The sequence below is a fragment of the Alphaproteobacteria bacterium genome (assembly GCA_018667735.1).
Taxonomy (GTDB): domain Bacteria; phylum Pseudomonadota; class Alphaproteobacteria; order Rickettsiales; family JABIRX01; genus JABIRX01.
In genome coordinates this window covers 1-57,671 of record JABIRX010000042.1, presented here as the reverse complement: position 1 = coordinate 57,671, position 57,671 = coordinate 1, and the positions used below count along the sequence as shown (strand labels likewise).

59 protein-coding genes and 1 tRNA gene are annotated in these 57,671 nt (G+C 33.2%); 34 read left to right on the top strand and 26 right to left on the bottom strand.

What is annotated here, in order from left to right:
- Positions 1–95: 95 nt before the first annotated feature.
- Positions 96–1,619 carry a protein translocase subunit SecD gene (secD, locus tag HOH73_04635; protein MBT5828141.1) on the bottom strand — a complete coding sequence of 508 codons (1,524 nt, stop codon included), beginning with the start codon at positions 1,617–1,619 and terminating at the stop codon, positions 96–98.
- A complete protein-coding gene (gene yajC / locus HOH73_04630) occupies positions 1,612–1,977 on the bottom strand; it encodes a preprotein translocase subunit YajC (GenBank protein MBT5828140.1) in 366 nt (121 codons plus the stop codon). The genes secD and yajC overlap by 8 nt, the downstream gene beginning before the upstream one ends.
- Positions 1,978–2,050: 73 nt before the next feature.
- On the opposite strand from yajC, the gene HOH73_04625 reads away from it, so the two are divergent.
- Complete coding sequence (locus HOH73_04625) at positions 2,051–2,707, top strand: ribulose-phosphate 3-epimerase (protein MBT5828139.1); 657 nt, start codon at positions 2,051–2,053, stop codon at positions 2,705–2,707.
- Here HOH73_04625 and HOH73_04620 read toward each other — a convergent pair.
- Complete coding sequence (locus tag HOH73_04620; protein ID MBT5828138.1) at positions 2,704–3,726, bottom strand: uroporphyrinogen decarboxylase; 1,023 nt, start codon at positions 3,724–3,726, stop codon at positions 2,704–2,706. The two genes, HOH73_04625 and HOH73_04620, sit on opposite strands and share 4 nt — an antisense overlap.
- Positions 3,727–3,965: 239 nt before the next feature.
- Between HOH73_04620 and HOH73_04615 the strand changes: the two genes are divergently transcribed.
- The 3 genes from HOH73_04615 to aroE are packed head-to-tail and all read left to right on the top strand — an operon-like array spanning position 3,966 to position 5,891.
- Positions 3,966–4,808 (top strand): kinase/pyrophosphorylase, encoded by an 843-nt coding sequence (locus HOH73_04615; protein MBT5828137.1) that lies wholly within the window; start codon positions 3,966–3,968, stop codon positions 4,806–4,808.
- Complete coding sequence (locus HOH73_04610) at positions 4,774–5,055, top strand: hypothetical protein (protein ID MBT5828136.1); 282 nt, start codon at positions 4,774–4,776, stop codon at positions 5,053–5,055. Before HOH73_04615 ends, HOH73_04610 begins: the two co-directional genes overlap by 35 nt.
- Positions 5,046–5,891, top strand: coding sequence for a shikimate dehydrogenase (gene aroE / locus HOH73_04605; protein ID MBT5828135.1), 846 nt, complete (start codon positions 5,046–5,048; stop codon positions 5,889–5,891). The genes HOH73_04610 and aroE overlap by 10 nt, the downstream gene beginning before the upstream one ends.
- On the opposite strand, the gene thiL is transcribed toward aroE, so the two are convergent.
- The 3 genes from thiL to ribH form a co-directional block, all read right to left on the bottom strand.
- Complete coding sequence (gene thiL / locus HOH73_04600) at positions 5,888–6,841, bottom strand: thiamine-phosphate kinase (protein MBT5828134.1); 954 nt, start codon at positions 6,839–6,841, stop codon at positions 5,888–5,890. The genes aroE and thiL overlap by 4 nt on opposite strands.
- Positions 6,834–7,316: a hypothetical protein gene (locus HOH73_04595; GenBank protein ID MBT5828133.1), complete on the bottom strand. Its 483-nt coding sequence runs from the start codon at positions 7,314–7,316 to the stop codon at positions 6,834–6,836. Before HOH73_04595 ends, thiL begins: the two co-directional genes overlap by 8 nt.
- Positions 7,317–7,378: 62 nt before the next feature.
- Entirely contained in the window at positions 7,379–7,813 is a 435-nt protein-coding gene (gene ribH / locus HOH73_04590) for a 6,7-dimethyl-8-ribityllumazine synthase (GenBank protein MBT5828132.1), read from the bottom strand.
- Positions 7,814–7,928: 115 nt separating this feature from the next.
- Here ribH and HOH73_04585 point away from each other — a divergent pair, with 115 nt between their 5' ends.
- The 3 genes from HOH73_04585 to HOH73_04575 all read left to right on the top strand — a co-directional run bounded on the left by HOH73_04585 (position 7,929) and on the right by HOH73_04575 (position 12,352).
- Positions 7,929–10,145: a S8 family serine peptidase gene (locus HOH73_04585; protein MBT5828131.1), complete on the top strand. Its 2,217-nt coding sequence runs from the start codon at positions 7,929–7,931 to the stop codon at positions 10,143–10,145.
- 61 nt (positions 10,146–10,206) lie between these two features.
- Positions 10,207–11,574 carry a 30S ribosomal protein S6--L-glutamate ligase gene (rimK, locus tag HOH73_04580; protein MBT5828130.1) on the top strand — a complete coding sequence of 456 codons (1,368 nt, stop codon included), beginning with the start codon at positions 10,207–10,209 and terminating at the stop codon, positions 11,572–11,574.
- A gap of 52 nt (positions 11,575–11,626) precedes the next feature.
- On the top strand, positions 11,627–12,352 hold the full coding sequence (locus HOH73_04575; GenBank protein ID MBT5828129.1) for a response regulator: 726 nt from the start codon (positions 11,627–11,629) through the stop codon (positions 12,350–12,352).
- On the opposite strand, the gene HOH73_04570 is transcribed toward HOH73_04575, so the two are convergent.
- Complete coding sequence (locus tag HOH73_04570) at positions 12,339–13,301, bottom strand: ATPase (GenBank protein ID MBT5828128.1); 963 nt, start codon at positions 13,299–13,301, stop codon at positions 12,339–12,341. The genes HOH73_04575 and HOH73_04570 overlap by 14 nt on opposite strands.
- 125 nt (positions 13,302–13,426) lie before the next feature.
- Between HOH73_04570 and HOH73_04565 the strand changes: the two genes are divergently transcribed.
- A complete protein-coding gene (locus HOH73_04565; protein MBT5828127.1) occupies positions 13,427–13,720 on the top strand; it encodes an acylphosphatase in 294 nt (97 codons plus the stop codon).
- 14 nt (positions 13,721–13,734) lie between these two features.
- Here the strand turns inward: HOH73_04565 and HOH73_04560 are convergent, their stop codons facing one another.
- The 5 genes from HOH73_04560 to HOH73_04540 form a co-directional block, all read right to left on the bottom strand.
- The gene (locus HOH73_04560; GenBank protein ID MBT5828126.1) at positions 13,735–14,637 is read right to left on the bottom strand and encodes a methionyl-tRNA formyltransferase; all 903 of its coding nucleotides are present in this window, start codon (positions 14,635–14,637) and stop codon (positions 13,735–13,737) included.
- Between the two features lie 3 nt (positions 14,638–14,640).
- Positions 14,641–15,384: a tRNA pseudouridine(38-40) synthase TruA gene (gene truA, locus HOH73_04555; protein MBT5828125.1), complete on the bottom strand. Its 744-nt coding sequence runs from the start codon at positions 15,382–15,384 to the stop codon at positions 14,641–14,643.
- A 132-nt stretch (positions 15,385–15,516) separates the two neighbouring features.
- On the bottom strand, positions 15,517–16,017 hold the full coding sequence (lspA, locus tag HOH73_04550; protein MBT5828124.1) for a signal peptidase II: 501 nt from the start codon (positions 16,015–16,017) through the stop codon (positions 15,517–15,519).
- On the bottom strand, positions 16,007–16,933 hold the full coding sequence (locus tag HOH73_04545) for a bifunctional riboflavin kinase/FAD synthetase (GenBank protein MBT5828123.1): 927 nt from the start codon (positions 16,931–16,933) through the stop codon (positions 16,007–16,009). The genes lspA and HOH73_04545 overlap by 11 nt, the downstream gene beginning before the upstream one ends.
- A 46-nt stretch (positions 16,934–16,979) precedes the next feature.
- Positions 16,980–18,146, bottom strand: coding sequence for a deoxyguanosinetriphosphate triphosphohydrolase (locus HOH73_04540; GenBank protein MBT5828122.1), 1,167 nt, complete (start codon positions 18,144–18,146; stop codon positions 16,980–16,982).
- Positions 18,147–18,208: 62 nt separating this feature from the next.
- Here HOH73_04540 and erpA point away from each other — a divergent pair, with 62 nt between their 5' ends.
- From erpA to HOH73_04500, 8 genes are all read left to right on the top strand, one after another.
- Positions 18,209–18,550, top strand: a complete 342-nt coding sequence (erpA, locus tag HOH73_04535) for an iron-sulfur cluster insertion protein ErpA (protein ID MBT5828121.1) — start codon at positions 18,209–18,211, stop codon at positions 18,548–18,550.
- A gap of 1 nt (position 18,551) precedes the next feature.
- A complete protein-coding gene (gshB, locus tag HOH73_04530; protein MBT5828120.1) occupies positions 18,552–19,499 on the top strand; it encodes a glutathione synthase in 948 nt (315 codons plus the stop codon).
- Between the two features lie 148 nt (positions 19,500–19,647).
- On the top strand, positions 19,648–20,316 hold the full coding sequence (gene phoU / locus HOH73_04525) for a phosphate signaling complex protein PhoU (protein ID MBT5828119.1): 669 nt from the start codon (positions 19,648–19,650) through the stop codon (positions 20,314–20,316).
- 3 nt (positions 20,317–20,319) lie between these two features.
- Positions 20,320–21,843 carry a 2,3-bisphosphoglycerate-independent phosphoglycerate mutase gene (locus tag HOH73_04520; protein ID MBT5828118.1) on the top strand — a complete coding sequence of 508 codons (1,524 nt, stop codon included), beginning with the start codon at positions 20,320–20,322 and terminating at the stop codon, positions 21,841–21,843.
- Positions 21,836–22,570 carry a signal peptidase I gene (gene lepB / locus HOH73_04515; protein ID MBT5828117.1) on the top strand — a complete coding sequence of 245 codons (735 nt, stop codon included), beginning with the start codon at positions 21,836–21,838 and terminating at the stop codon, positions 22,568–22,570. Before HOH73_04520 ends, lepB begins: the two co-directional genes overlap by 8 nt.
- 4 nt (positions 22,571–22,574) lie before the next feature.
- Positions 22,575–23,234, top strand: a complete 660-nt coding sequence (gene rnc, locus HOH73_04510; protein MBT5828116.1) for a ribonuclease III — start codon at positions 22,575–22,577, stop codon at positions 23,232–23,234.
- Positions 23,227–24,123, top strand: a complete 897-nt coding sequence (gene era / locus HOH73_04505; protein ID MBT5828115.1) for a GTPase Era — start codon at positions 23,227–23,229, stop codon at positions 24,121–24,123. The genes rnc and era overlap by 8 nt, the downstream gene beginning before the upstream one ends.
- A 39-nt stretch (positions 24,124–24,162) precedes the next feature.
- Positions 24,163–24,762, top strand: a complete 600-nt coding sequence (locus tag HOH73_04500) for a COQ9 family protein (GenBank protein ID MBT5828114.1) — start codon at positions 24,163–24,165, stop codon at positions 24,760–24,762.
- On the opposite strand, the gene HOH73_04495 is transcribed toward HOH73_04500, so the two are convergent.
- Positions 24,759–26,120 (bottom strand): 3-deoxy-7-phosphoheptulonate synthase class II, encoded by a 1,362-nt coding sequence (locus HOH73_04495; protein ID MBT5828113.1) that lies wholly within the window; start codon positions 26,118–26,120, stop codon positions 24,759–24,761. The two genes, HOH73_04500 and HOH73_04495, sit on opposite strands and share 4 nt — an antisense overlap.
- A gap of 74 nt (positions 26,121–26,194) precedes the next feature.
- Here HOH73_04495 and HOH73_04490 point away from each other — a divergent pair, with 74 nt between their 5' ends.
- The 4 genes from HOH73_04490 to HOH73_04475 all read left to right on the top strand — a co-directional run bounded on the left by HOH73_04490 (position 26,195) and on the right by HOH73_04475 (position 29,584).
- Complete coding sequence (locus tag HOH73_04490) at positions 26,195–27,046, top strand: prephenate dehydratase (GenBank protein ID MBT5828112.1); 852 nt, start codon at positions 26,195–26,197, stop codon at positions 27,044–27,046.
- Positions 27,047–27,127: 81 nt separating this feature from the next.
- Positions 27,128–27,919 carry a prepilin-type N-terminal cleavage/methylation domain-containing protein gene (locus HOH73_04485; GenBank protein ID MBT5828111.1) on the top strand — a complete coding sequence of 264 codons (792 nt, stop codon included), beginning with the start codon at positions 27,128–27,130 and terminating at the stop codon, positions 27,917–27,919.
- 57 nt (positions 27,920–27,976) lie between these two features.
- Positions 27,977–28,600, top strand: coding sequence for an exopolysaccharide biosynthesis protein (locus HOH73_04480; protein ID MBT5828110.1), 624 nt, complete (start codon positions 27,977–27,979; stop codon positions 28,598–28,600).
- Between the two features lie 21 nt (positions 28,601–28,621).
- Positions 28,622–29,584, top strand: coding sequence for an RluA family pseudouridine synthase (locus HOH73_04475; GenBank protein ID MBT5828109.1), 963 nt, complete (start codon positions 28,622–28,624; stop codon positions 29,582–29,584).
- Positions 29,585–29,588: 4 nt separating this feature from the next.
- Here the strand turns inward: HOH73_04475 and HOH73_04470 are convergent, their stop codons facing one another.
- From HOH73_04470 to rpmF, 5 genes are read right to left on the bottom strand one after another with little or no spacing between them, the layout of a single operon-like run.
- The gene (locus tag HOH73_04470; GenBank protein ID MBT5828108.1) at positions 29,589–29,954 is read right to left on the bottom strand and encodes a MerR family transcriptional regulator; all 366 of its coding nucleotides are present in this window, start codon (positions 29,952–29,954) and stop codon (positions 29,589–29,591) included.
- 6 nt (positions 29,955–29,960) lie between these two features.
- Positions 29,961–30,251, bottom strand: a complete 291-nt coding sequence (locus tag HOH73_04465) for an integration host factor subunit alpha (protein ID MBT5828107.1) — start codon at positions 30,249–30,251, stop codon at positions 29,961–29,963.
- Positions 30,252–30,256: 5 nt separating this feature from the next.
- Positions 30,257–31,219, bottom strand: coding sequence for a ketoacyl-ACP synthase III (locus HOH73_04460; protein ID MBT5828106.1), 963 nt, complete (start codon positions 31,217–31,219; stop codon positions 30,257–30,259).
- An 8-nt stretch (positions 31,220–31,227) separates the two neighbouring features.
- Positions 31,228–32,271, bottom strand: coding sequence for a phosphate acyltransferase PlsX (plsX, locus tag HOH73_04455; protein ID MBT5828105.1), 1,044 nt, complete (start codon positions 32,269–32,271; stop codon positions 31,228–31,230).
- A 14-nt stretch (positions 32,272–32,285) separates the two neighbouring features.
- Positions 32,286–32,540, bottom strand: a complete 255-nt coding sequence (rpmF, locus tag HOH73_04450) for a 50S ribosomal protein L32 (GenBank protein ID MBT5828104.1) — start codon at positions 32,538–32,540, stop codon at positions 32,286–32,288.
- Positions 32,541–32,682: 142 nt separating this feature from the next.
- Between rpmF and HOH73_04445 the strand changes: the two genes are divergently transcribed.
- Together HOH73_04445 and HOH73_04440 are read left to right on the top strand one after the other, a co-directional pair.
- On the top strand, positions 32,683–33,114 hold the full coding sequence (locus HOH73_04445) for a hypothetical protein (protein MBT5828103.1): 432 nt from the start codon (positions 32,683–32,685) through the stop codon (positions 33,112–33,114).
- Complete coding sequence (locus HOH73_04440; GenBank protein MBT5828102.1) at positions 33,101–33,886, top strand: NAD(P)-binding domain-containing protein; 786 nt, start codon at positions 33,101–33,103, stop codon at positions 33,884–33,886. Before HOH73_04445 ends, HOH73_04440 begins: the two co-directional genes overlap by 14 nt.
- A 2-nt stretch (positions 33,887–33,888) precedes the next feature.
- On the opposite strand, the gene HOH73_04435 is transcribed toward HOH73_04440, so the two are convergent.
- The 3 genes from HOH73_04435 to HOH73_04425 form a co-directional block, all read right to left on the bottom strand.
- Complete coding sequence (locus tag HOH73_04435) at positions 33,889–34,401, bottom strand: hypothetical protein (GenBank protein ID MBT5828101.1); 513 nt, start codon at positions 34,399–34,401, stop codon at positions 33,889–33,891.
- Positions 34,402–34,491: 90 nt separating this feature from the next.
- Positions 34,492–34,830, bottom strand: coding sequence for a YraN family protein (locus HOH73_04430; GenBank protein ID MBT5828100.1), 339 nt, complete (start codon positions 34,828–34,830; stop codon positions 34,492–34,494).
- Positions 34,831–35,515: 685 nt separating this feature from the next.
- The gene (locus HOH73_04425) at positions 35,516–36,421 is read right to left on the bottom strand and encodes a DNA polymerase III subunit epsilon (GenBank protein ID MBT5828099.1); all 906 of its coding nucleotides are present in this window, start codon (positions 36,419–36,421) and stop codon (positions 35,516–35,518) included.
- Between the two features lie 132 nt (positions 36,422–36,553).
- Between HOH73_04425 and HOH73_04420 the strand changes: the two genes are divergently transcribed.
- Together HOH73_04420 and HOH73_04415 are read left to right on the top strand one after the other, a co-directional pair.
- The gene (locus HOH73_04420; GenBank protein ID MBT5828098.1) at positions 36,554–37,372 is read left to right on the top strand and encodes an aldo/keto reductase; all 819 of its coding nucleotides are present in this window, start codon (positions 36,554–36,556) and stop codon (positions 37,370–37,372) included.
- A 273-nt stretch (positions 37,373–37,645) separates the two neighbouring features.
- Positions 37,646–37,825: a hypothetical protein gene (locus tag HOH73_04415; protein MBT5828097.1), complete on the top strand. Its 180-nt coding sequence runs from the start codon at positions 37,646–37,648 to the stop codon at positions 37,823–37,825.
- Positions 37,826–38,184: 359 nt separating this feature from the next.
- Here HOH73_04415 and HOH73_04410 read toward each other — a convergent pair.
- Together HOH73_04410 and uvrA are read right to left on the bottom strand one after the other, a co-directional pair.
- Positions 38,185–38,261: transfer RNA gene (locus HOH73_04410), tRNA-Arg, on the bottom strand.
- A gap of 64 nt (positions 38,262–38,325) precedes the next feature.
- The gene (gene uvrA, locus HOH73_04405; GenBank protein MBT5828096.1) at positions 38,326–41,214 is read right to left on the bottom strand and encodes an excinuclease ABC subunit UvrA; all 2,889 of its coding nucleotides are present in this window, start codon (positions 41,212–41,214) and stop codon (positions 38,326–38,328) included.
- Between the two features lie 99 nt (positions 41,215–41,313).
- Between uvrA and ssb the strand changes: the two genes are divergently transcribed.
- The 7 genes from ssb to HOH73_04370 are packed head-to-tail and all read left to right on the top strand — an operon-like array spanning position 41,314 to position 47,533.
- Positions 41,314–41,856 carry a single-stranded DNA-binding protein gene (ssb, locus tag HOH73_04400; protein MBT5828095.1) on the top strand — a complete coding sequence of 181 codons (543 nt, stop codon included), beginning with the start codon at positions 41,314–41,316 and terminating at the stop codon, positions 41,854–41,856.
- An 8-nt stretch (positions 41,857–41,864) separates the two neighbouring features.
- The gene (locus tag HOH73_04395) at positions 41,865–43,049 is read left to right on the top strand and encodes an aspartate aminotransferase family protein (GenBank protein MBT5828094.1); all 1,185 of its coding nucleotides are present in this window, start codon (positions 41,865–41,867) and stop codon (positions 43,047–43,049) included.
- Entirely contained in the window at positions 43,042–43,941 is a 900-nt protein-coding gene (argF, locus tag HOH73_04390; protein ID MBT5828093.1) for an ornithine carbamoyltransferase, read from the top strand. Before HOH73_04395 ends, argF begins: the two co-directional genes overlap by 8 nt.
- 3 nt (positions 43,942–43,944) lie before the next feature.
- Entirely contained in the window at positions 43,945–44,739 is a 795-nt protein-coding gene (gene panB / locus HOH73_04385) for a 3-methyl-2-oxobutanoate hydroxymethyltransferase (protein ID MBT5828092.1), read from the top strand.
- Positions 44,720–45,580 carry a carboxylating nicotinate-nucleotide diphosphorylase gene (gene nadC, locus HOH73_04380; protein MBT5828091.1) on the top strand — a complete coding sequence of 287 codons (861 nt, stop codon included), beginning with the start codon at positions 44,720–44,722 and terminating at the stop codon, positions 45,578–45,580. Before panB ends, nadC begins: the two co-directional genes overlap by 20 nt.
- A gap of 56 nt (positions 45,581–45,636) precedes the next feature.
- Complete coding sequence (gene nhaA, locus HOH73_04375; protein ID MBT5828090.1) at positions 45,637–46,848, top strand: Na+/H+ antiporter NhaA; 1,212 nt, start codon at positions 45,637–45,639, stop codon at positions 46,846–46,848.
- Positions 46,826–47,533, top strand: a complete 708-nt coding sequence (locus tag HOH73_04370) for a class I SAM-dependent methyltransferase (protein ID MBT5828089.1) — start codon at positions 46,826–46,828, stop codon at positions 47,531–47,533. Before nhaA ends, HOH73_04370 begins: the two co-directional genes overlap by 23 nt.
- A 183-nt stretch (positions 47,534–47,716) precedes the next feature.
- Here HOH73_04370 and pgsA read toward each other — a convergent pair whose 3' ends face one another.
- Both pgsA and uvrC read right to left on the bottom strand, forming a co-directional pair.
- Complete coding sequence (gene pgsA / locus HOH73_04365) at positions 47,717–48,268, bottom strand: CDP-diacylglycerol--glycerol-3-phosphate 3-phosphatidyltransferase (GenBank protein MBT5828088.1); 552 nt, start codon at positions 48,266–48,268, stop codon at positions 47,717–47,719.
- A gap of 19 nt (positions 48,269–48,287) precedes the next feature.
- Positions 48,288–50,117 carry an excinuclease ABC subunit UvrC gene (uvrC, locus tag HOH73_04360; GenBank protein ID MBT5828087.1) on the bottom strand — a complete coding sequence of 610 codons (1,830 nt, stop codon included), beginning with the start codon at positions 50,115–50,117 and terminating at the stop codon, positions 48,288–48,290.
- A 120-nt stretch (positions 50,118–50,237) separates the two neighbouring features.
- On the opposite strand from uvrC, the gene carA reads away from it, so the two are divergent.
- Positions 50,238–51,419 carry a glutamine-hydrolyzing carbamoyl-phosphate synthase small subunit gene (gene carA, locus HOH73_04355; GenBank protein ID MBT5828086.1) on the top strand — a complete coding sequence of 394 codons (1,182 nt, stop codon included), beginning with the start codon at positions 50,238–50,240 and terminating at the stop codon, positions 51,417–51,419.
- Entirely contained in the window at positions 51,412–54,681 is a 3,270-nt protein-coding gene (gene carB, locus HOH73_04350) for a carbamoyl-phosphate synthase large subunit (protein MBT5828085.1), read from the top strand. Before carA ends, carB begins: the two co-directional genes overlap by 8 nt.
- 3 nt (positions 54,682–54,684) lie before the next feature.
- Here the strand turns inward: carB and HOH73_04345 are convergent, their stop codons facing one another.
- Entirely contained in the window at positions 54,685–56,346 is a 1,662-nt protein-coding gene (locus HOH73_04345; protein MBT5828084.1) for a ShlB/FhaC/HecB family hemolysin secretion/activation protein, read from the bottom strand.
- Between the two features lie 240 nt (positions 56,347–56,586).
- Here HOH73_04345 and HOH73_04340 point away from each other — a divergent pair.
- A partial coding sequence (locus tag HOH73_04340) for a filamentous hemagglutinin N-terminal domain-containing protein (GenBank protein MBT5828083.1) occupies positions 56,587–57,671 on the top strand: 1,085 nt, incomplete at its 3' end.

Here is a 57,671-nt window from a genome sequence, read left to right as displayed (position 1 = left end):
AGATTAATAGTCCGCTTTAATAACATTATATTATCACCCAACTAAATTAAATTTTAGCCAATGAGTTTTTATGAATTACTAATATTTTAGAAAATTTAGATAGTGATCTTTTTAGGTTTTTTTATAGAAATCCAACTATATATCAAAATTTTAGTTAAGAATATAGCAGAAAACATAGAAGATAAAATTCCAAAAGTTAGCGTTATTGCAAAACCCTTTATGGGACCAGTTCCAAAGTTAAATAAAATTAGAGCAGCTATTAATGTAGTTACATTTGAATCTAGAATAGTTTTCAAAGCCTGATTAAATCCTTGATCTATTACCGCATATATTGATTTTCCTGTTCTAGACTCTTCTCTAATCCGCTCAAATATTAATACATTTGTATCTACAGACATACCTATTGTTAAAACTATACCAGCTATGCCAGGCAGTGTTAATGTTGCACCAAACAATGTTAACAACGCAAAAACAAATATTATATTCATAATTAAAGCTATTATAGCCATTAAACCATATTGCTTATATAAAATTAACATTAAAATTAATACCAGTATAAATCCAGCAGCTACTGCATTTTTTCCTGATATTATTGAATCCGAACCTAAAGTAGGACCTACTGTTCGCTCTTCTATAATACTTATTGGAGCAGGTAGAGAGCCCGCTCTTAATAATAAAGCTAAGTCATTTGCTGTTTCTGTAGTATAACTTCCAGAAATAACTCCAGATCCGCCCATTATGGGCTCTCTTATCACTGGTGCACTTATTACTTTATTATCTAAAATTATTGCTAGTTGTTTTCCTATATTTTTACTAGTTATCTCTCCAAATTTTCTTGTTCCCTCATTATTAAATTTAAAATTTACTTGAGGAATTCCCTGATATATTGTTATTTGTGCATCATTTAACTGATCTCCCAATATTTCTGCTTTATTATCCACTAAATAATATAAATCTGTTTTCTCACTAGACTCAACCATCATATAATTTTTAGGAAGAAAAAATAGATCTTGTACTATTGGTTGTTCTGGATGCAATAAATGAAAACTCATTTTTGCGGTTTTTCCCAACAATCTTTTTAATCTCTCGGGGTTTGCCATACCCGGTACTTGTAATATTATTCTAGTTAAACCTTGTGGTTGAATTAAGGGCTCTTTTGTTCCTGTCTCATCTACTCTACTTCTTATTATTTCTACTGATTGATTTAATAATTTTATTTTTTGTTCTTTTATAAATACTTCTGAAAAGGATATGATAACTTCTTTCTTCTCTTGCTTTATTGCTATATCTTGCCCTAAATCCTTAAATATATCATATAATTTAGCTTCCGTATCTCTAAGGTTAAATAAAATTTTTCCATCATCTAAAATAAGGTTAGAATATCCTGTTTTACTTGAACGAAGCTTATTTCTTACCTCCTCCTTCAAAATTTTTATTTTTTCTTTAAAATATGCTTTTTGGTCTATTTCTAGCAATAAATAAGCACCTCCTCTTAAATCTAATCCTAGATTTATGGATTTAGTGGCTTTATCTTCTAAAAAACCGCTAAAAACCACAAAAATACTATAAAAGCATACTATAATAGATAAGGTTAGCTTCCATTTAGGAATATTAAGCATCCTTCTTCTTTTTAACTACTTTTTTGCTTTTTTCTTCACTAGAAAATTTTATCTTATTATCAGGTTTGTTGGATACTGTAGACTTTGCTATTTTAACAATTACATTTTTTGCTATTTCTACATCCAAAATTTCTTCTTTTACTTTATTTATAATACCGTAAATACCACCAGAAGTTAAGACTACATCTCCTTTTTTTAAACCATCTACCATTACTTGATGGTCTTTTATTTTCTTTTGTTGAGGTCTAATGATAAAAAAGTAAAATATTGCGAATATTAAAATTAGGGGGATAAAGCCAGAGATAGGGTTGTTTACTGCAGCTTCATTTGCGTGTGCGCTATTAATTAAATTGATCATTTTGTACCTATAAATTTACAATACTAATTTTATTTGTTAAATTAGCTACTTAATTTGCATAATTTTTTTTAACATGTCAACTAACACTAAAATAGCGCCTTCAATTTTATCTGCAGATTTTGCGAAATTAGGGCAAGAAGTAAAAAACATCACTAATGCGGGAGCTGATTATATCCATATTGATGTTATGGATGGTCATTTTGTGCCTAATATAACAATTGGTCCAGAAGTTGTAAAATCTATCAGGAAATATAGCTCGTTACCGTTTGATGTTCATTTAATGATAGATAATCCAGATCTTTACATAAAAGATTTTGCAGATGCAGGGGCTGATATCATTACTATTCATGCAGAAGCATCTACTCACCTAGATAGATCTCTGGATTTAATAAGAAAATATGGTAAAAAAGCAGGAGTTAGTATAGTTCCATCATCTCATGAAGATATTTTAACTTATGTTTTAGATAAACTAGATTTAATTTTAGTAATGACTGTAAATCCTGGTTTTGGTGGACAAAAATTCCTTAATTCCCAACTTAATAAGATTTCTTCTCTAAGGAAAATTATAGACCAAAAAAATCTAAATATAGAATTAGAAGTTGATGGCGGAATAAATAGTGATACTGCTAAATTAGCTATAAATAGTGGAGCCGACATCTTGGTATCTGGCTCTTATATTTTTAATCAAGGAGAAGAAAATTATGCTAGGAATATAGGTAAGTTGCGTTAAGTAAAGCTTCTTACCTTTTCTAGCATAAATTCTACATTTTTAATTGGAGTTTCTGGCATTATTCCATGCCCCAAATTAAATATATGCGGTATATTTTTTGTTGCTGTTAATATTCTACTTATCTCTTCACCTAATTTTTCTAAGTTATTAAGCTGTAATATAGCAGGATCCAGATTTCCCTGAGTTATTTTTCCATAGTTTTTATATAGGTTTTCAGCTATGTTTATGTTTTCTGTATAATCTAAAGCATATATATCAAAGTTTAACTTACAAAACTCATGATAATTTTCTTTTATTCCTCTAGGAAAGCATATTTTCTTTGCTGGTTCTGCTTGTATCGAATCTAATATATTTTTATATGGTTTTATTACTAAGTTTTTAATTTGCTCATTAGTTAATATTCCTGCCCAACTATCAAAAATTTTGATTACATCACATCCTGCCTTTATTTGATTTTTTAGATGAGTTGATATAGCAAGGCACAGTATATGTCTAATTTTTTGCTCTTCTTCCTGATTATCATAAGTAAATATCTTAGCTTTATGAAAAGTTTTACTACCGCTTCCTTCTATTAAATAAGCAAGTAAAGTCCAATAAGCTCCTGTGAAACCTATTAGGGACTTTTCTCTACTAAGATTTTTTCTAGTTATTTTTATGGCTTCATATACTGGATTTAATTTTTCGGTTATTTTTTCCCTTACATTGTCATCGGTTAAGTTTAACAACTTGGACAAATCTGCTTTTATTACAGGGCCTTTACCAGGTACGAATTCTACTTCTTGATCTAGTGCATCTAAAATTACTAAAATGTCTGAAAATATAATAGCAGCATCAAAATTAAATCTACTGATAGGTTGCAAGGTTACTTCAGCAGCAAATTCTGGATTATAGCAAAGATCTAAGAAATTACCAACCTCTTTTCTCTTTTCCCTATATTCAGGCAAATATCTACCTGCTTGGCGCATTAACCAAATAAAACTTTTATTACTATTATTATATAGTTTATCTATATTATACATATTATATTAATAAGATTTTGCCATTTAAAGAGTTATCAACATAATTATCAACAACTTATAAAACAGGTTACCGCTCTGTAGTACACGGAAATTAATAAGATTTAAATAATTAAATTAAAATTTAACAATATTTTTATAATCTTCAAATTTTGTTAAAAACTAATAAGAATAAATAAAGAATAGAAAAAATAGCAAAGATATTAACAAATTACTAACAACAAATTAACAAGTTATTAACAATGGAAAATAAGAAAAGAATAAATATACATTTAGTATCAGATTCAACAGGAGAAACATTAGGAGCTATGTCAAGAGCTGTAATATCTCAGTTTAAAGGAGTGGAGTCAAATGAATTTATGTGGTCTCTAGTTAGAACAAAAAGAAAAATGCTAGAGGTGATAGAAAAAATAAAAATAGAAGGAGGTATAGTTTTATACACCATATTGAGCCAAGATTTATTAGAAATATTGTTAAGTGAATGTAAAAAAAATCAAATAGCAACAATACCGGCATTAGATGAAATAATAGAAAAATTTTCTAAATATATAGGACAAAACATAATAAATAAGCCAGGAAGACAGCATATTTTAGATCAAGATTACTTTAAAAGAATAGAAGCAATAAATTATACAATAAGTCATGATGACGGGCAGAAAATAGATGGTCTAGAAGAGGCCGAAATAGTAATAATAGGACCTTCTAGAACCTCAAAATCGCCAACATGCATTTATTTGTCACACAGAGGTTTAAAAGCAGCAAATATACCCTTTATTTCAGGAATAGAATTGCCAGAAAAATTATTTAGGTTAAAAAATACTTTAATTATAGGCTTAACCATAAACTCAGAAGCCTTAATTCAAATAAGAAAAAATAGAGTTAAAATATTAGGGCAAGACATTAAGTCTGGTAATGAATATATTGATTATGAGTCGGTAGATAGAGAAGTAAAAGAAGCAAGAAAACATTATTTTAAAAATAACTGGCCTATTATAGATGTTAGTAAAAAATCTATAGAAGAAACAGCAGCAGCAATAATAGAAAAATATTATGAATTCAAAAAAGAACGAAATAAAGCCTCATAAGACAAAGGAGTTTCAAAAAACAATAATAAATACTCCAGAAATTTATGAAAACATGCAAAAAGAGTTGTTAAAAACAAAGGATTTTGCCAAAAGATTAGAAATAGTTGTAGATACGATAGAAAATTTATTTAGATTGCAAAATAACCAAGCTTTACTTACCTATAGTGAGTTCAAAAAATTAAGAAAAGCAAAAAAAAGGAAAAAGAAAAGTTTAAAAAACCAAAAAAACTATAAAAAATGGAAATAAAAAAAGCAGCAGTAATAGGCTATCCTATAAAGCATAGTCTTTCACCAATTATTCATAATAGCTGGATAGAAAATGAAAATATTAAGGCCAATTATCAAAAGATAGAAATAAAACCACAAAATCTAGAAAATTTCCTTTTAAATTTTAAAGAACAAAAATTAGCAGGGGTTAATATAACTGTACCACACAAAGAAGAGGCCTATAAAATTTTAAAAAATAAAATTATTATGTCAGATCTAGCAAATAAAATAGAGGCTATAAACACTCTATATATTAAAAATGGACAAATATATGGAGACAGCACAGACTATTATGGTTTTAAAAGAGCTTTGCTGGAAGAGGAGCCAGAATTAAAGATAGAAGCAAAAAAAATACTAATAATAGGAGCGGGTGGCGCAGCAAAAGCGGTAATATTTGGTCTGTTAACGGATAAAGCAAAACAAATAACAGTAATTAATAGAACAGAAGAAAAAGCGATAATATTGAAAGAAAAAAGCAACAATCAAATAGTTATAGGCGGTCTAGAAAAGATAGAGGAAAAAATAACAGCAGCAGATATAATAATTAATACAACGAGCTGCGGTCTAAATAACCTAAATAACTTAAAAATAGACCATCAAAAAATAAAAGGTAAAAAAATCTTTTATGACATAGTTTATAAGCCGTTACTTACCAAGTTTTTATGTGATGCAAAAGAAAATAATCACAAGATTATTACAGGAATAAATATGCTAATTTACCAAGCGCTTCCTGCCTTTAATTATTTCTTTGATATAAAACCTAAGATAACAGAAACGCAAAAAAAGATATTTACAGAAAAAGCCTTAAATAATTAACTTAATGCAAAATGTTTAAAACCAGTATTTGTTATATTTATGAGAGAATTATTTTCATCAAATAAATTAATATCTTTATCTTTTATTATCTTTCCAATGTGAGTGATTTTTATTTGATTTTTTTTGCTAAATAGTAAAATATCCTCTTTGGCAGCATGATTAGCAGTAAATAAAACTTCATAATCATCACCAGAATTAATAATTTTTTCCTTATATTTCGGATAATTATTAAGTATTTCTTTAGCTATTTTACTTAATGGTATGGCGTTATACTCTATATTTGCGCCACAATTAGAAGAATTACATAAATGTTTCAAATCTTGAATTAAACCATCGGAAATATCTAGAGCAGCAGTAGCGTGTTTTAATAATAAATCTTGTAAATTATTAAGACATAAAGGTTCTAAATATTTTTTTAGCAAATAATCACTTTTTACGATTAAGTTTTTTTTGGCTATTTCTAAGCCAAGAAAACTATCCCCTATATTCCTAGTAACCCAAATATCATCGCCAATAAAAGCCCCAGACCTTAAAATTACCTTTTCTTTTATAACACCAAAAACCGTAGCACTTAATACAATATCATTTGCATTAGCTGTGGTATCTCCACCTAATAAAGACATATTATAATATTGCTGAGCCTCCTTTAAGCCAGATGCAAACTCTGCTAACCAAGCCTTATCATATTTTTTGCCTAGAGTTAAATTTAAGCTATAAAACTTAGGAGTAAGTGCTTTAGCAATAAGGTCAGAAGTTGCTGTGCTAATTAATCTAAGAGCAAGACTTTTTGGCTTAATATTAGGTAAAAAATGAACATTTTCAACCATTGTGTCAGTTGAAAAGCCATAATCATGTTTATTATCAAGTAAGGCTATATCATCGCCTAAAGAGAGAGAGCCGAAGCCAGCAAGTGGCGCTAAATAATTTCTAATAAAAGAAAATTCATCCATGCTTTCTTAATGACTTACCAATGGCTTCAACAACAGAATTAACAAATTTAGCGTCCCTGCTATTTTCGTATAATTTAGTAATTTCAATATATTCATTTATAATTACGGGCAAGTCTGTTTTTGTTTGCATGATTTCTGCAATAGCAAGCCTTAAGATTAAGCTTATATTGAGCGATAATTCTTCTAATTTCCAGCTATCACTTAGTAATGGTTCTAAAGCTTCTTCTATATCAGCTTTTTTTTCTATAGCTGTAGGTAGAATATTTTCAATTAGCTCAAAATTTAAAGGAGTGTCATGTTTTTTATCTTCCACATCTTTATAATCATGCTCATATAAAGCATAAAGCTCAGTCTGTATCTTCTCTAAGGGTTTGGTATGTTTATAAAACTCTATTTGAAAAAGAATTTGAAAAGCAGCTATTCGAGACCTTCTCATATAAGAGATCCCTCTATTTACACCGTAAAATTTTTCCATTTATTATTTTAATATTTGCATTAAGAAATAAACTAAATTTAGTTAAAATAAAGAAAAATAGCTTAATTATTTAACATTCCTTGAAACTTATCCCGTATTTTCGCCATTTTAATAGCGGTTATAGCGGCCGCAGCACCTTTGTTTCTTTTTGTTCTATAGGCTCTATCTATAGCCTGGTCTCTATTTTCAGCAGAAATTATACCATTTCCTATAGCTAAATTCATGTTAACTGCAAGCTCATTTAAACTTCTGGTGGATTCTTTAGCAACTATTTCGTGATGTATAGTTTCGCCCCTAATAATACAGCCCAATGCAATAAAACCATCATATAAGTCAAGATCTACAGCATAACTTACTATAGAAGGAATTTCTAAAGAGCCAGGAACAGTAATTTTATGATAGTTGTGCTGTTGATTTTCTAAAACTTCGACAGCCCCTTTAGTAAGCTCATCAGCTAAGTTTTGATAAAAATTAGCGGTAATAATAAGAAAATGCATAGTAAAATTTATAGATTAAGTAGGTGTTTAAAACATATAGCTAAAAAAAATAAAAAAAAGGCTTTTTTAGAGGCTAAAATTATGCTATAATAGTTCAAACTTAAAAGGACTGGGTATGGGCGCTATTAATATAGCCTCTAAGGGGGTAGTATATGCAAAAATGAGCTCTGTAGCGCTATTGATAGCGTTATTATCTTCGTGTGGAGGAGGTGGTGGCTCTACAGACAATCAAGATGCTCAAATAGTTACCAGCTCTGCAGATCTGCTTATTCTTTCAAGAGAAATAACAGAAAAAAAAGAAACCTTCAATTCAGTTGAGTATAAGTCAAATTGGGGTTTAGACGCCGTAAATGCTAAAGAGGCATACGCTATTTTAGCCTTAAATAATAAAAATATAGCTGGAGCAGGTGTAGTGGTAGCAGTATTAGATCAGTCTCATGTAGATATAAGCCATACAGAGTTAGAACAAAATACTAGTATAGATTCTGGCTTTATTGAGCAATCTGATCATGCAACACATATAGCTGGCATTATAGCATCTAGCAAAGATGATAACGAAATACATGGACTTGCATATGATGCGAAAATATTATCTATAGCAACAAGCCAAAATAGCAATTTAGGTTTTAATAAATTGGTTAGTTCAGATGCAGATATAGCAAATTTAAGCTGGTCTTTAGCAAATGATAATCAGGCTGGGCTAGCTTTAGAGATCTTAACAGATACGATTACCAATAGTGAGGTTTTGTTAGTAGCGGCGGCAGGCAATAATGCAGAAGATAACCCAGTATACCCGGCGCAATTTGCGGCAAAGAGTAATTTTTATGGAAGATTAATAGCAGTCTCTTCGCTTGACAAAGATATGAAAATTTCAGGTTTTTCCAATAAATGTGGAATAGCTAAAAATAATTGTTTGGCCGCGCCAGGCTCCGCTATTTATTCCTCTGTTGAGAATAATAAATATAGAAATATGTCTGGCACCTCTATGGCCGCTCCTCATGTTAGTGGTGCAGCAGCAATATTAAAAGGAGCCTGGAGCCACCTAAGCGCAACCCAAATCTCAGAAATATTACTAAATTCAGCCATTAAAGTTGATGAGGAAGGCAATTTATTAGCAGAGCAAAAGGAAGATTATGCCAATGAAATATATGGCAGAGGCATATTAAATTTAGAAAATGCCTTATTAGCAAGGGGAGGATTAACCATAAGTTCTGCAGAGCACATAGATAAGAAGGCAACAGGCTATGATTTAGCAAGCACAAGATTAATACTTAATTCAACATTTTCTGAGCTAGAGAGCTTATCAAGCAATTTATCTGACGCTATAGCAATAGATAAATATGGTAGAGATTATGCCTTAGATTTAAGTAGTAATATTTCTTACAGTGAGAGCCACAAGATAGCGGAAGGTTTAGCTATTGAAAATATAGCAAAAACAAAATCTGTTTCATTTAGGGGGTTAAGCTTAAATTATAAGGAGCAGCAAGTCTCGGATTTTAAAGATTTGTCTTTTAGTTTAAATAAGAATTTTACTAAACAGAAAATATCGCTGGCTTTTAATAAGGAAAATAACTTTAACCAAGAGAGCAAAGATTTTAGTTTAATAGATTTTGACAAAAATACAGCTTTGTCATTTGCAAGCAAAAATAGCGCTATAAATCCATCTTTTAGCTTTTCTAGAAAATTAAATGATAAGTTTTCCTTAAATAATTATATTAATATCTATGATTTTAACAGAAAAACTAGAAATCACAATTTAGGTCTTGGAGCATCCTACCAACATGATGGTTTAAATATTAGATTGAGCTACGGTATAATAAAAGAGCAGGAAAATAAATTATTGAACAACAAGACAAGTGGCGCCTTTGCAATGCAAAATGATAATATGCAGCATGTAGAAATGAGCATTAAAAAATTTATAGGTAAAATAGAGCTACAGGCACAAGGGTTTTTTGCTAAATCTTCTGTAAAAGTGGCAAAAAACTCATTAATCTCTGAGGTAAGTGACATTTATAGCAGAGAATTTAAGTTGGGTATAGCAAAAAAGCTAAACAAAACTACTAAAATAGGGTTGTTTTATAAAGAGCCTTTAAAAGTGACTAAAGGAGCAATAAATCTTAATTATGCAAGCTCTATAGATAGTGCTGGAAATATTATTAGGAAAAATAAAGTAGTTGCTTTAAATGGGGCAAAAACTGCAAAAAATTTAGAACTATATTATGCTAAGGAGCTAAGAAAAGGTAATTTAAATTTTAATATTTTATATAAAGAAAAAGGCAAAAAAGAAACTAAAGAATATGGATTTTTAATAAAACTTACTCAAGATTTCTAAAATATATAGATTTTTAAATTTAAGAATATAAAAAGGCAATCTCACATATTAAAATTCAAAAATGGAACAAATAATAATTGGAAAAGAAGAGTGGTTGGGCTTACCTTTGTTGGGGTTACCTGTTATCAAGGCAAGAATAGATAGTGGTGCAAAAACTTCATCTTTGCATGCTTTAAATATTACACCATATGAAGAAGATAGTAAAAAATATGTTGTTTTTGATGTGCAACCAGTGCGCGGTAACAGAAATATAGTAAAGCGCTGCAAGGCAGAATTAATAGGACGTAGATTAGTAAAAAGCTCTAGTGGTGAAGCAGAAAATCGCTTTGTAATAAAAACAAATCTGTTACTAGGTAAAGATACTTTTGAAATAGAAGTAACTCTAACCAATAGAGATTCTATGGATTACAGGATGTTGCTTGGTAGAGAAGCCATGCATGATAAAATACTGATCAACCCAAATAAGTCATTTTACCAAGGAGAAAAGAGTGACAAAGAAATAATGAGTTTTTATAAAAAAAGCACAATAGAAAAAAAAGGCCTTAAGATAGTATTGCTAGCTAGTAATGCGGACCTTTACTCTAATAAAAGAATAATGGAGGCGGGTAAGCAAAGAGGCCATGATATAAGCTTTGTTAATGTAAAGCATTGCTATATGGATATAAGCTCAAACAACCAAACGGTATATTATAGAGGGGGTAAGAGGCTAGATAATATAGACGCTATAATCCCAAGGATAAAACCATCTATGACTTTTTATGGAACCTCTGTTATTAGGCAATTTGAATCATTAAGTGTGTTTAGCTTAAATAGTTCAGTAGCAATTTCGCGGTCAAGAGACAAATTACGCTCTTTACAAATCTTATCCAATAACAAGATTAACTTGCCTACTACAAGCTTTGCAAACTCTCCTATAGATACAAAAGAGCTAATAAAGATGGTAGGTGGTGCTCCTTTGGTAATTAAATTATTAGAAGGAACGCAAGGCAAGGGCGTTGTATTAGCTGAGACTAATAAAGCAGCAGAAAGTGTTATTAGTGCCTTTAAGTCACTAAAAGCTAATATTTTGGTACAAGAATTTGTTAAAGAAGCGGAAGGCCGAGATGTTAGGTGTTTTGTAATTGGTAATAAAGTTGTAGCCGCAATAGAGCGTGTTGCCGCACCTGGAGAATTTAGGGCGAATTTACATTTAGGTGGGAGCGCTGGTTTGGTAAAGTTAAGTAGCGCAGAAAAGAAGACAGCTATTAATGCAGCTAAAGCAATGGACCTAAAAGTTGCTGGCGTTGACATAGTTCGCTCAAAGAATGGACCAAAAGTTTTAGAGGTAAATTCATCGCCTGGCTTAGAGGGTGTAGAGTCCATAACGGGAATAGATTTAGCTGCCTTAATGATAGAAATAATAGAGATGCAACAAACAAAGAGAATTTAAAAAAATAGAGAGATGCTTGACAAGCAAGCAATGTTGGGGTTAAGGTTTTTTTATGAAAAATATTATAAAAAAATCAGAGGCACAGCACAGTAAACTTGATATATTAGTGGGTAAAAAGCTAAAAAAACGGAGAGAGTCACTATCTTTGTCACAGAAAGAACTCTCTGCTCTACTTGATATATCGTATCAACAAATCCAGAAATATGAAAGAGGAGAAAACAAGATTCCAGCAGGTAGGTTATTTTTATTAGCAAAAGCGCTAAAAGTAACACCAGACTATTTTTTTGATGGTGCAAATTTATTACTTAGTGAAAAAAAACATAAACAATATTTACAAATTGAACGAGTAAGACCCATAAATATTCTTGTTGTTGAAGATAATCCGGTAGATGAAATGCTAACTAGAGATGCTATAACGGAAAGCAAAGTAGATGCTAGGGTTTTTGTGGTGCATGATGGTAGCCAAGCATTAAAATACTTAAAAAAACAAGAGGAAATGCCCTTTCTTGGCACAGATATTATTTTATTAGATATTAATATACCAAAAAGAAATGGCTTAGAGGTTTTGAAGGAGATAAAAAGAGATCGAACAATGCAGCATATACCAGTGGTGATTTTAACTAACAGTATTAACCCAGATGATATGGAAGATAGCTATAAATTAAATGCAAGTGGTTATGTAAGTAAATCTTTTAAAATTACAGAATTTAATGAAAAAATAGCATTAATTTTAGATTATTGGTCAAAAGTTGCAATTTTGCCTTCTATGCAAGATTAAAAAAATATGAAATTAAGATAATTTGAGGCAGAGAAATAAGCGGAATAAAAAGGGCAAAGCGCCATGATTTGGTTGTTTCTTTTAACAGCATAATCTCAGTGTAATCGGTTGCGGCACCAGCCATTAAAAAAGCAAAGCTATTACCTTTAGCATTGGAATAATTAAAAATGTCACTAGCAATCGGGGTGGACCCTTCAGAACAAACTTCAATTATTGAGGCAATAAAAACAGTAAAAAAAAGACCTTTTAGGGTAGGGGCAAAGGCAGCTGAAAAAGTACTAGGGTCTATGAATTCGCGCATCAGGCTAATTAATAAAATGCCTAAAAAGAGCCATTTCACAAGTATTCTGGCTTCAATTAGCGCTACCTTAATTGCTTTAAAAAAATTAAATTGTTCTATTTTTTTATCTTCATCAACTATATTATTAATGCTGTATGGGTTTTGATTAAGATAACCAAAATTAGTTAAAATATCAAAGATACATCCCGTAACAAAGGCAATAATGAAGGAAAAAATAATAAATAATATAGTCCATTTAAGGCCAATTAAGCTAATTAAAATAAAGCTTAATGATAAGCTGTTCCATGGAGATGCAATTAAAAACGCAATAATCTGACCATTAGATAGACCTTTCTTATATAATTTATTTGCAACCATTAAAATGCCATGTGAGCATAAATCAAGTAAAATACCAGCAAAGCTAGCTCTAAAAATGCCAAAGACACCACCATGACCAAACAGGCGATATATATAGTGATTGGGTATATAATGCAAAATGCTCACAAAGAGCATGCCTAGAATGAGGGCGGGCCACACAATATGTAGAAATTCTTTAACAGAAAGTAAAAAGGTAAGCTCAATAAAAAAACTTAATATATAGCTAAATAAGGTAACAAAAACTAAAGAGAAGAAGAAAAAGTCATTTTTTTTATAAGCGCAGCTAGACATATTTTTAACCTAGTATTTCATTGCTGTATATTTAATTATATGCAATAATTAGGGTTTAGTCAAAATATCAATTTCAAAATATGGAAGCAGAAGATTTGCACTAATATAATTATAACCATTAGCAGGTGAGAACATATATAATGAGATGTGCTTATCAAATACTTATCGCTGGAAGGGTTCAAGGTGTGGCCTTTCGTTATCACATGATGAAAAAAGCAAAAGAATATAATATTACAGGTTTTGTAAGGAATTTAAGCGATGGCAGAGTAGAAGCTATATTAAATGGAGCAGATCAGGACTTGCAGAAGTTATTAAATTGGTGTAAAGTTGGCCCAGATCTTGCCTCCGTAAATCAGCTTGATATATTAAAAATAGAACCAGCTAATTACATAGAATTTAGCATCGTAAAAGATGCATAAAGCAAGGATGAAAGTTAAGCCTGATGATTTTGTTTTTGATTACCATGTAAAAACTCAGCAATAGGAACTGGTTTCTTTCCTGGTTTTTGTATAATTTTTGGTTTGATTAAGCCATCTTTACAGTATATTGAGAAATCATCATTAACTTTACCAATTTGTTCATTATGAGTAGTTATTTCAAACTCTGCGCTAAATATTTTTAGGCGTAGTTCTTTATGCAAAAAGTAAGCACCAGGCACAGGGCTAAGAGCCCTGATTAAATTTAAAATATCAGTACCATTTTGGGTAAAGTCGATCAAGGCTTCAGTTTTAGAAATTTTATGTGCATAAGAGATGTTGTGACTTGTTTGAGAAACTGGTTTTAAACAAGAAAAGTCATTAATAACTTCAAGCATTAATTTGGCGCCAATATTTGCTGCTAAATCATGGAATTCACCATAATTAAGTTTAGCGACATTAAGTTCTTGAGCTGTGTAAATGGGCCCCGCATCTAGTGCTGCTAACATTTTTATAATACAAATCTTACTTTCAATTGCACCAGACATAATGGTGCGCTGCAAAGGTGCAGCCCCTCTAAATTGAGGTAGGTCAGAGGGGTGTAAATTTAAGGCACTATATTTAGCTAAGCTCAAAATATTTTCAGGTAAAATCAGGCCATAAGCGACAACCACAATGAAATCTACATGTAGATCTTGTATTGTTTTTACAATTTCGTCATCGCGCAGAGTTTTTGGTGTGTAAACGGTTATATTATGCTCTCTAGCTAACTCCTCCACAGGTGTTGCTTTAGCTTTTTTACCCCGATTTTTGGGCTTGGCCGCTTGGGTAAAGCAAGCAACAACTTCATGTTTAGAGTCTATAAGAGTGCTCAATGTTGGTATTGCAAATTCGGGGCTACCCATAAAAACTATTCGCATCTGTTAATATTTAACCTCTAATAAATATAAACCATAAGCTGGAGCTGTTTGTCCTGCAGATTTTCGGTCTTTTGCTTTTAAAATATTTTCCATATCAATTACTTGTTTTTTTCCCCTACCAATTTCAAACAAAGTTCCAGCAATAATCCTTACTTGATTATAAAGAAAAGATTTCCCTGAAATTCTGATCTTTATAAGGTCAGAACTTTTGCTAAGCCTTAGATCATTTATAGTTCTAACGGCCGAATTAGCTTGGCAGTCAACACTTCTAAAGCTAGTAAAATCATGGGTCCCAATTAAATAATTTGCAGCTAATTGCATTTGCTCAAGCTCAAGCTCATACTTAACTTGCCAAGCCCTATTCTTATATAGTGGAGAAGGAGTTCTGCGATTTAAAATGTGATATTCATAGGTTTTTTCTTTAGCATCATAACGACTATTAAAGCTATCTGAGATTAATAGAGTTTCTTGCACAGCTATCATTTCTTTAGCCTCTTTAAGATAAAAGTTTAAGCCATCTGTAATCTTATATAAGGGATATTCTTTAGTTAAGAAAAAATCAATTACTTGGCCCTCAGCATGTACAGATGCGTCTGTTCTACCAGCAAAATTTAACTCTATCTTTTCTTTGCTAAGCTTTTTTAAAGCAGTTAAGAGGGCGCCAGCCACAGTGTGCTGGTCTGGCTGTATTTGAAAACCAGAATAGGCGGGGCCATAATATTCGATAATAGCTTTATAGCGAGGCATGGTTATTTTGCCTTGAATATTTGGTATATTTCAGGGTTTTCTTCTTGAATAAAGGGAGGCACAACCAAGTCAGAGTTTTTTAAAGGCTTTTTATAAGCGCAGCTACTTAGTAATATCAAAATAAAGAAAACTCTAATCATGTTTTTTTTTGTTAAAAAATTCGTCAAAAATCAAGATAATAGCTCCAAGGGTAATAGAGCTATCTGCCAAATTAAAAGCAGGCCAATGATAGCCATTTATATGAAAATCAAGAAAATCAGCAACTGAACCATAAATTGCGCGGTCAATAATATTGCCAAGAGCTCCACCTATTACTAAGCTAAGGGCAAGGATGATTTTTTTATCTTCAGACTGGCTAAGCCAATAAAGCAAAAAGATAGTTATCATGGAGGCAACTATTATTAGAATAATTTTACCATATTGCAAATCGTTAAACATACCAAAACTAACGCCGGTATTATATACTTTAACTAAATTAAAAAAGCTGGTTACCCTAATGTGTTGACCTGGAGTTTTATCTAGTAAGGCAAAAATCAATTCTTTAGATAATAAGTCTGCGATAGTAATAGTTAGGGCAAATAATATGCCATAAGTAAAAAATTTAGGGTGGATTATTTTTAAATTAAGCTTCATGTAAAATCTCTTGTGCTTTTTGACAATCTGTTTTGATTTGCTGAGCTAAGCTCTCCTTATTTGCAAATTTTTGCTCGGCTCTAATAAATAAAACAAATTCTATTTTAACCTTGTGATTATATAAATCACCTGAAAAGTTAAATATATGTACTTCAAGTAAGGGAGTATTATCTTTAAAGCTAGGTCTAATGCCCAAATTTGCGATTGCGGGCATTTTTTTGCCAGCAATATGAGCCCAAACGGCATAAACACCATATTTGGGTAAAAATAAATCATTTAGGGCCAAATTGATGGTCCTAAAGCCAATTGAGCGCCCTCTTTTTTCGCCATTTATAACCCGATTTGTAATAAAATAGTTTTTGCCTAAGAGTAAGTTTGCTTTCTTAATATCGCCACATGTAAGAGCCAATCTTACTTGACTGGATGAATAAATTAAATTGTGCTCAGTAACTTTATGTGATGCAACTTGACTAAAGCCAAAAATATATTTTTTAGAGGCCTCCTTTAAATAGGTGGCATTACCAGAGCGATTTTTACCAAAGATAAAATCATAACCAATTACAATATGTTTAACTTGTAATTTTTTTGCCAAGAAGTCACGGACAAATTCTTCAGCAGATAAATTTGCAAAGTTATGATCAAAATGAATTAAAAATAAGAAATCTATATTTTGCTCTTTGATAAGCGCTACCTTATCACGCAATTTGAATATGTTGGTTTGCTTGTTGTTAAAAAAACTTTGGGGGTGAGGAAAAAAAGTCATTAAGGCAGTTTTTTTTTGCAGTAATTTAGCTTTAGCTTTTACTTCTTTAATAATTTCTTGATGCCCCAGATGCACTCCATCAAAATTGCCTAAAGCAATCACGCTTTCTTTTGCAATGTTTGGAATATGGCTAAAATTTCTTATAATTTTCATAGAAAGCTAAAGTAATAGAAATATAGCTAAAAGCAACAAACAAGAGCTATTTGAAACTTTTATCGTAAGAGTATAAATCAAAGAATTTACGGTGTTGCTCAAGAGCATAACGATCAGTCATGCCAGAAATATAATCACACAAAACTCTCGCACGCTCTTTTTTATGTTTTTTTTGCTGAAATTTTAGGCTTATTTCCTCTGGTATACAGTCATGATTTTCAAGAAAAAATTGGAATAACTCGGAAATTAAGCGGTAAGCTTTACGATTCATCAAAGATACATCAGGGTGAGTATAGACTTTTTCTCGTAGAGTTTTCTTCAGCTCTAATACTTCTAAAGCCATTTCTTTGCTAAAGCTACAAAGAGCCTTCTTGGCATTTTGTATGTCTGCTAAACTCTCAATTTTAGCATTTTTGATATTTTCCTCCGTGGTGAGAATAACGTCATCAACCATTTTAGAATAAACTCTTCTTCTTGCCTCATATACTCTTTTGTAAGGTGCTAATATAGGGTATATTTTATCTACTTCTGCAAATGATTCTGCAATAATTTTAATGTGAGAAAGGTCTTTTTCATGCAGTAACTTAGCTCTAATACCATCATCAATATCATGATTATTATATGCAATATCATCAGATATAGCGGCTATTTGGGCTTCTAAGCTGGGGTATTTTTTTAATTCTAAATCATGGCTGTTATTATATTCTGTAATAATTTTAGGAATATTAAATCCTGTAAGAGGGCCATTATGCTTGATAATACCAGCTAAAGTTTCCTTGGTTAAGTTCAGCCCATCATAAGCTGCATATGGTGCTTCTAACTTAGTTAAAATTTTCAAAGCTTGAGCATTATGATCAAAACCACCATATTTTTGCATTAAGTCATTTAATGCATTTTCACCAGAATGACCAAATGGTGGGTGCCCTATATCATGGGCTAAGGCGCAGGCTTCAGCCAGATCTTGATCTAAATTTAATTTTCGAGTTATAGTTCTAGCAATTTGAGCCACTTCTAAACTGTGGGTTAGTCTAGTTCTAAAATGGTCTGATTCATAATTAACAAAAACTTGAGTTTTATATTCGAGGCGGCGGAAACTAAGAGAGTGAATTATTCTATCTCGATCACGCTGGAAAGATGTGCGATTCTTGGAGGGATTTTCTGGGTGTAATCTATTTTCTAGATTTTGTGGTTTAGACGCATAGCTTGCTAACATAAGTTGACTTGACTCTTCTTTTACTTTAAATTTAACCTGAAAACCAACAAATTGCAAAGAAAATGACAAATAACGCTCAAATGACCTTCTCTAAAGCAGCAAAAACACAGCTAGAAAAACTTATAGCGGCAGCTAATAATAATAGCATGACTTTAAGGGTCTCTGTATCTGGAGGAGGGTGCTCAGGCTTCCAATATCATTTTGATTTCAACCAAGATAAAAAAGAGGGCGACATGCAAATAGCCGCAGAAGAAAAGACCTTAGGGGTTATAGATGAGACCTCGCATGAGCTTTTGAAGGGCTCAGAAATAGATTATGTTGATGAGCTTGGTGGGAGCTATTTTAAAATTAACAACCCAAATGCATCAACAACATGTGGTTGTGGTTCATCTTTTGCGGTGTAATATGAAAGTCGCTTTCCAAATGGACCATATAAGCTCTATAAATAAAGATAGTGACAGCACATACATGCTGATCAAAGAGGCAGATAGATTAGGTTTCGAGTTGTATCATTATACCACAAATGATCTATATCTGCATAATCAAAAAGTGTTAGTCACAGTTGAAGAGCTAAAAATATATCCAGAGCAAGAGCAATTTTATACGCTAGCTAATAAGCAGCAGCTGGAGTTGAGCTTATTTGATATGGTCTTTATTAGGCAAGACCCTCCTTTTGATATGAGTTACATCACAAATAGCTATATTTTGGAAAAAGTAAAAGATGAGGTGTTTTTTATAAATGACCCTACTGAGATTAGAAATGCACCAGAAAAAATCTTGGCTAGCGATTTTGCTCGCTTTACTCCAGATACATTAATAGCTCAGGATATAAATAAAATAAGGTCGTTTGCCGAAAAATATGAACAAATAATTCTAAAGCCATTATATGCATGTGGGGGTGAGGGCGTGCTAAAATTATCTGCCCCATATGTAGATTTGGAACAAAATGTTCAGCAACTAATTACAGATTTTAAAACACCAATAATTGCCCAACAATATTTGCCAGAGATTAAAAAAGGTGATTTAAGGGTTATAATTGCTGGAGGAAAAATAATGGGGCAGGTCTTGAGAGTTCCAGAGCAAGGCAAGGTTGCGGCAAATTTTCACGCAGGGGGTAAGGCTATAAAAGCTAGGTTGACGAAAAAACAAGAATTTGCGTCAGAATATATAGGTAAAGCTTTGCTAAATAAAAATATATATTTTGCGGGCCTAGATTTTATAGGTGATTATCTTACGGAAATAAATGTAACCTCACCAACTGGCATTCAGGAAATAAACAGATTAGAGAAAAAAGAGATAGAGCAAGAAATATGGAAAAATTTTCTGTTAAATTATGAGGGGCGCTCTAAATAAGAGAATACATATTATAAAAGTTTTTATGTGATTTTGACGAGTTAAATACAGACAATATTGGCATTAGCTCTAATTTTATTAATTGCTTGCATAAGTTGTGTAAAAACAGTACAATTAAATCTGTAAATCCTTGTTTATTACAAATAAAATGAAAAATAACGAACATATAGTAAAGTCATATGGCAATGAAATAGATGATTTAGTTGAATCTTTAAAGGCCATGAAAGAAATGGTTATTGAGATAGTGAAAATGGCAGAAGATGTGGTTACTTTTAGTGCCAAAGTAAGCTATGACGAAGCTCAAAAGAAAGACCAACAGATTAACGGTTTGGAAAAAGCAATAGAAGCTAGAGCAATAACCTTGTTAGCCACAAGACAGCCAATGGCCGGAGACCTGCGTTTTATAGTGTCTGCAATTAAGATAGTGTCTTTATTAGAGCGAATAGGCGATAGAGCTAAAATGACAATCAAGAAAGCTGCTACTAATGTTACGCCCTTTACGGAAGAGGTGAACAAAGATATTAGAAGTATGAATAAGGTCATTATTAACATGATAAATGAAGTGTTCATTAATATAGAAAAATACCATTTTTCTGATTTAAGGAAAGCTTTTGAAGATGATAATAAAGTTGATGATTATTATAGCGAAACAATGAAGCTGGTCATTGGTGCGCAGGAAAGTAAGCCAGAAAATCTTCAAGAATTTATTGCCAAGATAAAAATCTTAAAGAATTTTGAGCGCATTGGAGATTATGCTACTAAAATTGCAAAAATAGTTTACTATATAGCGGAAGGTTCTAATAGCCCAAATTTTTAATTTATGAAAAAAACAACTCTACTGTGTATTTTGGATGGTTGGGGACACCGCCTTGAAACAGACTACAACGCTATAGCTGCTGCTAAAACACCAAATTGGGATAGTCTTACAGCCAGTTACCCTAAAACTTTACTGAAAACTTCAGGACGACATGTAGGCTTGCCAGACGGTCAGATGGGCAATTCTGAGGTTGGGCATATGAATATTGGTTGTGGCCGGGTTGTGCTACAATTGTTGCCAAAGATAAATCATGCAGTTAAAAAAGATTTAATTTCAGAAGAAAAAGAGTTTATTGCTTTTGTAGATAAGCTGAAGCGCTCAGGCGGTGTTTGTCATTTGCTGGGTATGATTTCAGACGGTGGGGTGCATGGACATATAGAGCATGTTATCTATATGGCTAAAAAGCTTGCCACGCAAAATATAACAGTCAATATCCATGGTTTTCTAGATGGCCGCGATGTTGCGCCCAAATCAGCCATAGCTCAGTTAGAAAATTTATTTGCGCAATTAAAACCGTTCCCAAATGTCAAATTGGCATCACTAGTTGGTCGCTATTTTGGCATGGATAGAGATAATAATTGGTCTAGAGTTGCAGATAATTATTTTGCTATTAGTGAAGGGAGAGGGCTGAAAACTTCTAACTTTATAGAAGCTATAAATTCTTGTTACGAGAAAAATATTACAGATGAGTTTATTCCTCCAATTATAGACGATTCTTATGCAGGCATTAAGAAAGAGGATGGTTTCTTTATGACAAATTTTAGAGCAGATAGAGCAAGGCAAATTATTAGAGCTTTTTTAGCAGAAGATTTTTCGGGATTTGAGCGTCAAAAAATACAATTTGCGGCAAGGCTTGGTATGGCAGAATATGCGCAAGATATAGATCACTATTTGCCAACCTTATTTCCAAGTAAAATCCCTAAAAACACCTTGGCCGATGTTATAGCAGAGCACAAACTAAAGCAGCTTCATATAGCAGAGACAGAAAAATATGCGCATGTAACTTTCTTTTTTAATGGAGGTGTTGAACAAGAAAAACCAGGAGAAGATAGAGAGCTCGTACCATCTCCTCAGGTTAAAACATATGACTTAAAGCCTGAAATGTCTGCCCCAATAGTGAAAGAAAAATTACTAACAGCGCTTAAATTGGGTAAGTATGATTTTATTGTAGTAAACTTTGCAAACCCTGACATGGTAGGTCATAGTGGAGTATGGCAAGCTGCGATAGATGCAGTTGAGCAAATAGATAATATATTGGGAGAATTGGCAGAGCAAATTATAGCGTTAAATGGTAATATGCTAGTAACGGCAGATCATGGTAATATAGAATATATGTTTGATAAAAAGGCTAAGCAGCCACATACAGCACATACATTAAACCCCGTACCTTTTATTTTGGTGTCAACTAAGCAAGTTGCGTTAAAAGAGGGTAGCTTATGCGATATAGCGCCAACTATTTTAGATTTAATGTCGCTAAAAAAGCCGTCTGAAATGACAGGTTGTTCTTTATTGGAAAGTGATGTTTAGGCAAAAGAGCAAAAACAAAGAAAAGAAAAAACAGTCAAATTTAAGGGTGGCAATAGAGGCTATTATATTAGCTCTGTTAGTAAGAAGTCTTTTATTTGAGCCTTTCCACATACCATCTGGTTCAATGAAAAGCGGTTTGTTAGAGGGTGATTTTATTATAGTTTCTAAATTTAGTTATGGTTACAGTAAATATTCATTTCCATTGGGTTTGATGCCAATAAAAGAGCGTGTTTTTGCTAATAAACCAGAAAGAGGTGATGTAGTTGTTTTTAGGTTGCCTACTAATACAAGAATTAACTACATAAAGAGGTTAATTGGCTTGCCTGGTGATAAGATTCAGGTAATAGATGGGGTTTTATATGTTAATAATTTGGAAGTGGCACAAAAGGATGCAGGAGTTTTTATAGATAATGATGGGGCTATAATCAAGCAATATCAGGAAACTTTAGCAAGTGGTAGGTCGTATAATATACTTGATAAGATAACAAATGGCAGGGTAGATAATACAGCTATTTATGATGTACCAGCGGGGCATTATTTTTTTATGGGTGATAATCGCGATAATTCACAAGATAGTCGGTTTTTAACGAAAGTTGGTTTTGTAGCAGAGAAGAATTTAGTGGGGGAAGCCAAATTTATCTTTATGTCTAGCAGGGATAAGTTATTAAAATTTTGGTTATGGCATAAAAATATTAGATTTAATAGGATCTTTAAAAAAATAGAATAGCAAAATGAGCATAACAGAGATATTTGGGCATAAATTTAAGGATATTACATTATTGAAGCAAGCTTTAACGCATCCAAGTTGCATAGGTGCGGCTAATTATCAAAAGCTTGAATTTTTAGGTGACCGAATATTAGGTCTGGTTATGGCAGAATATTTATTTGCCGAAATATCTACTAAGAAAGAGGGCGATTTAGCCAAGCGTCATGTTGGTTTAGTGTGTGGCGACACTCTTGCAAAAATTGCTTTAGAGAATAAGCTGGGTAGCTTAATAATAATGTCAAAAGGAGAAGAAAATACAGCTGGCAGAGAAAATGCTTCTAATTTAGCAGATGTGGTTGAGGCTTTAATTGCGGCAATTTACTTGGATAGTCAAGATTTTCAATATACTAAAGCAATATTATTAAAATTATGGAAACATAAGCTAGAATATATAAATGAAGAGCCATTTGACCCAAAGTCAGAGTTACAAGAGTTGTTACAGGCAAGGAAATACCCACTGCCAGAATATAAATTGCTTAATCAATCAGGTCTTGCCCATGCGCCAGTTTTTACTATGGCGCTAACTTTGCCTGATATTGGGGAAGTAAAAGTGACTGCTTCATCTAAGAAGAAGGCAGAAGTAGAATTAGCAACAAAAATGTTAGATAGGTTAAAAAATGGATAGTAAATGTGGTTTTGTAGCAATTATTGGGGCGCCAAATGCTGGCAAGTCAACCCTAACTAATTTGCTTGTTGGGGGTAAGGTTACCATAGTATCGCCCAAGGTGCAAACAACCAGAGGCTCAGTAAGGGGCATAATGGTAGAGGGTAAAACGCAGTTAATTTTTTGTGATACGCCCGGCATATTTAAGGCGGAGGGAAAGTTAGAAAAAGCAATAGTGACGCATGCTATGGAGCAAATTTCACAAGATATGGATATTGTTTTATTAGTTGATGCAGCTAAACAAAATAAGAAAGCAGTGGCAATTATCTTAGAGCAATTACGTTTTCTTAATAAGAAAGTTATATTAGCATTAAATAAAATAGATTTAGTCAGCAAAGGTAATTTATTGCCAATTATGAAATATTATGAAGAAACTAACTTGTTTTCAGAAATCTTTCTGATTTCAGCTAGCAATAATGACGGTATAGATGATCTAAAAAAAGTTATAATAGAGCGTGCTCCAGCATCACCTTTTTTATATCCTGAAGATCAATTAACAGATGTATCATCTAGGTTCTTAGCGCAAGAAATTACAAGAGAGAAGCTTTTTATAGCTCTAAAAGACGAGCTTCCTTATAATTTGTCAGTTGAAACTGATAGCTGGAAGGAAGCGGAGAACGGTAAAGTTACGATTGATCAAACCATATATATTAATAAAGAGGGGCAAAAGAAAATAATAATAGGAAGCAAGGGCCAGATGATTAAAGAGGTTGGTACCCAGGCGAGAAAAGAGCTAGAAGAAATTTTTGCCACTAGAATAAATTTATATTTACATGTAAAAGTTAAGCCAGATTGGTTAGATAAACCATATATGTATACACATATGGGTTTGAAATATCCAAAAAAATAGACCTTTGAAGAATTTCTTTTAAGAGAATAAAGTAAGATAATGACAGAAGATTTAAAGAAAGCATTTTTAGCAGAAGCGCTTAGCATGCTACCTATTTATGGCTGGGGTGCAGAATTAATAAATAATATAGAGGAGCAGACAGGCTATAATAATATATTTAGCTCCACAAAAGATCTGGTTACATATCATTTGGAACAAAATGATCATCATATGCTAAATAAATTAGAGGAGATGGAACCACAAAATTTAAAAGTCAGAGAAAAAATTAAACAAGCGTTATTAATAAGGTTTGACCTGCATGATTATGCTGTAACTAAAGAAACAGCAAAATATTTAATGATGCCTAAAAATAGTGACTTAGCTGTTATGTCATTAGCTAAAAGTTGTGATCAAATTTGGGTGTTTGCAGGTGACCAGTCAACAGATTTTAATTATTACACTAAAAGAACTTTGCTTGGAGCGGTTTATTCAGCCTCTTTAGTTTTTTATTTAAAGCGGGCAGAAGATGATAATTTCAGTTACAAAGATTTAGAATTATTTATAGAAGCTAGAATAGCAGACACGCTAAAGTTAGGAGCTTTTAAAGCTAAGATCAAAGATAAAATTACGGCCTTATTTACTAATTGTAAAAGAACCTAATTGTTATTTTGTAATTTGCGTGCAATCAAAAAAGCAAGTTCCAAACTTTGATGTCCATTTAATCTAGGGTCACAGTGAGTATTATAGTTTTTTGCCAAGCATGATTCAGTAATTTCCTCCGTTCCACCCAAGCATTCGGTGACATTTTGACCAGTCATTTCAAGGTGGATACCGCCAGCATAACTGTTTAAGCTTTTATGAATATCAAAAAAGCTGTTTACTTCGCTGAAGATATTGTCGAACTTTCTAGTTTTAAAGTCATTAGAAGAGGTCTCTGTATTACCATGCATTGGGTCACATGACCAAATTACATTCAGGCCTTCTGCTTTAGTAGCTTCTACTAATTGAGGTAATTTATTATTAATGTTATCAGCGCCCATTCTGGATATTAAGGTTAACCTACCAGGTTCATTTTGCGGATTAAGAGTGTCTATCAACTTTAGCAGCTCATCTTTTTGCATAGTTGGACCAACTTTAGATGCTATAGGATTTGCTATACCACGAAAAAACTCTATGTGTGCTTCATCTAAATTTCTTGTTCTTTCTCCGATCCAAAGCATATGAGCAGAACAAGCGTAATATCTTTCATCTATAGGGTTGAACCGAGTTAAGCACTCTTCGTAGTTTAACAATAGCGCCTCATGTGAAGTAAAAAATTCAGCACTATTATAATCTTTATGGGCAGACAAATCATAGCCACAGGCCTTGAAGAAGGATGATGATTTGGCTATCTCAGCTATTATATCTGTAATTTTTGTATTGTTTTTTGCAACATTAGAAAAATCATTTAACCAGCTATAAATATTATCAAGACTAGCAAAGCCACCAGATGCTAATGCTCTTATGAAATTTAAAGTGGTGCCAGATTGTTGATAGGCTTTGAGAAGATTATCTGGGTTTGGCACTCTTTCATTTATGTTTTCTGTAATAGAGTTGACCATATCACCTCTATATGAAGGTATCTTTTTGCCATTAATTTCTTCAAAGTCACTTGATCTTGGCTTTGCAAACTGTCCAGCAATACGGCCAACTTTTACTATTGGTTTATTCAAGCCATACATTAAAGCTGCAGTCATTTGCAATATAATTTGGAAATATAATTTTAAATTTTTTTCATTAAACTCAGCAAAGCTCTCGGCACAATCACCCGCTTGCAGTAAAAAGGCCTCACCATTAGAAACATTGGCTAGGTGTTTTTTTAGTTTTATTGCTTCGTCAAAATATATAAGTGCCGGATAACTAGACAGAGACTCTTCTGTTTTTGCTAGCTTTGTTAAATCTTCGTATTTGGGTTGCTGTTTGATAGGGTGGCTTCTCCAGCTAGATTTATGCCAATTGTTTTTTGTGTGTGAAGTCATTTTAATTGTATTATTACTTGCTCATATCAGTAGAATATTTAATATAGAAGTATCATCATAATATGCAATAAACAGTGATATATAAAGATTATAAGAAAAGCGTAGCCTATCAAGGTAGCGAGGGGGCCAATTCACACTTACTATGTGTATCCAAATTTCCTCATGCAAAACACCACTCTTTTGATACCTTTGATGAGGTTTTCCATGCTGTTGAATCTGGCAAAATAGCTTTAGGCATTGTACCAATTGAAAATTCAAATGCGGGTAGAGTTTCAGAAATTCATAATTTACTCAAAGGTACAAGTTTGCATATAGTTGGAGAGTTTTTTCTTGAGATAAGGCACCATTTAGCCGCAATAGCAGATAGTGATATTACTCAAATTAAAGATGTTTATTCTCACCCACAAGCATTAATGCAGTCAAATCAAAGTGTAAAGTCACTGTCATTAAGTAAGCATTCATTTTTTAATACAGCACTTGCAGCCAAATATGTTAATAAAGAGCAAGACCCAACAAAAGCAGCATTGTGCACTGAGCTTGCAGCAACATTAAATAATTTAAAAATTATTAAATATGACATGCAAGATGCAGAAAAGAACAATACTATTTTCATAGCATTAGCAAAAGAAGTAGAGGAGCTTTCAATCAATAAATCGGCAAAGAAGGTTACAACTCTTTTATTTACTGTTAGAAATATTCCAGCTGCTATTTATAAATGTTTAGGTGGCTTTGCAACTAATAATATCAATATTATAAAATTAGAAAGCTATATACCAGGTGGCTTGTCTGAGGAGGCTAGCTTTTTTATTAGTTTTGAGGGTGATGTAGATGAAAGGTCAGTGCAGCTAGCTCTAGAAGAGCTAGGCTTTTATTCTAAGGATATTAAATTGCTTGGTGTATATGATAAAGCAGTAGAAAGAAAATAATTTGATATTTTGATTTATCTTTTTTGCAAAATACTATTTTTATGTTACAATAATTTTAAGCGTAATATAAAAACGGTAAAAATGAATAAAAAAAATCAAGCATTCTCATTAGTCGAGTTATCAATAGTTATAATTATTTTGGGGTTGCTAGTTGCATCTGTCACGGTTGGAAAAGACTTGATACAAGCTGCTCAACTTCGAGGTTTAATTTCGCAAATTCATGGTTTCGAAACACAAACGAGTACTTTTAAATTAAAATATGATGCTTTGCCAGGAGATATAAGCAACGCAGATAAAAGGGGCTTAGGTTCAAATAATGGTGACGATGACGGTGTTTTAGAAGATGGAACTGCAGATACTACGCCAGATACTGCAAATTATGAACTTGTTTATTTCTGGGAGCACTTAAATAATGCAGGTTTTGCAGATGGAGCCTATGATGGAGATAGCACAAATGGAGTTATAGGTGAAACTTTTCCAAAGGCAAAGCATGGTGGAGGTATAGTTGTTTATGGTGTAAGTGGCGTAAATTACTACCACATAGGAATAGAAGATTCTACAGCGGGTAGCCCATCAACACTTAGCTTTGCTGATAGTTTAGTTCCAGAAGATGCATTCTCAATTGATAATAAGTTAGATGATGGTTACCCTTTAAAAGGTAAAATGGTGGCAAGATCAGCATCATGTAGTTCTGACCCTTCATCCTTTACATGTGCAAATACCGCAATTACCACAACAAGTGGTGGAGCAAGTCAAACAGCTGGTGAAGCTTGTGTGTTGCAATCTAGTGGTACGCAAGATGCAGATCTTGATGAATATGACTTTGAAACTACGGTCAATAAGTGTCAATTAAGATTACAAATGAATAATTAATTTGTTATTAATTAGCTATAGTGTAAAGTACTGCTTTAGTTAGCAAGTAATTAGCCAATGGAGCATAATAAGAGATCATCTACCTCTGAGTTTTTAAAGAGTGTGGTAAAAGCCAGTAAATCAGATCGCGTGACTATAGATGAACTAAAAACATCTATGCATGAGCGTGGCTTTGGTATTTTGTTGATCGGCTTCTCTTTACCTTTAGCTGTTCCACTTCCTTATATACCAGGTATTACAACTATTTTTGCAATTCCCTTGTTTTTTTTATCAGTTCAAATGATGCTTGGCTTTAATTCGCCATGGCTGCCAAAATGGTTAACTAGATTATCTATAAAAAGAAGCACTTTAAGCTTTATAGTTATAAGTTCCTCGCCCTTGCTGAAGAAGATAGAAAGATTGTTAAAGCCAAGATTGTTGTTTTTTGCATCCGATAAAGGTACAAAAATTATAGGCTTTTTTTGTATAATTTTTGCCGTTTCTATTGCACTACCCTTACCATTTACAAATTTTGTTCCAGCCTTGGGTATTTTAACTCTATCTTTGGGTATGCTAAGCAGAGATGGGGTTACCATATTAATGGGTATTTTATTAGGTATAGCTGGTGTTATATTTACTGTAGCAGTTATATTGCTTGGGAAAAAAATAGTAATGGGCATCATAAATAGCTTTATATATTAATATTACTGGGAAAAGCCATAAATGTTTACTTTCATAATTACAGAGGAAGATAATCTGGAGAGATTAGATAAGTTTTTAGCGGATAAACTAAGAGAACAGCTTATTTCACGAGAAAAAATAAAAAAAACTATATTAGCTGGTAATGTCTTAGTTGATGATCAAGTAGTTACAATGCCTAGATTTAATTTAGCCTCAGCAAAAATAATTAGTTTCAAAGAGCTAGCAAAACAAGAAACTAAGATAAGCCCAACAGAAATAGAGCTAGATGTTATTTATGAAGATGATGATCTTATGGTCGTAAACAAACAAGCTGGCCTAACTGTGCACCCTGGGGCAGGTAATAGCAATAATACCTTAGTTAATGCGTTGCTAGCAAGAAAGACAGATCTTTCATCTGTGAGTGGTAGTGAAAGACCGGGTATAGTGCATAGATTAGATAAAAACACTTCCGGCCTTATGGTAGTTGCAAAAAATGATCAAGCACATTTACATATAAGCAGGCAACTGGAAGAAAGAAGTTTAACCAGAAAATATTATGCTTTAATTTGGGGTATGTTAAATCCAGAAGAGGGTATAATCGAAACCTATATAGCAAGAAGCTCAAGAAATAGAAAATTAATGGAGGTAACAGTTAATAAGGGTAAGAAAGCAATTACCCGTTATCAAAGTAAAAAGATTATGCTAAATGGAGCTGTTACTTTAATAGAGTGTCAGCTGCAAACTGGACGTACACATCAAATTAGAGTGCATATGTCAAATATGGGGCATAGTATTTTAGGGGATCCTGAATATGGCAATAATAAGAAGAAGCTATTGCGTCATTTTAATTTAGAAGATGATAAATTATTATTTAACTTCAAAAGACAAGCTTTACATGCTTTTTATTTGCAGCTGGAGCATCCAATAAGTGGTAAGCTGCTGGAATTTCAGCTTGATATGCCAAAAGACATGCAAGATATAATCAGCTATATAGAACAAAAATAATCTTCTAACTTAGTTCTTGTAGCTCAGCTTTTATTTGCTTTAAATCATTGATAGCTTTTGCAATAATATTTGAGTTTTGCTGTTGATTAGAATTGGCGGCTTGCTTTATGCTAATGTCACCATTTAACAGTTTTTTAGCTCCTTCGATGGTAAAGCCTTTATTATATAAAAGGTCTTTGATGGATTTTAAGGTGTCTATATCTTTCTCATTATAAAGGCGTCTGTTGCCTCTACCTTTAGTTGGGCTAATTTGGCTAAATTTTGTTTCCCAAAATCTAAGAATATATGGTTCTATTGAAAGCTCTTCTGCTACTTCATTGATGGGTTTTAGGGATAAATTGGAGAAAGTTTTTGCGAAGAGGTTTTCCATAATGCTTTAATTATCATTAATAAAATCTTTAAAAAAATCTGAGGCTTTAAAAGTAATTACTTCTCTTGCTGCTATTTTAAACTCTTCTTTAGTCTTTGGGTTCCGGCCCATTCTTGCAACTTTTTCTTTTTTACTAAAAGTGCCAAAATATGGAATTCTTACCTTACCAGATTCATAGGTGATTTTGGCCATGACTGAGATAATGTCATTTACCATTCCGGCTGATTGAGATTTAGAAATACCAAATTCTTCTGAGATTTCTGTAGCGATGTTTTCTTTATTTATGGTTTCTGACATTTTAACTAATATTTGATTAACATAGAGCCCCAAGTAAGCCCAGCTCCAAGAGCTTCAAATATCATATAGCTTCCTCTATTAACTCTATTATTACTTAAAGCTTCATTTAGTGCAAGAGGAATTGACGCTGCAGATGTATTAGCGTGCATATTTACGGTTGAAACCATTTTTTCCTTAGGAATTTCAAGCTTTCGCGCAACGGCATCTAAGATTCTTTGATTCGCCTGATGTGGAACTACTAAATTAATTTGCTCTATTGTAAGTTGGTTTCGCAGCATGATATCTTTTACTGTGGCCGACATTTTACTAACCGCATGTTTAAAAACATCCTTACCTTGCATGGTAATATGTCCTTCTCCTCCATTTAAAGATGGTCCACCATTAGTATTAAGAATTTTGTAAAGGGAGCCATCTGAATGTAGCTGGCTATCTATAATGTCACTTTCTCTTGATAGATCAGCACTTAAAATTACCGCGCCTGCACCATCACCAAATAATACGCATGTATTACGATCTTCCCAATTTAAAATTCGTGATAATGTCTCAGCACCAATAACTAAAATATTTTTAGCACTTCCAGTTTTTATAAATTTATCAGCAATAGTTAAGGCATATATAAAACCAGAGCAAACCGCTTGCACATCAAATGCAAAGCCATGACTCATTCCAAGTTTTGCTTGAATTTTAGTGGCTGTAGATGGGAAGATGTTATCTGGAGTAGTAGTAGCGACAATTATAGCGTCAATATCTTTGGCCGTTAAATCACTGTTATTTAAAGCCGAAAGCGCAGCATTATAGCCAAGGTCGGAGGTAAGCTCATTCTCAGCGGCTATATGTCTTTGAGCAATGCCAGTTCTTTCTCTAATCCACTCATCGCTAGTATCAACGGTTCTAGCAAGCTCACTATTTGTGACAATTTTTTTGGGAAGGTAGCTACCGCAGCTTAAGATTTTTGTTGAGCAATTCATGGTTAAATTTACTTGTTATTTATTAGCTTCAGCTCTTCGATTATCTTCTGATTAATTTTATTTTCAATTAAATTTACAGCAACTTTAAGCGCATTAGAGAAGCCAATTTTGTCAGCGTTTCCATGGCTCTTGATTGATATGCCATTTAGCCCTAAGAACATGGCCCCATTATGGTTTCTTGGGTCAATCTTCTTGAAAACTTTTTTTAATGATAAAGCAGAAAATAACAGCCCTATTCTTGAAAAGAGTGAAGCTTTAAAACCTTGCTTAAAGAAGCCAGTTAAAATCTTTGCAGTGCCCTCAATAGCCTTCAAAACCACATTCCCTGTAAAGCCATCTGTGACTATAACATCAACCACACCAGTCATTATATCATCACCTTCTACATAGCCATGATAATTCAAGTTGGTATATTCTTCGCTGATAATTTGATTAGCGACACGAACAGTTTCGTGACCTTTTAGCTCTTCTGACCCTATATTTAAAAGGCCTATAGATGGAGATTCTTTAGCAAGAGCCGCTTTTGCAAAAGCGTCGCCCATTATTGAAAACTGCACTAAATTCTCTGCGTCACAAGCAGAATTTGCCCCCATATCTAGAAGTAATGAGCTTCCTATTTTTGTCGGTATTATGGTGCCAATTGCTGGTCTGTCAATACCATCTAGAGTTTTTAAGATTAGCTTAGACATAATCATTAAAGCGCCGGTATTGCCAGCCGAAACAACTGCATCAGCCTTACCTTCCTTTACAGCTTCTATCGCAAGCCTCATGCTTGATTTTTTCCCTCTCCTTAAGGCAGTAGAGGGCTTTTCTTCGGCGGCAATGAAGTCTTCAGTATGCTCTATTGTTGCTCTGTTTGCTAATATTGGAAATTTGTTAAATATGGGCGTTAATTTGGCTGAGTCACCAAAAAATAGAAAATCTACATTTTGGTTAGTTTTAGCAAATAACGCAGCTCCAGCTAGAACGGAATAGGGAGCATTATCACCTCCCATAGCATCAAGAGCTAATATATGTTTTCTGTTTTGGTGGCGCGCTTTTAAATCCGGCATCACTAGAAAGTTAGTTATACTCCTTCGCTAGCTATTTTTTTTTGCTCTGCTTCTGGTTTAGCATTAACTTCTTCGCTACTTTCTTCTTCTTTTTTAACTTTGTCAGCTATTACTTTTTTTCCTTTGTAAAATCCATCAACTGAAACTTGATGGGGAAGTTGATATTCGCCAGTTGTTTTATTTGCAACTATATTTACGCGTGCAAGAGAATCATGGGCTCTACGCTGATTTCTTCTAGATTTCGATGTTTTCTTTTTTGGAACAGCCATGGTTAACCTTCAAATTTGTTAATTTAATTCTCTTTTAACTCTTATTGCTTGCATCTTTGCTTTAGTTATTTTACTTTATAGCAAATAAAAGAGATAAACTTATATACCAGAAAAACTTTTATAATCTAGTTTTTTTTACTTAATGCTCAAAAGATTCACATTTTTCACATTTTTATTTATAATTTCTTGTGCAGACAATATTTCTAAGCATGGCATTGAAATTAAGGCAAATGATCTTGCTAAATTAAATGTTGGTAGCACTAGCCAAGTGGTTATAGAAGAGTTAATTGGTTTGCCCACTCTAAAAACCAAAAGGGGTGAGCAAGATATATGGCTGTACTTTGATTATGCAAGAAACAAAAAGGCGCTAGAGAAGGCCTATTACCAGAAATACACAGCATATGAGCTCATCTTTGAGGCGCGTAAATTAGCAGAGATCAGGCAATATAATTTAACAGATATGAATATATTAAAAATGGAGCCAAAAATTACTAAATCAGTTACAAAACAAGAAGGTTTCTTTAAGCAATTACTTAGAAATGTTGGTAGGTTCGATAGCAATGATGATTTATAAATTCTTGCAGGTGGGCTATGGTAAAATGGGTAAGGCGATAGTTGACAATTTGGACGCTAAAGCTTTAGGTCTTGAGATTAGTATAATTGACCGAAATATTTCTCATGACGAGACAAAAAGACAATATAATAATTCGAAGCAGTTATCTAAAGATTTTGAACCAGATATTTTCTTAATAGCTTGTAAACCACAAAATATACAAGTTCTGATAGATGAATATAGTGAAGTTATCACAAGTAGAACCATTGTCATTTCAATATTAGCAGGCACAAACATAAGTTATTTTAGCAGTTGTTTCCCAGAAAATCCTATCGTTAGATTGATGCCTAATTTGGGAGCTAAGATAAAAAAAAGCACTAATCTGATTTATGGTGAAAACATCGATAGCTCTAAAAAAGAGTTAATAAGTAGCTTGTCAGATAGTTTTGGCAAGACTATTTGGTTAGAAGAAGAGCGCTTGTTGCACGCAGGTACTGCTGTTGCTGGGAGTGGACCGGCATATTATTATAAATTTCTGTCTATATATAGTAATTATCTAATAAAGGCAGGTTTTAGCGCAGATGATGCAAAAAAAATCGCCATTAACACGGCAGAAGCTGCAATAGAAACTGCGCATGGCGAGGATTTCTCCAGCTTGATCAAGCAGGTGTCTAGCAAAGGTGGTACAACAGAAGCTGCTTTAAACTCCTTAAACCAAGATTCTAGGTTAGAAAAAACTCTAGATGCCTCTCTAAATGAAGCTGTGGCTAGGTCAAAAGCTTTATCAAATTAGGTTTACTTTTTCTTATCTCTTAGTTTTGACAAATCTACAACATTTTTGCTAGAGGCGATGTTTTTCTCAGTTTTCTTACTGTTTTTTTTGTTTTTAGTTGCTTTCTTTGGTTTCTTCAACTCGGTATCTTCCACTAGCTCTTCTAATAAAGCTTCATCTGCTAAAATATTAAATTTGAGTCCAAATCTAACCCCTGGATCTGCAAATGAGGTTAGTGCTGCAAATGGGATAATAATTTGCTCTCTGTTATTTTCAAAACTAAGAACCACTCTAAACAAATCTTCTTTTACTTCTAAATCTTCATATTGATGTTGTAACACAATAGTCATTTCTTCAGGATATTTCTTTTTTAAATGCTCTGGTATTTCAACTCCTTCGTAATTTGTGAAAAAAGAAATTAAAAAGTGATGCTCTCCTGCAAAACCTTCTTTAGTGATTTTAATTAAAGCTTCTTTAACTACTTGGCGCATTGCGTTGTCAATTAATTGGTCGTATCTTATGTAATCTTCTATCATAAACTTAATTTTCTTTTTATATTAAAATAAAAAAAAGCAAACTATTTGCAAGGTTTCTTATAAATAGTTCTTGTTTAATTAATTTAGAGGCTAAAAGCTATTATATATATATTTGAAATATAAAGGGTATTTTATAAAAACAACATCAAATGTAACATTGTGACATGAAAAACGCTTGTTTTTTTGTAAGAATAATAAAGCGGCATTTTTTATACGATTTTGTTGTTTTTTATTTATTACATCAAGAAAAGCATTTTGATTTTTTCGACTTTTAACCTCAATAAAGTGAATTTCTTTATTTCTTTTACTGATAATATCTATTTCACCTAATCTTGTTTTATATCTAGTTTTGATTATTTTGTGGCCTTTAAAAAGTAAATATAAAATTGATATTTTCTCAGCCAGCAACCCTTTGTAATAATTGTTCATTGAATTTGTCCACATAAAATGTAATAATAACATATGTTTTCTTATGCGAGCAAGTTTTTTTTGTTCAATCTGTTAATATCCTACATGAGCTTAAAAAATGAGTAATTATAAAAAAGATTTTTGCCAGAGTTAGCACCACTAGAATATAAGCGTGGTCTTATTCACCAAAAGAATGATGCATTTAAAGTCTCAGCATTAGGAGCTAGCTAAAGAGTTAGGATTTCTTTTGATATTTTTATGATTACTACTGAAAAATGGATATAACATTTATAAAACATAAGTAATATTTGAGGTTGAATTAGTAATTATTAAAAATATATAGATTCTATTTAGTTGTTGAGTTTTGGCTGCCAGTTAAAGGATTCTTTGCAAGGAAATTATAAAATCAACTAATTAAGTAATAAGAAAAGAGGAGGGGTGTTTTTTTAAAGCTCTAATAATATCACACGGCTTATAGTTGTGTGAGATAGTATATGTTTTTTAGGCCTGATTTTACATCTGCACTACTTTTCCTTAATTACTTTAATCTTTTGATATGGCAGATATTACTGAAATAAATAAAGATATTATTATTTGTTCTAGTCTAATTTATACCTTCGATGCCAATTATATTGCCTCTTTATTTAGCTCAAATAACTATTTAAATATAGCTACTAATTCAAAAGGATTATTACTTTATGTAAGCTTAAATAGCTTCAGCGCGAAGAGAATATCTTTCTTTTGCGGTAATTTTTTTGGTTGGCAGATCAAGACTATTATTCATATATATATCTTGCTCTAAAAACATTTTCTCTGCTTCATAATCTTCGCTTGATATGGAAACCCACCAACATTTGGGTAAGTTACCATCGCCGCTACTCCAGCGATATTTACGTTTTTTTAATATATCTTTTTTGTTATATGGTGCATTTACTGCACATATTAGAATTTCATTGGAGCGCACATGATCTTTTAACCTTTCAAAAGCATCCACTTTTTCGATAAAAAGATTTAAAGTAGCGTAACAATCGACTAATGCTCGGTGACCTTCATAAAAATATCCCATTTTTAAATTAAGATATTCAAGCTTGCCACCTTCAAAGCCAAATTCATTCCAATTAACCCCTGCAAAAGAACAGCCAAAGGGAAGTGATTCAATAAATTCTTTAAAAAATATAGGGGTTTTTAACTCTAAGAATTGTCGATCAAAACTAGCATTATGGCATATTACTAAATCTATATCGGTTAAATTATGGTGTAAGCCCTGCCAGTCAATAGCCTTGCCCTTAACATCGTCATTTGTTATTCCGGTTATCCTAGTTATTTCTGCGCTAATAGGTATTTTTGGTTCCTGGAGTTGGTTGTCAGTAAATTCTATGGCAACAAAACCATCTTCATTGGTAAAGCTTGCAACTAATACCCCTATTTCAATAATTTCCGCTTCATTTCGATCAACACCTGTTGTTTCTAGGTCAATAAAAGCTGCTTTAAATTTTTTGCCATTAGGTTCTTTTTGTTTAATTGTTTCAGGAACTCGGCTTAGCACCTTGTAATCATTGGATGAGTTTAGAATGTTTAAGGAGTCTTGTATTTTGTTGTTAGTTTCAGTCATATAATTTTTAAGCTTTATGATTTTAACTTATATGTTGCAGCTTAGTCATTCAACAAAAATCTTTTATATAATTAGGTTGAGTTTTGCAGATGAGAAATTAAGATAATTCTGTTTAATTAAAGAGAAGAAATCATGCTAAAACCAAACTTTATTTACGGCACTGCATGGAAAGCAGAAAAAACCACAAGCTTAGTCGATCTTGCATTAAAGTCAGGCTTTAGAGCAGTAGATACAGCAAATCAGGCTAAGCATTATAGCGAAGCATTAGTTGGGCAGGCAATCAAGCAAAATATAGCAGAGGGTTTAATTCAAAGATCTGATTTATGGTTGCAAAGCAAATTTACCTCAATTGATGGTCAAGATCACCGTTTACCATATGCTAAAGATGCTAATTTAGCTGAGCAGGTAAAGCAATCTTTTGCGAGCTCTTTAATTAACCTTGAAACAAAATATTTAGATTCATACTTATTGCACGGACCTATAAATTATCCTTTATTAGGTGAGGAAGATTTTCAAATTTGGCAAGCAATTGAGGAGTTATACAAAGAAGGAAAAGTTAAAGCTATTGGAGTTAGTAATTTTAACGCAAAGCAACTACAAATGCTTATTGCGCAAGTTAAAATTAAACCACATTTTTTGCAAAATAGATGTTTTGCTAAAGTTGCATGGGATAAGGAAATTAGATTATTATGTAATAAGCATGATATTGCTTATCAGGGTTTTTCATTGTTAACAGCTAATATTGAGTTGTTTCATTTAACAGAAATTCAGCAGATAGCTAAAAAACATCAATTAAATATGGCGCAAATTATTTTTGCTTTTGCTCTGCAAATAGGCATTATTCCCCTTACTGGTACTTCGAAGCAAATTCACATGCAAGATGACTTAAAGTCATTAAGTATTAAATTAAGTAGTGAAGAAATTGATTACATAGAAAATTGCATAATATAGCTAGTTAGAATAATTAATCGCGAGAAAAGCCTGCTTCATTCTTAAGTTGCTTATCAGAATATGTATATAAGCTTTAAAGCGCAGATATTCTGCTATTACTTTAGCTCTATTTTGAAATTATGTTGTAATAGTGTAAATTAAGGCCCAGGTAAATATGGCCCAATTGCCAAAAACTCTAATTATACAAGGGCGATACTTTTTATGTGCGCATAAAGATAGGCATTTGTCGTGATTCCCATAATATCCTAAAGTATTGCAACATATTGTTAATATGTGGTGATATTAACACCAATTGGTAGTTCTAAGAGAAGAAGGTTAAAAGTTTATTTAGTAATGATTGCTCGCCTCAAGGCAGCAGTAATTACAGAAAGAGCTAATTCTTCAACTTCAGTTCAAGTTGATTTTAAGCGTAATGGTTATACAGGCCCAAGAAACATAGCGCAAATCAGCTAGGTTACAGTGCTTTGTTTTTGGCAGCTTAGGGAAGGCCACATAAAGCTAGAAAAAGAATTAATAGCAGCTGGTGTGGATATATCTCTAGTAGACAAGTTCTGGTCAAACTTCTTTATTGATAGCAGGGCAAAACAGGCATATAGAAGCAGCAGATACGCATAGATTAACAATAGTTCAAGGATAAGCTAATTTATAGCTATGTCTGGTTTTGCTGGCTTTGAAACCTTGGCTTCAGCTACAAAAGAATTAAGTAGCAAAAAAGAGTTAAGCAAAGTTAACAGAGAGGCTGCAAGGGCAACTTGCCAAGAAAGGTAAAAACCAATATTATTAATTATGCTCTATATGATTATATGGTAAAATGGTGCACTCGGAAGGATTCGAACCCTCGGCCTTCTGATCCGTAGTCAGACGCTCTATCCAGCTGAGCTACGAGTGCATAAATGTTTTTTAGCAAATATCTGCTTAATTTACAACCAAAAGCTCTAAGTTCGGTTAAGAAATTATGCAGACTTCTTTATTTTTTTAGCTTTATTTAAATATTTAGTTAAATAGTGACCAGTGATGCTTTCTTTGACATTGGCAACTTCTTCAGGCGTTCCTTCAGCTACAATAATTCCACCTTTGTCACCACCTTTTGGTCCAATATCTACGATCCAATCAGCTGTTTTAATAACATCCATATTATGCTCAATTACTAATACAGTATTACCACTTTCAACCAATCTATGTAACACTTTAAGCAGCTTCTTAATGTCATTAGAGTGCAAGCCAGTAGTTGGTTCGTCAAGTATGTATAAGGTTCTACCAGTTGCTTTCTTACATAGCTCTTTAGCTAATTTAACTCTTTGCGCTTCACCACCAGATAAAGTAGTTGCAGATTGACCGATTTTCATATAGCCAAGCCCAACTTCATATAAAGCTTCAAATTTATCTCTAATAAGAGGCATTTTGCGGAAAAATAACAAAGCTTCTTCTACAGTCATGTTCAGAATATCAGCAATAGACTTGCCACGATATTTAATTTCTATAGTCTCTTTATTGTATCTAGCTCCTTTACAGGTGTCACAAATTACATATACATCAGGTAAAAAGTGCATTTCAATTTTAATTAAGCCATCACCCTGACAATTTTCACATCTACCTCCTTTTACATTAAAAGAAAATCTTCCAGCTTTATAACCACGAGCTTTAGATTCAGGTAAGCCAACATACCAATCTCTGATTGCAGTAAATGCACCTGTATAAGTGGCTGGATTTGATCTTGGCGTACGCCCTATAGGTGATTGATCAATTTCAATAATTTTGTCTATATATTGTGTGCCCTTTATTTCGTCATGCAGTCCAGGCTTTGCTTTAGCGCCATTTAGTTTCTTTGCTAAGGCTTTATATAAAGTTTGTATAATTAAAGTAGATTTACCTCCACCAGAAACCCCAGTTACAGCGGTAAAAAGACCAATTGGAATTGAACAGGTGATGTTTTTTAAGTTGTTACTATGTGCGTTAATGATAGATATAGCTCTGTTTTCGCGAGCTTTTCTCCGTTCTTCTGGTATGGCAATATATTCAATGCCAGTTAAATATTTACCAGTAATAGAATTCTCATTCTGCTTAATGTCATCAGGCGTTCCTTCTGCAATAATTTCACCACCATAAACACCAGCACCAGGGCCAACATCTATGACATGATCTGCAGATTCCATGGTTTCTTCATCATGCTCTACCACAATGACAGTATTACCTAAGTCGCGTAAATCTTTTAAAGTTGCAATTAACCTGCTATTATCTGACTGGTGCAAACCAATAGAGGGCTCATCTAAAATATACATGACACCACTCAAACCAGAACCAATTTGTGAGGCTAATCTAATCCTTTGACTTTCTCCGCCAGATAATGTGCCAGAATGTCGATCTAAAGTTAAATATTCTAAGCCAACATTTTTAAGGAAGCCAAGTCTTCGTGTAATTTCTTTAAGTGCGCGCTCAGCGATCTGATTCTCTTGATTATTTAATTTTGTAGGTAAATTATTGAACCAATCAACAGCTTGCTCAATCGTTAAAGCAGTAACATTACCGATGTGAGAGCCAGCAATTTGAATAGAAAGAGACTCAGGTCTAAGGCGGAAACCACTACAAGCTCTACATTTTGTAATGTTTTGATATTTCTCGCACTCTTCTAAAACCCAGTCACTATCAGCTTCATTTACTTTTCTTTCTAAATAAGGAATTACCCCTTCAAAAGGTTTAGTAAAGATCTGGTTCTTATAACCATCATGATATTCAAATCTAACCTCTTCATCACCAGAGCCGTATAAAATTATCTGTTGTGTTTTATTAGGTAATTTTCTAAATGCTGTGTCTAAATCAAAATCATAAAATTTACTTAGGCTTAGCAAAGTTTGAGTGTAATATTTGCTGTTAATAGCCTTCCATGGAGCTATGGCTCCTTCACTTATGGATAAATCCTCATTGGCAACCACTAAATTTGGGTCAAAATAATATTCTGTACCTAAGCCATTACATGACTCACACGCACCGTAAGGGCTATTAAAGGACAATAATCTTGGCTCTATTTCGTCTATGGTAAAGCCTGAAATAGGACAAGAGAATTTTTCTGAAAAAGTAATAATTTGCTCATTTTTAAAATCATCACCAGTGTAATCTTCAGGAAGCCCCACAATTTCAACATGAAGTAAGCCATCGGTTAAACGCAATGCGGTTTCAACAGAGTCAGCCAAGCGGTTATCTAGATCTTCGGTAATTACTAAGCGATCAACAACAACCTCCATGTGATGCTTCTTGTTTTTTTCAATGGTAGGTAAGTCATCTGTCTCAAAAATTTCACCATCAATTTTTAGACGTTGAAAGCCCTGCTTTCTAATTTGTGCTAATTCCTTGCGATGTTCACCTTTTTGCCCCCTGACTATTGGAGCTAATATATATACTTTAGTGTCATTTGGTATTTTTCTGATTCTCTCAATCATATCTGAAGCAGATTGACTTTCAATTGGCTTGCCAGTTGCAGGTGAAATTGGCACTCCAATACGTGCAAATAGCAAACGCATATAATCATAAATTTCAGTTGCAGTACTTACGGTAGAACGAGGGTTCTTTGAAGTGGTTTTTTGATCAATTGCAATAGCTGGAGATAAGCCTTCAATTGACTCCACATCTGGCTTGTTTTGCAAGTTTAAAAATTGCCTAGCATAAGCAGATAAGCTTTCCACATATCTTCTTTGCCCTTCTGCATATACAGTGTCAAAAGCAAGCGAAGATTTTCCAGAGCCAGAGGGGCCAGTTATTACTACAAATTTGTTCTTTGGTATTTTAACAGAGACATTTCTCAGGTTATGTTCTCTTGCCTGATTTACAGTAATGAATTTAGTGTCCATAACGGGGATTATACTTGTTAATTAAATTTAAATATTCTAAGCTAGCTATAAATTATTAACATAGCTAACTTAACTAGCAATTAAACTTTAATATAAATTATGGCAGGCTCAATCAACAAAGTAATATTAGTCGGAAACTTAGGTGCAGATCCAGAAATTAGATCTACACAAGATGGCAGAGAAATTGCAAATTTATCTTTAGCAACGGCAGATAGCTGGAAAGATAAAAATACTGGTGAGAAAAGAGAAAAAACTGAATGGCATAGAGTGGTAATATTCTCGCCAAGTTTGGTAGCTATAGCAAAGCAATATTTGCGCAAAGGTGCAAAGATTTACATAGAAGGAAGTTTGCAAACTAGAAAGTGGCAAGACAATAACGGCCAAGATCGTTATACCACAGAAGTAGTGCTTCAGGGTTATTCAGGAAGCTTTACAATGTTAGATAATGCCAATTCCAGCAACCAGCAACAGCCGGGTGCAAGTAATTACGCTCCAAATAACAATTTTACGCCAAATAGAACGCAAGATAGTAACGCTAAAAACTCTCCATCCCCATTCCCAGATAAGGGAGTGTTTAGCTCAGCTTCAGGTGGTGATAACGCGCCAGCTGCGGATGATTTTGAGGATGAAATACCTTTTTAAAGAGATAGATGTTAAGCCCACTTCTACAAGTATATAAACGATGTAACATAGAATTTACGGCAGGAAAAGGCGTTTATTTATATAGCAAAGATAAAAAAAAATATATTGATTTAGGCGCAGGGATTGCGGTTAATTCTTTAGGCTATGCTAATAAAAAATTAGTTAAAGCTTTAAAAAAAGCAGCAGATAAGCCATGGCATGTATCTAATTTATATGAAATAGAAGGTCAAGTTGAGCTGGCAAGTAAGTTGGTTGAAAACTCTGCTTGTGACCAGGTTTTCTTTTGTAATTCTGGTGCCGAGGCCATTGAAACTGCGGTTAAAATTATCCGTAAACATTATCACAGCAAAAAACAATATCAGAAGAAAGAAGTAATCACTTTTGAGCATGCTTTTCATGGCCGCACAATGACGGCTATTTCGGCTGCCGGTAGTAAAAAATATCAAGATGGTTATGCGCCATTATTGCCAGGCTTTCGTTATTTATCTCTAAAAAATCTTACCATAGAAAAAGTTGCAAAAGAAATAAATAGTAAGACTGCTGCCTTAATCATAGAGCCTATTCAAGGTGAAGGTGGGGTGCATGTTTTTAGCAATAAATTTCTTAAAGATTTAGCTAAATTATGCAAAGAAAAGAAAATAATCTTTGGTGTTGATGAAGTTCAATGCGGTATGGGTAGAACAGGCAAAATTTTCCATCATCAATGGGCCAATATTAAACCAGATATTATTACCGCTGCTAAAGGTATTGGCGGAGGGTTCCCCTTAGGTGCTTGTTTGGTTAGAAAGGACATAGCTAGTGCCATGACCATGGGTTCGCATGGTGGAACTTATGGTGGAAGCCCTTTAGCAATGGCAGTTGGGAATGCTGTTTTTGCGCAAATAGCAGAACCAAAATTTTTAGCTTCAGTACAAGAAAATGGTGCGCTTTTTAAGGAGGGTCTATGCAGCTTGCAGCAGCAATATCCACAAATTATTACTGAGGTAAGAGGTGAGGGGTTAATATTAGGGATTAGAATTTCTCATTCTTATATGAAGTTGGTTGATTTGTTTCGCGCCAATAATTTGTTAACAATACCAGCAAGTAACGATGTTATCAGGGTAATACCACCTCTGATAATCACAAAAAAAGAGATTAAATTAGCTCTTTCTTATATGGAGAAATCATTAAAAGAATTTGAACAAAATGATTAAAAAAAATTTTATTTCATTGGCTGACTTTAGTAAAGCCGAATTGGAAGCAATAGTTGCTTTGGCAACTAAATTAAAACAAAACCCTCATACAGATGTTGCTAAAGATAAGCATCTAGCAATGATATTCGAGAAAAGCTCTACCAGAACTAGAGTTTCCTTTGAAGTTGGTATTAATCAATTAGGTGGTAAGGCTGTAGTTTTAAGTGCGCAAGATATGCAATTAGGCAGGGGTGAATCCATAGCGGACACAGCTAAAATTTTATCGCGTTATGTTGATATGATTATGATCAGGGCAAATAAGCATAAAGATGTTTTAGAGCTCGCAGAAAATGCTACTATTCCAATAATTAATGGTTTAACAGATTTTAATCATCCTTGTCAGGTTTTAACTGATATTTTTACTTATATTGAGCATAGAGGAAATATTGAAAACAAATTGATTGCTTGGTTTGGAGATGGCAATAACATGTGTAATTCATGGTTAAATGCTGCTTTGAAATTTGGCTTTAAATTAAATTTAGCCTTAGCTAAAGGTTATTACCCAGATGCTAATTTATTAGCAGAAGCAAAAGAGGCTAATTTAGTAGAAATATTTCACCATGCTAGTGAAGCAGCGCAAAATGCAGATTTAATTACAACCGACACTTGGGTTTCAATGGGTGATGAAGATGAGCTAGAAAGAAAGCAAGCTTTTAGCAAGTTGCAAGTAACAAAAGAGGTGATGGCTAAAGCAAAGCCAGATGCTTTATTCATGCATTGCTTGCCAGCACATAGAGACGAAGAAGTCACAACTGAGGTAATAGATGGGGCACAATCTGTAATATTTACAGAAGCTGAAAATAGATTGCATGTACAAAAAGCAATTATGAATTTTTTGTTTTTAAATAATTAATTTATGACTAGAAACACTATAAAACACATAGAAAAGAAATTTGTGTCAAAAGAAAAGCTGGTTGTAATTTCTGCTTACAGTAAGTTAATGGCAGAGCTTGCGGATGATCATGCAGATATCATTCTAGTTGGTGATTCACTTGGTATGGTTTTATATGGCATGGAATCAACCTTGCCAGTTGATTTAAATTTAATGATACAACATGGTGTGGCAGTAGTTAAAGCTAGTAGGAAATCATTAATTGTGGTTGATATGCCTTTTGCTACTTATCAAATTAATGAAGAGCTGGCATTTAAGCATGCTGCAGAAATCATACAAAAAACAGGAGCAGGTGCAGTGAAATTAGAAGGCGGAGTGGAATTAAAAGACACTATTTCATTTTTAAGCAAACGCGGTATTGCGGTTATGGGACATATTGGTTTAATGCCACAATATGTTAATCAGCTTGGTGGTTACAAAATACAGGGTAAAGATAAAATTTCTGCAGCTAAGATAGTGCAAGATGCTGTTGCAATTGCAGAAGCTGGAGCTTTTGCTTTAGTAATAGAAGGGGTTAAAGCAGATGTGGTTAAAAAAGTTAAACAAAAAGTAAAAATACCATTAATCGGTATTGGTGCTTCCAAAGATTGCGATGGTCAAGTTTTGGTTGCAAATGATTTGCTTGGCTTAAGTGAGTCTGTACCTAAATTTGTAAAAAAATATAAGAATTTACGTGAGGAAGTCAGAGACGCCTTTGCAGATTATGCAAGTGAAGTAAAAGCTGAGCAATTTCCAGATAGTGAGCATATTTATAAATAAATATCAGATGATGCAAGAAGCTAATATTTTAAAAATAGTAAAAGCTGCGTTAGCAGAAGATATAGGTAATGGAGATGTTACATCCAACTATACGGTACCAAAAGAGCAGCAGGCAGAATTCGCTCTATTGGCTAAAGATGACTTAATTTTATGTGGAGTTGATTTTTTTACATTAGCTTTTAAAGAGTTGGATAAAAATATTGATTTAACATATTTCTTTAAAGAGGGTAACAAAGTTAAGAAAGGTGAAGTTATTGCTAGTGGAATAGGTAATGCTAGGGCTATTTTAGCGGCGGAAAGGGTTGCTTTAAATTTAATGCAATATATGTCCGGTATTGCAACTAAAACACAGCTTTTTGTTGCGGCAGTTAAGAGTTATCCAGTTGAGATTTTAGATACGCGAAAAATTTTACCATTTTATCGTGAGGCAGCAAAATACGCTGTATTAACAGGGGGAGGGAAAAATCATCGCATCTGTTTAGATGATCAAGTTTTAATAAAAGATAATCATATTATTGCAGCGAAAAACATTGCTACTGCCTTAAAAAATTGTGCTAAAACCGGGCTTAAAATAGAAGTAGAATGTGAAACTATTGCACAGGTTAAAGAGGCCCTACTTTATAAACCAGATATAATAATGCTTGATAATATGTCGCTAGTAAATATGGTTGAATCAGTAAAAATTATTAACAAAAAAAGCAAAATAGAAGCATCTGGTAATATTAACTTAGCAAATATAGCTAAAGTCGCAGCAACCGGCGTTGATTATATCTCTGTTGGTAGTTTAACTCACTCAGTTTCAGCTAGTGATTTGTCGTTAAATTTGAAAATTTTAATCTAAGCTTCTTGACCTAGAACGCAAACATGTTTATGTTAAATTCAACAAAAATTATTATTATGGTTGTAAAATATTTTCAAGACGCTCTAAATAAATTCATGCAATACCAAGCATCAGGCGGTATTTTGCTTTTAATAATGACCATTTTAGCGCTGATATTTGCTAATTCAGAATTTCATCATTTTTACCATCATTTTTTAGAAGCTCCCATTGTTCTAACCATAAGCAATTACATGATCGACTTAAATGTTGAGAAATTTGTTAATGACGGCTTGATGGCGATTTTCTTTTTGTTGGTTACCTTAGAAATCAAAAGAGAAATGGCGGAAGGTCAGCTATCTACACGTGATCAGCAAATTCTCCCGGCAATTGGGGCGATTGGTGGAGTAGCTATTCCAGCTTTAATTTATGTCTTCTTTACCATGGATTATATGGTAGAAGGTGAAAGTGCAACTAGAGGTTGGGCTATTCCTAGTGCAACTGATATAGCCTTTGCATTAGGTATTGCTTCGTTGCTTGGGAAAAGAGTACCAATCTCTTTAAAAGCTTTTTTAACCGCTCTTGCAATTATTGATGATTTAATTGCAATTTTAATTATTGCCTTTTTCTATAATACAGAGCTTGCGGTCAATAATTTATTATGGGTGGCAATTATATTTATTGTAATGCTGTGGATGAATAGCAGAAATATCTCTAGAAAAGCTCCATATTTGTTTTTAGGCGTTATATTATGGGCCTTAATTTTAGAGTCTGGTGTGCATGCCACAATAGCTGGAGTGTTAATTGGATTGACTATTCCTTTAAAGGTAAAGGATGCTAATAATAACAGCCCGCTTAAAGTATTAGAGCACGCTTTAGCACCATGGTGTGCATTTTTAATTTTACCAATATTTGCTTTTTGTAATGCAGGTATTTCTTTTGAGAATTTATCATTAGCAAGCTTAATTTCCAACCCTGTATCACTAGGAATCTTGGCCGGATTGTTTGTTGGTAAGCAGCTTGGTGTGTTTAGCATAGTTTATTTATTGATAAAGTCAGGTATAGCTAAAATGCCACATGGGGCAAATTGGACGCAAATTTATGGTGTTTCAATACTTACAGGTATTGGTTTTACTATGAGTATTTTTATTGGAAATTTAGCTTTTCCACCAGAATATCAGATTACTGATGAAGTAAGAGCGGGAATTTTAGCGGGCTCTTTATTTTCTACATTGCTTGGTTATGTAGTATTATATTATGGCTCCAAACATGTCCTTAACAAAAAAAAATAATCTAGGCCAAGTAGAAGAAACGATTTTAAAACATCTGAGCTCAATGCGCTCAGATTTTTTACATCCATATATTGGGATCAAGCTTAGAGCTTACCAAAAAACTTTAGATTTTATAGAAGCAAATATGGCTGATGCAGTAGTTTGCAATAATCGTAATGAAGTTTTTAACTACGCCTTAAAACATATAGATTCAGATGGTATTGTCGCAGAATTTGGTGTGAAATCAGGAACCACTATAAATGAGCTTGCCAATAAGCCAATACTTCGCAAGAAAACAATATATGGTTTTGATTCTTTTACGGGTATACCAGAAGATTGGGCAGGCACTAAGACTTTAAAGGGGCAGTTAACTAACCATGCTAAATTGCCTAAAGTAGCTAAAAATATAAAATTAGTAAAAGGTTGGTTTAAAGATAGTTTAGAAGAATTTTGTCAGAGCAATGATGAGGCTGCTATATTTTTACATATTGATTGTGATTTATATCAATCAACTAAAGATATTCTAACTGCTTTTAAGCAGAAGATCAGAGCAAACACCGTAATTGTTTTTGATGAATTTTTTAATTATCCCAATTGGCAGGCTCATGAATATAAAGCGTGGTTAGAATTTGCTCGGCAAGAGAATATAAAATACCAATATTTATGTTACGCACATACGCAAGTAGCCCTAAAGGTTTTAGCTTAGTTTTTTTAATATTTAGCGCTAGGCTTAGCAATAAACGGGGCGGCTATAGCTTTATTAAGCCAACGCACTTAAATAAGGCTCATTTTACGGATTTATTAGCTGAGTATTTTATATTAACCAAAATAATTTATAATATTTTTTTCAATGGTTGGGTCTATGTGTAAGGAAAGGCTTTGATTTAGCTTAATTTTTTAAATGTTTAAGTGAGGCCTTAAAGTAAGCAAAGCCAGTAAAAACTGTTAAAATAGCAGCTATGACTAGCCCTATCCTGCCAATTTCATTAGTATATTCTATACCTGTACCTTTATCTCCTAGAATCATGATGGCAAGTGCGGTCATTTGAACTCCTGTTTTCCATTTAGCTAATTGACTAACTGGAACACTTACATTGATTTCAGCTAAAAACTCTCTTAAGCCTGAAACAAATATTTCTCTAAATAAAATAATGATACCAGGTATGGTTATAAGTAGGTCATTGTCACCAAAATGAACAAGCATAATAATGGTAGTAGCAACAAGGAGTTTATCTGCAATGGGGTCTAATACTTTACCTAAGTTTGATTGTGCACTTAGTAATCTTGCTAAATAACCATCGACAAAATCAGTAACTGAAGCAAAGATAAATAGGGTGGCTGCTATCCAATTAGATAGTACTCCATCTAAAAAAAAGGATAAAATCAGAATCGGTATAACTAAGATTCTGGCAAATGTTAAGATGTTTGGTAAGTTTTCCATATAATCTCAAACTAGATGTTTATTTCAAAATTTCAAGTAGCTTTTCAGCAAGCTTCAGGTTGATACCTTTTACTTTTGCAACATCTTCTTTACTCGCTGATTTGATTTTTGCTACTGAGCCAAAATATTTTAACAAATCTTGTTTTTTCTTTGGGCCAATTCCAGCTATTTGGTCTAGCTCAGATTTTAGAGTTGCTTTGTTACGCTTTTTGCGGTGTGTTTCAATAACAAATCTGTGTGCCTCATCTCGAATACGCTGCAAATAATATAAAGTCTCTTTATCTTCAATAGAAAAGTAATCAGAAAAATTATTGCAAAATCTTTCCAAACCCTTATTTCTAAATTCACCTTTAGCAATGCAAAAGAAGGGTATTGTTAAGTTCAGCTGAGAAAAAATTTCAGCGGCAACCGAAGCTTGTCCTTTACCACCATCAATGATGATTAGATCGGGCCAGCTTTTATTTTTATTTTCAGGATCCTCAATTAATAGACGATTATATCTACGATAGAGAACTTCTCTTAGCATGTCAAAATCATCAGCTTTATTGGCAAGCTTAATATTAAACTTGCGATAACAGTTTTTGTTGAAGCCATTTAAATCGCTTGCAATCATAGCGCCTACGGAATTAGTTCCAGAAATATGACTATTGTCAAATACTTCTATTTTATTTGGCCTTTCCGTTAAATTGAAGACTTCTTGTAATTTTTTATGATGTTTTAAATTTTTGTTTTTATTCTTGGTTTTTTGCTCTAAGTGATATTTTGCATTTGTTTCAACAAAAAGTAGGATTTTCTTTTTACGCCCTAATTTAGGTGTAATAAATTTGGTTCTACATTGATATTCTTTAAAATATAAAGCTTCTAAATGCTCAGCTTCATGTAGCTCAACATTAGTTATAATTTCTTTGACGATATTTTCTTCATTATAATATTGCTTGATAAAATTAGTCAAAATTTCTCCTAACTCCAAACCTTCTATATTCTGGGGAAAAAAGTGCTGATTACCATTATTAAAGCCATTACGAAAAATGAAATGCTCAATTATTACTGTGGCATTTTGTTGCTTTATCGCTAAAATATCAGTATCAATTAGGCTGTTATCAGAAATATCTTGTTTGGCTGTAATATTACTTATTGCTTTAATTCTATCGCGTAAAATTGCGGCACGCTCGAAATCTAATTTGTTGCTAGATCCTTCCATTTCAACGATAAGCTTCTCTCTTACTTCATTAGTTTTACCACTCAGGAAGTTGTAAGTTTGCTTGAGCAAATATTGATAATCTTCCTTCTGGATATAATTGACGCAAGGCGCGCTACATCTTTTAATTTGATACTCAAGGCACGGTTTATCTCGATTTTTAAATTCACTGTCTGAGCAGCTTCTGATTAAGAAAGATTTTTTTAGCAAAGTTACAGTTTTCTCAACATCATAGCCCCCTACAAAAGGGCCAAAATACTTGCCCTTAAAAGTTTTTTTGCCACGATAAGTGTAAATGCCAGGAAAATCATGTTTAATATTAAAGTAAATATAAGGGTAAGTTTTATCATCCCGAAGCATGATATTATAAATAGGCTTTAGCGTTTTAATCAGATTTAACTCAAGTATTAACGCTTCTATCTCAGAATCAGTTTTTACAATTTCAAGCTTTTTAATCTCAGAAACCATCTTTTTTAGACGATTAGGTAATTTATCAAACTTACTATAGCTAGTTACTCTTTTTTTAAGATTTTTGGCTTTACCAACATATAAAATTTTGTCTGTTTCACCAATCATACGGTAGACTCCAGGGCTTTCTGGTAAGTTTTTAAGATATTGGATCAGGGTTCCAAGACCAGCAATTTTATGCATTAGGATTTATTGTATATTTACTTTCTTTATTTTTAAGATTCTTGTTGACTAAAGGGAAGGTTTTTCTTATAAATCTAAGCAATTTGCCTAATTACAAAACATTATAAATATAAAAAATAAATGACTAATTTACCAGTTGTAAAAGCTACGCAAGAATTAAACGCAGTCTTAATTTTGACTTCGGGGGAGTATTTCTTTGGTAAAGGTATTGGTAAGCAAGGCCAAACAAAAGGAGAACTATGTTTTAATACCAGCATTACTGGCTATCAAGAAATTCTAACTGACCCATCATACACAGATCAGATTATCACCTTCACGGCACCACATATTGGTAATGTTGGTATTAATTTAGATGATAATGAATCAATACAAAAATTTGCGCAAGGTTTGGTGGTTAGGGAGGATATCACTTTAGCATCTAATTTTAGAGCAGAAGAAAATTTTAATGACTGGTTAATTAAAAATAATTTAACTGGTATAGCAGGGGTTGATACAAGAGCTATCACCACTTTGCTAAGAGAAAAAGGTGCAGTAAACGCAATTATTACTTATGCGCTAGAGGGAGAAGAACTTAATGTTTTCGAGTTGCTCACAGAGGCTAAGCAAATTAAGTCCTTTACAGGGATAGAGCTTTCTTCAAAAGTTTCAGTTAAAAAGCTAGAAGAGCACACAGAATTAACTTACCAATATCTAGCACCAGAAAAAGCCTTAGAAGATTTACATATTGTGGTTTTAGATTATGGCGTAAAGCATAATATTTTAAATTATTTTTTAACCCATGGTTGTAAAATATCTTTGGTCAATTGTAAGGCGAGCGCTGCTGAAATTATGGCATTAAAGCCAGATGGTTTATTTTTATCAAATGGTCCGGGTGATCCAAGTGCAAATGCAAAATATACGGTTGCAGTTATTCAAGAGATTTTAGCGGCTAAAGTACCTATTTTTGGCATTTGTATGGGGCATCAATTATTATCTCTTGCTGCGGGTCTAAAAACCTTTAAAATGCACCAAGGGCATAGGGGAGCTAATCATCCAGTAATTAATTTAGCTACCAAAAAAGTAGAAATAACAGCACAAAATCATGGTTTCTGTGTTAGTGATGAGAATTTACCAGCTAATATTGAAATTACACATCGCTCTTTGTTTGATCAAACAGTAGAAGGTTTAAAACTTACAGATAGGCCAGCATTTTCAGTGCAATATCATCCTGAAAGTTCCAGTGGCCCGCATGATAGCAAATATTTATTTGCAGAATTTATCGATTTAATAAAATCACATAATAAGAAGGTAGCTCGTGGCTAAAAGAACAGATATAAAAGCAATTTTAGTAATCGGGGCGGGGCCAATTGTAATTGGTCAAGCATGTGAGTTTGATTACTCAGGTACGCAGGCTTGTAAGGCTTTAAAGGAGGAAGGTTATAGAGTTATTTTAATTAATTCTAATCCAGCAACTATAATGACTGACCCAGCAACAGCGGACAGCACTTATGTTGAGCCAATTACCACAGATTTTTTAGAGCGCATTATTATCAAGGAAAAACCAGATGCAATTTTACCTACAGTAGGCGGACAGACTGCTTTAAACTGTGCTTTAAATGCACATAAAGAGGGTATCTTAACTAAATATAAGGTGCAGTTAATAGGTGCGGGCATTGAAGCCATTAATAAAGCGGAAGATCGCGAATTATTCAACAATGCGATGGCAAAAATTGGACTTAAGACACCCAAAAATGCTATTGTTGGCACGGTAGAGGAGGCCTTAAAGGCTCAAGCAGAAATAGGCTTGCCTGCGATTATTAGACCATCTTTCACTATGGGTGGTAGTGGTGGAGGTGTTGCTAATAATGAAGAGGAGTTTTTAGCAATAGTAAAATCTGGCTTAGATGCATCACCAATTTCTAGAATTCAAATTGACCAATCTGTAATTGGCTGGAAAGAATATGAGATGGAAGTGGTAAGAGATAAAAATGACAATACTATTATTATTTGTTCGATTGAAAATATTGATCCTATGGGCGTGCATACGGGTGACAGTATCACAGTTGCGCCTGCTTTAACTTTAACAGATAAAGAATATCAAAAAATGCGTAATGCTTCAATTGCAGTTTTGCGTGAGATTGGAGTTGAAACTGGTGGTTCTAACGTGCAATTTGCAGTTAACCCAGCTGATGGTGAATTATTGGTAATAGAGATGAATCCGCGGGTATCGAGGTCATCAGCTTTAGCTTCTAAAGCTACTGGTTTTCCGATTGCAAAAGTTGCAGCAAAATTAGCAGTGGGTTACAGTTTAGATGAAGTTTATAATGATGTAACTAAAGTGACGCCAGCAAGTTTTGAGCCATCTATTGATTATGTGGTTACAAAAATACCAAGATTTACTTTTGAGAAATTTACTTATGCCAAGCCAGAATTATCTTCAGCGATGAAATCGGTTGGTGAAGCTATGTCTATTGGGCGGACTTTTGCACAAAGTTTGCAAAAAGCATTGCGTTCCATGGAAACAGGCTTAACTGGCTTAAACTCTCCAGAGATAGCCGGTTTAGCGGAGGCTAAAAATGAGGAAGCAAAAAAAGCCATTATCAAACAGGCTTTAGCACCACTTGCACCAAACAAAATTTTGTTAATAGCAGAAGCTTTAAGATTTGGTATAGCGAAGCATGAAATTTGTGAAATTACTGGTTATGATATTTGGTATGTAAACCAATTAGCTGAGTTAGTTACTCTTGAAGAAGAAATTAAAAAAGCAGATTTAGCGGATAAATCTTTCTTATTAAAATGTAAAAAAGCTGGTTTCTCAGACCAAAGAATTGCAGAATTGTCTGGTAAAGAAGAGGCTGAAATTAGAGCGATAAGACATACGCAAAACATAGTTCCTGTTTATAAAAAAGTGGATACATGTGCGGCTGAGTTTAAATCTTATGCAAATTATATCTATTCTGCTTATGAGGGAGATATTTATACGCCTAATTATTGCGAGGCTAATATTAGTGCTAAGCAAAAAATTATGATTTTAGGTGGAGGGCCAAATCGGATTGGTCAGGGTATAGAATTTGATTATGCTTGTTGTCATGCAGCATTTGCACTGCGAGAAGCTGGCTTTGAAACAATTATGGTAAATTGCAACCCTGAGACTGTTTCAACTGATTATGACACTTCTGATAGATTATATTTTGAGCCTTTGACGGCAGAAGATGTGATAGAAATTGCTTTAAAAGAGATGCAAAAAGGTGAGTTGCTTGGTGTGATTTTACAATATGGTGGGCAAACACCATTAAAATTAGCGCAAGAATTAGAAGCGGCAAATATTCCAATAATTGGCACTTCACCAGATAAAATAGATTTAGCTGAAGATAGAGACAGATTTAAAAATTTGTTAGATAAGTTGCAGTTAAAACAACCGCACAGCACTATTTGTTACAAATTAAGTGAGATAGAAGGTTCGGTTAAGCAAATAGGTTTTCCTGTGGTAATAAGGCCATCTTATGTATTAGGAGGCAGGGCTATGGAGATTGTTTATAATGATAGGGGCTTGAAAAAATATCTAAAAGAAAATAGAGCCGCTATAAAAGATGGCGCCATTTTAATAGATGAGTTTTTATCAAATGCGACAGAATTTGATGTAGATGCAATATCAGATGGTGATGATGTGCATGTAACAGGTATTATGGAGCATATTGAACATGCTGGTATTCACTCTGGCGACTCGGCTTGTTCTTTGCCACCATATTCTGTAACTAAGGAAGTTACAGATTTAATTACAGAGGCCACAATAAAATTAGCAAAAGCCTTGGAGGTGAAAGGTTTGATGAATGTGCAATATGCAGTCAAAGATGGTGATTTATACATCATAGAAGTAAATCCTAGAGCTTCTAGAACTGTACCTTTTGTCGCTAAAGCGACAGGTGTGTCTATTGCAAAGATAGCGGCATTAGTAATGGCGGGCAGAAAATTAGCAGAATTTAACTTAGCTGAAATTAAAGTGAATAATTGCTATGCAGTTAAGGAGGCTATTTTCCCTTTTGAGCGTTTTGATAATGTGGATACAATTTTAGGTCCTGAAATGAAATCTACGGGTGAGGTTATGGGCATAGATAAGAGCTTTGACATTGCTTATGCTAAGGCGCAGATTGCTGTATATGGCAAAATACCTAAATCAGGAAAAGTATTTATTTCAGTAAAAAATGATGATAAAGAAGCTATTTTACCTCTGGCACAAAAATTAGCTAAGATAGGTTTTAAGTTGATTGCAACTAAAGGTACGGCAAAGTTTTTAACAGGTAATAACATTGAAGATGTTGAATCTGTTAATAAAGTCAAAGAGGGTAGCCCACATATTGTGGATATGATAGCTAATAAAGAAATATCGTTAGTAATTAACACTACATCAGGAGAGCAAGATATAGCTGATAGTTATTCTATCAGGCGTACTACTTTGTTAAATAAGGTGGTTTATTTTACTACGGTTAGAGGGGCAGAAGCTATAATTAGAGCGATGCAGCATTTAAATAAGGGTGAGGAGCTAACTGTAAAATCTTTGCAAACTTATCAAAAGGAAAGAGCTTAGCTTTTAAAAGGAGATGGCTTTGCTTATTTTCGCGTAGATTACTTCATTTTCTGTTATTGTGACAGGTATTTTGAGTGCTTTGCTGTAAGTTATATTGGCAGAAAATAACTTGTGATAAAAATTAACTTTAATACCTGCGCCGCTTACTTGGTAATTTTTATCATCAATATTCGCTTTAGTTAAGCCATAATCAAAGAATAAAGAAGTGTTTAGCGAGCTGTTATTTAATTTTATATAAGGAGCCAAATTTTTATTTAAGGTAAAATCATTACGCGCATAAAAGCCAGAATCTCCTTGGATATATTCTTCTTTAAATCCTCGTACGCTATATTCTCCACCAGCATAAAATGCTTCAGAAGAAAATAATATATCTTCTGATTTTTGTGCCTCGATATTTAAATTATATTTGAGTGGAATTTGGCTAAATATTTTATGGTAATATAAATATAAATTATAAGCTTCATATTGAGCTTCTTCGCTATATTCAGAAGTTTTGTCATTTAAAGCAGAAAATTTATCAAGCCCAAATTTATAGCTTGGTTTAATGATTAAAGTGCCATATTTGCTATATATAGTGTTATGTATGCCAATATTTGCTATGGCTAATTTTCTAGTACCTACCTGATTTACAAGCTTTATGTTAAATATTTTATTATATGATTTTACATTTTTGTGGGTTAGATCGGAGGTTAGTTTGATTTTTACTTGATTATTTCTAAAAATATTACGCTCTAAAGAAATTTTATTAATAGTGGTATTGCCCAAAGAGTAATAAGTTGCTCTGGTTAAGTTTGTGCCTAAAATATAATTGGAGCGTGATAAGCTGTAATTTAAGAGGTAGTTTTTAAGTGGTAAGGAATAGTTGAATGAACTGGCTGCGCTTTGTCTTTTATATGATTGTCTTTTGTATAGAGAGTTATAATTGAAAGAGATATTTTCATTTAAGTTTAGAAGGTCAGAAAAATTAGCGCTAAGATTATATTTGTTCTTACCTGTTTGCCCAGTTCCAGAATTATCTAGAGAGGCAGAAATGTAATGTGGTTTATTATATTCATTATTTATAATTACTTTACTGGTGCCAATTTCTTTACCTGCTTCTATAATAAATTTACTTTTACTATTATTTACATTCGCAAAATTATCTATGGCTTGTTCTAAATCTCGGATGTTTAGGATATTATGTTGTTTTGTTGGTACTGAGCTAGCTAATTTTAATTTTTGATTATATATATTTTGATTTTCATTAAGAGTAATTTGTGAGATTTTCCCTTCTGTAATTTGGATGATAAGAATATGTTCTGCTAATTTGCTTTGGGGCATCGGTAAGTTTGCTCTACTAGTTACATAGCCATATTTAAAATATAGTGCATTTAAGTGGTTAAGCATTTTTTGGATATCACTTAAAGTGGTGCATTTTGAGCTGAAATCTTTAACTTTATCTTGTAATTTGGCTGCTGAAAACAGAGTGGAGCCATTAATTTCTATGGTTTTTATGTTAAGGCACGTACTTTTCTTAAGGTTGGTATTTTCTGGTAAGAACTCTAAATATTGGGGTTTGTAATCTAGGTTCTTATTTTCTTGCTCTAAATTAAAATGCTTCAATTCTTGCTGCATTTGTTTGATCTCGAGAGCTTCATTGGCGTTCGCTTTATAAGAGATAAGCATGAATATTGTAATAAAGATGAGTCTAAAATTATGCATAATTATTTTTTTAATGAGATTATTATAAATCAATTTACAGTTGTGTATAGTAGCTTGCTTGTTATTTTCTTTTTTTTCTTCTTTTTTCCATAGAGTTATTTTGCAATATCAGCAAGATGATGCTATGCATAACATATAAGTTTGACAATAAATGCTTAATATGCAATATTATGACGCCACTTTATTTTAATTATGCTAAATTTTTTGAAACACTTAATTTGTCGATTACTTGTTTTTGTAACATTTCTAAATTCTGGTCCTTTAGCTATAGCTAGTGAGATAGTTGTAGATTCTAGTGCTGCGGGTGCAAATCAGGCTATAATTGATCGTGCTAATAATGGCACTTCTATAGTAAATATATCTGGTAATTTATCAGAGAATGGTTTGTCACATAATAAATTCTCACAATTTGATATAGATGATAAGGGTGTAGTAATTAATAACTCAACTGAGTTTGGGGTTTCTAATTTAACTGGTTCGACCTTGTACAATAATCCTTTGCTGACTAAAGGTGCGGCAAGCGTTATTTTAAATGAGGTAACTGGAGGTGATGTTTCAAAGTTATATGGTTACACTGAGATTTTTGGGCAGAAGGCTGATTACATATTTGCAAATCCGCAAGGTATTATGTGTGATGGTTGTGGTTTTATTAATACGGATCGTTTAACTATGGTTACTGGTTCTGCGGAAAAGTCTGGTGATGAATTAAGTCATTTTAACATAGGTGCTGGGGCAATTAATATAGGAGAATCTGGCCTGGATGCTTCTATGGTTAGTGCGGCTGAGTTAGTTAGTAAATTTGCAAATATTAATGGTTCTATTGTTGGAAAAGATGAGCTTGCTATCAAAACTGGAGATAAGCAATATGATTATGTAACTGGCGATATAACAAGTGACAATATAACAGCCAGTGATACTGACATTACTTATGCGGTTGATGCTTCTAATTTTGGTTCTATGTATGCAGGCAAAATAGATATTATTGCAAGTAAGGATGGTTTTGGGGTTAAAAGTGAAGCTGATATGTATAGCTCTGTTGCCGGTTTAACTATTACAGCGGCGGGGGATATAGCGGTTAAAAATATATCTTCTGCAACAGATATTGATTTAGAAGCAGCTAATTCTATAGAGGTAAATGGGGCTATATCTGCAGCAGGAGATGCTTCATTAAATGCAACTGACTCGATAGATGTGGCATCTGGCTCATTAGTTGCAAATAACATAGATATACAAGCTGCAAATGATTTGGATATAAATGGTACAATATATAGTTATGGTGATCTTGCTTT

Excerpts from the sequence above, each read along its gene's own strand:
- yajC (MBT5828140.1), bottom strand. The coding sequence starts at position 1,977 with ATGATCAATTTAATTAATAGCGCACACGCAAATGAAGCTGCAGTAAAC.
- HOH73_04485 (MBT5828111.1), top strand. The coding sequence starts at position 27,128 with ATGAATAAAAAAAATCAAGCATTCTCATTAGTCGAGTTATCAATAGTT.
- ribH (MBT5828132.1), bottom strand. The coding sequence starts at position 7,813 with ATGCATTTTCTTATTATTACCGCTAATTTTTATCAAAACTTAGCTGAT.
- HOH73_04425 (MBT5828099.1), bottom strand. The coding sequence starts at position 36,421 with ATGACTGAAACTAACAACAAAATACAAGACTCCTTAAACATTCTAAAC.
- panB (MBT5828092.1), top strand. The coding sequence starts at position 43,945 with ATGACTAGAAACACTATAAAACACATAGAAAAGAAATTTGTGTCAAAA.
- truA (MBT5828125.1), bottom strand. The coding sequence starts at position 15,384 with ATGCCTCGCTATAAAGCTATTATCGAATATTATGGCCCCGCCTATTCT.
- secD (MBT5828141.1), bottom strand. The coding sequence starts at position 1,619 with ATGCTTAATATTCCTAAATGGAAGCTAACCTTATCTATTATAGTATGC.
- HOH73_04585 (MBT5828131.1), top strand. The coding sequence starts at position 7,929 with ATGGGCGCTATTAATATAGCCTCTAAGGGGGTAGTATATGCAAAAATG.
- uvrA (MBT5828096.1), bottom strand. The coding sequence starts at position 41,214 with ATGGACACTAAATTCATTACTGTAAATCAGGCAAGAGAACATAACCTG.
- HOH73_04370 (MBT5828089.1), top strand. The coding sequence starts at position 46,826 with ATGTCCTTAACAAAAAAAAATAATCTAGGCCAAGTAGAAGAAACGATT.
- HOH73_04395 (MBT5828094.1), top strand. The coding sequence starts at position 41,865 with ATGTTAAGCCCACTTCTACAAGTATATAAACGATGTAACATAGAATTT.
- HOH73_04480 (MBT5828110.1), top strand. The coding sequence starts at position 27,977 with ATGGAGCATAATAAGAGATCATCTACCTCTGAGTTTTTAAAGAGTGTG.
- HOH73_04615 (MBT5828137.1), top strand. The coding sequence starts at position 3,966 with ATGGAAAATAAGAAAAGAATAAATATACATTTAGTATCAGATTCAACA.
- nhaA (MBT5828090.1), top strand. The coding sequence starts at position 45,637 with ATGGTTGTAAAATATTTTCAAGACGCTCTAAATAAATTCATGCAATAC.
- carA (MBT5828086.1), top strand. The coding sequence starts at position 50,238 with ATGACTAATTTACCAGTTGTAAAAGCTACGCAAGAATTAAACGCAGTC.
- HOH73_04445 (MBT5828103.1), top strand. The coding sequence starts at position 32,683 with ATGCTCAAAAGATTCACATTTTTCACATTTTTATTTATAATTTCTTGT.
- era (MBT5828115.1), top strand. The coding sequence starts at position 23,227 with ATGGATAGTAAATGTGGTTTTGTAGCAATTATTGGGGCGCCAAATGCT.
- thiL (MBT5828134.1), bottom strand. The coding sequence starts at position 6,841 with ATGGATGAATTTTCTTTTATTAGAAATTATTTAGCGCCACTTGCTGGC.
- HOH73_04475 (MBT5828109.1), top strand. The coding sequence starts at position 28,622 with ATGTTTACTTTCATAATTACAGAGGAAGATAATCTGGAGAGATTAGAT.
- argF (MBT5828093.1), top strand. The coding sequence starts at position 43,042 with ATGATTAAAAAAAATTTTATTTCATTGGCTGACTTTAGTAAAGCCGAA.
- HOH73_04520 (MBT5828118.1), top strand. The coding sequence starts at position 20,320 with ATGAAAAAAACAACTCTACTGTGTATTTTGGATGGTTGGGGACACCGC.
- HOH73_04470 (MBT5828108.1), bottom strand. The coding sequence starts at position 29,954 with ATGGAAAACCTCTTCGCAAAAACTTTCTCCAATTTATCCCTAAAACCC.
- HOH73_04495 (MBT5828113.1), bottom strand. The coding sequence starts at position 26,120 with ATGACTTCACACACAAAAAACAATTGGCATAAATCTAGCTGGAGAAGC.
- HOH73_04460 (MBT5828106.1), bottom strand. The coding sequence starts at position 31,219 with ATGAATTGCTCAACAAAAATCTTAAGCTGCGGTAGCTACCTTCCCAAA.
- pgsA (MBT5828088.1), bottom strand. The coding sequence starts at position 48,268 with ATGGAAAACTTACCAAACATCTTAACATTTGCCAGAATCTTAGTTATA.
- HOH73_04500 (MBT5828114.1), top strand. The coding sequence starts at position 24,163 with ATGACAGAAGATTTAAAGAAAGCATTTTTAGCAGAAGCGCTTAGCATG.
- HOH73_04570 (MBT5828128.1), bottom strand. The coding sequence starts at position 13,301 with ATGTCTAGCTGCGCTTATAAAAAAAATGACTTTTTCTTCTTCTCTTTA.
- aroE (MBT5828135.1), top strand. The coding sequence starts at position 5,046 with ATGGAAATAAAAAAAGCAGCAGTAATAGGCTATCCTATAAAGCATAGT.
- rpmF (MBT5828104.1), bottom strand. The coding sequence starts at position 32,540 with ATGGCTGTTCCAAAAAAGAAAACATCGAAATCTAGAAGAAATCAGCGT.
- HOH73_04595 (MBT5828133.1), bottom strand. The coding sequence starts at position 7,316 with ATGGAAAAATTTTACGGTGTAAATAGAGGGATCTCTTATATGAGAAGG.
- HOH73_04420 (MBT5828098.1), top strand. The coding sequence starts at position 36,554 with ATGCTAAAACCAAACTTTATTTACGGCACTGCATGGAAAGCAGAAAAA.
- lepB (MBT5828117.1), top strand. The coding sequence starts at position 21,836 with ATGTTTAGGCAAAAGAGCAAAAACAAAGAAAAGAAAAAACAGTCAAAT.
- plsX (MBT5828105.1), bottom strand. The coding sequence starts at position 32,271 with ATGCCGGATTTAAAAGCGCGCCACCAAAACAGAAAACATATATTAGCT.
- uvrC (MBT5828087.1), bottom strand. The coding sequence starts at position 50,117 with ATGCATAAAATTGCTGGTCTTGGAACCCTGATCCAATATCTTAAAAAC.
- HOH73_04625 (MBT5828139.1), top strand. The coding sequence starts at position 2,051 with ATGTCAACTAACACTAAAATAGCGCCTTCAATTTTATCTGCAGATTTT.
- HOH73_04430 (MBT5828100.1), bottom strand. The coding sequence starts at position 34,830 with ATGAACAATTATTACAAAGGGTTGCTGGCTGAGAAAATATCAATTTTA.
- HOH73_04435 (MBT5828101.1), bottom strand. The coding sequence starts at position 34,401 with ATGATAGAAGATTACATAAGATACGACCAATTAATTGACAACGCAATG.
- HOH73_04540 (MBT5828122.1), bottom strand. The coding sequence starts at position 18,146 with ATGTTAGCAAGCTATGCGTCTAAACCACAAAATCTAGAAAATAGATTA.
- HOH73_04545 (MBT5828123.1), bottom strand. The coding sequence starts at position 16,933 with ATGAAAATTATAAGAAATTTTAGCCATATTCCAAACATTGCAAAAGAA.
- ssb (MBT5828095.1), top strand. The coding sequence starts at position 41,314 with ATGGCAGGCTCAATCAACAAAGTAATATTAGTCGGAAACTTAGGTGCA.
- HOH73_04345 (MBT5828084.1), bottom strand. The coding sequence starts at position 56,346 with ATGCTTATCTCTTATAAAGCGAACGCCAATGAAGCTCTCGAGATCAAA.
- HOH73_04610 (MBT5828136.1), top strand. The coding sequence starts at position 4,774 with ATGAATTCAAAAAAGAACGAAATAAAGCCTCATAAGACAAAGGAGTTT.
- HOH73_04560 (MBT5828126.1), bottom strand. The coding sequence starts at position 14,637 with ATGCGAATAGTTTTTATGGGTAGCCCCGAATTTGCAATACCAACATTG.
- HOH73_04465 (MBT5828107.1), bottom strand. The coding sequence starts at position 30,251 with ATGTCAGAAACCATAAATAAAGAAAACATCGCTACAGAAATCTCAGAA.
- erpA (MBT5828121.1), top strand. The coding sequence starts at position 18,209 with ATGACAAATAACGCTCAAATGACCTTCTCTAAAGCAGCAAAAACACAG.
- phoU (MBT5828119.1), top strand. The coding sequence starts at position 19,648 with ATGAAAAATAACGAACATATAGTAAAGTCATATGGCAATGAAATAGAT.
- HOH73_04575 (MBT5828129.1), top strand. The coding sequence starts at position 11,627 with ATGAAAAATATTATAAAAAAATCAGAGGCACAGCACAGTAAACTTGAT.
- HOH73_04440 (MBT5828102.1), top strand. The coding sequence starts at position 33,101 with ATGATGATTTATAAATTCTTGCAGGTGGGCTATGGTAAAATGGGTAAG.
- gshB (MBT5828120.1), top strand. The coding sequence starts at position 18,552 with ATGAAAGTCGCTTTCCAAATGGACCATATAAGCTCTATAAATAAAGAT.
- lspA (MBT5828124.1), bottom strand. The coding sequence starts at position 16,017 with ATGAAGCTTAATTTAAAAATAATCCACCCTAAATTTTTTACTTATGGC.
- rimK (MBT5828130.1), top strand. The coding sequence starts at position 10,207 with ATGGAACAAATAATAATTGGAAAAGAAGAGTGGTTGGGCTTACCTTTG.
- HOH73_04620 (MBT5828138.1), bottom strand. The coding sequence starts at position 3,726 with ATGTATAATATAGATAAACTATATAATAATAGTAATAAAAGTTTTATT.
- rnc (MBT5828116.1), top strand. The coding sequence starts at position 22,575 with ATGAGCATAACAGAGATATTTGGGCATAAATTTAAGGATATTACATTA.